Annotated in this window: 55 protein-coding genes (2 of these 55 running past the window's edge); 33 read left to right on the forward strand and 22 right to left on the reverse strand. The window is 39.2% G+C overall.

All coding sequences use genetic code 11. From position 1 onward, the window contains the following. Positions 1-1711, reverse strand: the 5' portion of a protein-coding gene (locus ACXAG7_RS10480) for a tetratricopeptide repeat-containing sensor histidine kinase (RefSeq protein ID WP_476666777.1). It extends 167 nt beyond the left edge of the window; 1711 of the gene's 1878 nt are visible here — the first part of the coding sequence; it begins with the start codon at positions 1709-1711; the stop codon falls past the left edge of the window. An 83-nt stretch (positions 1712-1794) separates the two neighbouring features. Between ACXAG7_RS10480 and ACXAG7_RS10485 the strand changes: the two genes are divergently transcribed. The 4 genes from ACXAG7_RS10485 to purD all read left to right on the forward strand — a co-directional run bounded on the left by ACXAG7_RS10485 (position 1795) and on the right by purD (position 5464). Next, a complete protein-coding gene (locus tag ACXAG7_RS10485; RefSeq protein ID WP_476666778.1) occupies positions 1795-2382 on the forward strand; it encodes a T9SS type A sorting domain-containing protein in 588 nt (195 codons plus the stop codon). A gap of 6 nt (positions 2383-2388) precedes the next feature. Further along, positions 2389-3195: a hypothetical protein gene (locus ACXAG7_RS10490; protein WP_476666779.1), complete on the forward strand. Its 807-nt coding sequence runs from the start codon at positions 2389-2391 to the stop codon at positions 3193-3195. A 38-nt stretch (positions 3196-3233) separates the two neighbouring features. Continuing rightward, positions 3234-4097 carry a T9SS type A sorting domain-containing protein gene (locus ACXAG7_RS10495; RefSeq protein WP_476666780.1) on the forward strand — a complete coding sequence of 288 codons (864 nt, stop codon included), beginning with the start codon at positions 3234-3236 and terminating at the stop codon, positions 4095-4097. 92 nt (positions 4098-4189) lie between these two features. Next, positions 4190-5464: a phosphoribosylamine--glycine ligase gene (purD, locus tag ACXAG7_RS10500; protein ID WP_476666781.1), complete on the forward strand. Its 1275-nt coding sequence runs from the start codon at positions 4190-4192 to the stop codon at positions 5462-5464. Positions 5465-5539: 75 nt separating this feature from the next. On the opposite strand, the gene ACXAG7_RS10505 is transcribed toward purD, so the two are convergent. Continuing rightward, the gene (locus tag ACXAG7_RS10505; protein ID WP_408045587.1) at positions 5540-7090 is read right to left on the reverse strand and encodes an Rne/Rng family ribonuclease; all 1551 of its coding nucleotides are present in this window, start codon (positions 7088-7090) and stop codon (positions 5540-5542) included. A gap of 296 nt (positions 7091-7386) precedes the next feature. Continuing rightward, a complete protein-coding gene (locus tag ACXAG7_RS10510) occupies positions 7387-7677 on the reverse strand; it encodes an HU family DNA-binding protein (RefSeq protein ID WP_408045586.1) in 291 nt (96 codons plus the stop codon). Between the two features lie 133 nt (positions 7678-7810). Between ACXAG7_RS10510 and mutY the strand changes: the two genes are divergently transcribed. The 5 genes from mutY to ACXAG7_RS10535 are packed head-to-tail and all read left to right on the forward strand — an operon-like array spanning position 7811 to position 11791. Beyond that, the gene (gene mutY / locus ACXAG7_RS10515) at positions 7811-8860 is read left to right on the forward strand and encodes an A/G-specific adenine glycosylase (protein ID WP_476666782.1); all 1050 of its coding nucleotides are present in this window, start codon (positions 7811-7813) and stop codon (positions 8858-8860) included. Between the two features lie 36 nt (positions 8861-8896). Then, positions 8897-9355 (forward strand): single-stranded DNA-binding protein, encoded by a 459-nt coding sequence (locus tag ACXAG7_RS10520; RefSeq protein ID WP_408045584.1) that lies wholly within the window; start codon positions 8897-8899, stop codon positions 9353-9355. 19 nt (positions 9356-9374) lie between these two features. Beyond that, entirely contained in the window at positions 9375-10676 is a 1302-nt protein-coding gene (locus ACXAG7_RS10525) for a gliding motility-associated protein GldE (protein WP_408045583.1), read from the forward strand. After that, the gene (gldD, locus tag ACXAG7_RS10530; RefSeq protein WP_408045582.1) at positions 10669-11223 is read left to right on the forward strand and encodes a gliding motility lipoprotein GldD; all 555 of its coding nucleotides are present in this window, start codon (positions 10669-10671) and stop codon (positions 11221-11223) included. The genes ACXAG7_RS10525 and gldD overlap by 8 nt, the downstream gene beginning before the upstream one ends. A 16-nt stretch (positions 11224-11239) precedes the next feature. Next, on the forward strand, positions 11240-11791 hold the full coding sequence (locus ACXAG7_RS10535; protein WP_408045581.1) for a YIP1 family protein: 552 nt from the start codon (positions 11240-11242) through the stop codon (positions 11789-11791). Here ACXAG7_RS10535 and ACXAG7_RS10540 read toward each other — a convergent pair. From ACXAG7_RS10540 to trhO, 4 genes are all read right to left on the reverse strand, one after another. Further along, the gene (locus tag ACXAG7_RS10540; protein WP_476666783.1) at positions 11763-12806 is read right to left on the reverse strand and encodes a COX15/CtaA family protein; all 1044 of its coding nucleotides are present in this window, start codon (positions 12804-12806) and stop codon (positions 11763-11765) included. The two genes, ACXAG7_RS10535 and ACXAG7_RS10540, sit on opposite strands and share 29 nt — an antisense overlap. Before the next feature lie 123 nt (positions 12807-12929). Next, entirely contained in the window at positions 12930-13160 is a 231-nt protein-coding gene (locus tag ACXAG7_RS10545; protein ID WP_408045579.1) for a ferredoxin, read from the reverse strand. Continuing rightward, the gene (locus ACXAG7_RS10550) at positions 13160-14407 is read right to left on the reverse strand and encodes a U32 family peptidase (RefSeq protein WP_408045578.1); all 1248 of its coding nucleotides are present in this window, start codon (positions 14405-14407) and stop codon (positions 13160-13162) included. The genes ACXAG7_RS10545 and ACXAG7_RS10550 overlap by 1 nt, the downstream gene beginning before the upstream one ends. Continuing rightward, entirely contained in the window at positions 14407-15438 is a 1032-nt protein-coding gene (gene trhO / locus ACXAG7_RS10555; RefSeq protein WP_408045577.1) for an oxygen-dependent tRNA uridine(34) hydroxylase TrhO, read from the reverse strand. Before trhO ends, ACXAG7_RS10550 begins: the two co-directional genes overlap by 1 nt. 232 nt (positions 15439-15670) lie before the next feature. On the opposite strand from trhO, the gene ACXAG7_RS10560 reads away from it, so the two are divergent. From ACXAG7_RS10560 to ACXAG7_RS10570, 3 genes are all read left to right on the forward strand, one after another. Next, positions 15671-16678, forward strand: a complete 1008-nt coding sequence (locus ACXAG7_RS10560; RefSeq protein ID WP_408045576.1) for an aspartate-semialdehyde dehydrogenase — start codon at positions 15671-15673, stop codon at positions 16676-16678. 67 nt (positions 16679-16745) lie between these two features. After that, complete coding sequence (locus ACXAG7_RS10565) at positions 16746-17399, forward strand: HD domain-containing protein (RefSeq protein ID WP_476666784.1); 654 nt, start codon at positions 16746-16748, stop codon at positions 17397-17399. Positions 17400-17552: 153 nt separating this feature from the next. Next, positions 17553-18002 carry a GNAT family N-acetyltransferase gene (locus ACXAG7_RS10570; protein ID WP_476666785.1) on the forward strand — a complete coding sequence of 150 codons (450 nt, stop codon included), beginning with the start codon at positions 17553-17555 and terminating at the stop codon, positions 18000-18002. Here ACXAG7_RS10570 and ACXAG7_RS10575 read toward each other — a convergent pair. From ACXAG7_RS10575 to ACXAG7_RS10590, 4 genes are read right to left on the reverse strand one after another with little or no spacing between them, the layout of a single operon-like run. Further along, positions 17999-18781 carry an enoyl-CoA hydratase/isomerase family protein gene (locus ACXAG7_RS10575; protein WP_408045573.1) on the reverse strand — a complete coding sequence of 261 codons (783 nt, stop codon included), beginning with the start codon at positions 18779-18781 and terminating at the stop codon, positions 17999-18001. The two genes, ACXAG7_RS10570 and ACXAG7_RS10575, sit on opposite strands and share 4 nt — an antisense overlap. 34 nt (positions 18782-18815) lie before the next feature. After that, entirely contained in the window at positions 18816-20225 is a 1410-nt protein-coding gene (locus ACXAG7_RS10580) for a sensor histidine kinase (protein ID WP_408045572.1), read from the reverse strand. Between the two features lie 31 nt (positions 20226-20256). Continuing rightward, the gene (locus ACXAG7_RS10585) at positions 20257-20775 is read right to left on the reverse strand and encodes a hypothetical protein (RefSeq protein ID WP_476666786.1); all 519 of its coding nucleotides are present in this window, start codon (positions 20773-20775) and stop codon (positions 20257-20259) included. Beyond that, positions 20775-21926 carry a DNA polymerase III subunit gene (locus ACXAG7_RS10590; RefSeq protein WP_476666787.1) on the reverse strand — a complete coding sequence of 384 codons (1152 nt, stop codon included), beginning with the start codon at positions 21924-21926 and terminating at the stop codon, positions 20775-20777. The genes ACXAG7_RS10585 and ACXAG7_RS10590 overlap by 1 nt, the downstream gene beginning before the upstream one ends. Before the next feature lie 128 nt (positions 21927-22054). Between ACXAG7_RS10590 and ACXAG7_RS10595 the strand changes: the two genes are divergently transcribed. From ACXAG7_RS10595 to ACXAG7_RS10610, 4 genes are all read left to right on the forward strand, one after another. Further along, on the forward strand, positions 22055-22279 hold the full coding sequence (locus tag ACXAG7_RS10595) for a FeoA family protein (RefSeq protein WP_408045569.1): 225 nt from the start codon (positions 22055-22057) through the stop codon (positions 22277-22279). Between the two features lie 2 nt (positions 22280-22281). After that, the gene (feoB, locus tag ACXAG7_RS10600; RefSeq protein WP_476666788.1) at positions 22282-24384 is read left to right on the forward strand and encodes a ferrous iron transport protein B; all 2103 of its coding nucleotides are present in this window, start codon (positions 22282-22284) and stop codon (positions 24382-24384) included. Between the two features lie 93 nt (positions 24385-24477). Then, positions 24478-27906, forward strand: a complete 3429-nt coding sequence (locus ACXAG7_RS10605; protein WP_476666789.1) for a hypothetical protein — start codon at positions 24478-24480, stop codon at positions 27904-27906. 62 nt (positions 27907-27968) lie between these two features. Further along, entirely contained in the window at positions 27969-28469 is a 501-nt protein-coding gene (locus ACXAG7_RS10610) for a DUF3575 domain-containing protein (protein ID WP_476666790.1), read from the forward strand. A gap of 96 nt (positions 28470-28565) precedes the next feature. On the opposite strand, the gene brnQ is transcribed toward ACXAG7_RS10610, so the two are convergent. Continuing rightward, the gene (gene brnQ, locus ACXAG7_RS10615) at positions 28566-29855 is read right to left on the reverse strand and encodes a branched-chain amino acid transport system II carrier protein (RefSeq protein ID WP_476666791.1); all 1290 of its coding nucleotides are present in this window, start codon (positions 29853-29855) and stop codon (positions 28566-28568) included. Between the two features lie 38 nt (positions 29856-29893). Here brnQ and ACXAG7_RS10620 point away from each other — a divergent pair, with 38 nt between their 5' ends. Beyond that, positions 29894-30664 carry an alpha/beta fold hydrolase gene (locus ACXAG7_RS10620; protein ID WP_476666792.1) on the forward strand — a complete coding sequence of 257 codons (771 nt, stop codon included), beginning with the start codon at positions 29894-29896 and terminating at the stop codon, positions 30662-30664. 34 nt (positions 30665-30698) lie between these two features. Further along, on the forward strand, positions 30699-31352 hold the full coding sequence (gene upp / locus ACXAG7_RS10625) for a uracil phosphoribosyltransferase (protein WP_408045563.1): 654 nt from the start codon (positions 30699-30701) through the stop codon (positions 31350-31352). 6 nt (positions 31353-31358) lie between these two features. On the opposite strand, the gene ACXAG7_RS10630 is transcribed toward upp, so the two are convergent. Continuing rightward, on the reverse strand, positions 31359-32264 hold the full coding sequence (locus ACXAG7_RS10630; protein ID WP_408045562.1) for a DUF6427 family protein: 906 nt from the start codon (positions 32262-32264) through the stop codon (positions 31359-31361). Positions 32265-32306: 42 nt separating this feature from the next. Between ACXAG7_RS10630 and ACXAG7_RS10635 the strand changes: the two genes are divergently transcribed. The 9 genes from ACXAG7_RS10635 (at position 32307) to ACXAG7_RS10675 (ending at position 38332) form a co-directional block, all read left to right on the forward strand. Beyond that, positions 32307-32525 (forward strand): DUF6341 family protein, encoded by a 219-nt coding sequence (locus ACXAG7_RS10635; RefSeq protein WP_476666793.1) that lies wholly within the window; start codon positions 32307-32309, stop codon positions 32523-32525. An 11-nt stretch (positions 32526-32536) separates the two neighbouring features. Further along, positions 32537-33208, forward strand: coding sequence for a tRNA (guanosine(46)-N7)-methyltransferase TrmB (gene trmB, locus ACXAG7_RS10640; RefSeq protein ID WP_408045560.1), 672 nt, complete (start codon positions 32537-32539; stop codon positions 33206-33208). A gap of 11 nt (positions 33209-33219) precedes the next feature. Continuing rightward, entirely contained in the window at positions 33220-33831 is a 612-nt protein-coding gene (locus ACXAG7_RS10645) for a hypothetical protein (RefSeq protein WP_476666794.1), read from the forward strand. 3 nt (positions 33832-33834) lie between these two features. Next, positions 33835-34167, forward strand: a complete 333-nt coding sequence (locus ACXAG7_RS10650; RefSeq protein WP_408045558.1) for an MGMT family protein — start codon at positions 33835-33837, stop codon at positions 34165-34167. Between the two features lie 156 nt (positions 34168-34323). Then, a complete protein-coding gene (locus ACXAG7_RS10655; protein ID WP_408045557.1) occupies positions 34324-35454 on the forward strand; it encodes an Mrp/NBP35 family ATP-binding protein in 1131 nt (376 codons plus the stop codon). 100 nt (positions 35455-35554) lie between these two features. Beyond that, the gene (locus ACXAG7_RS10660; protein WP_408045556.1) at positions 35555-35791 is read left to right on the forward strand and encodes a NifU family protein; all 237 of its coding nucleotides are present in this window, start codon (positions 35555-35557) and stop codon (positions 35789-35791) included. Between the two features lie 203 nt (positions 35792-35994). Continuing rightward, entirely contained in the window at positions 35995-37050 is a 1056-nt protein-coding gene (locus ACXAG7_RS10665) for an NAD(P)/FAD-dependent oxidoreductase (protein ID WP_408045555.1), read from the forward strand. Positions 37051-37058: 8 nt separating this feature from the next. Further along, positions 37059-37976 (forward strand): sterol desaturase family protein, encoded by a 918-nt coding sequence (locus ACXAG7_RS10670; RefSeq protein ID WP_476666795.1) that lies wholly within the window; start codon positions 37059-37061, stop codon positions 37974-37976. Between the two features lie 20 nt (positions 37977-37996). Beyond that, positions 37997-38332: a 2Fe-2S iron-sulfur cluster-binding protein gene (locus ACXAG7_RS10675; RefSeq protein ID WP_408045553.1), complete on the forward strand. Its 336-nt coding sequence runs from the start codon at positions 37997-37999 to the stop codon at positions 38330-38332. A 40-nt stretch (positions 38333-38372) separates the two neighbouring features. Here the strand turns inward: ACXAG7_RS10675 and ACXAG7_RS10680 are convergent, their stop codons facing one another. The 9 genes from ACXAG7_RS10680 to ACXAG7_RS10720 form a co-directional block, all read right to left on the reverse strand. Then, positions 38373-38885 (reverse strand): flavodoxin, encoded by a 513-nt coding sequence (locus tag ACXAG7_RS10680; RefSeq protein ID WP_408045552.1) that lies wholly within the window; start codon positions 38883-38885, stop codon positions 38373-38375. Beyond that, on the reverse strand, positions 38882-39550 hold the full coding sequence (locus tag ACXAG7_RS10685) for a class I SAM-dependent methyltransferase (protein ID WP_476666796.1): 669 nt from the start codon (positions 39548-39550) through the stop codon (positions 38882-38884). Before ACXAG7_RS10685 ends, ACXAG7_RS10680 begins: the two co-directional genes overlap by 4 nt. Positions 39551-39552: 2 nt before the next feature. Then, positions 39553-41610 carry a PepSY-associated TM helix domain-containing protein gene (locus tag ACXAG7_RS10690; protein ID WP_476666797.1) on the reverse strand — a complete coding sequence of 686 codons (2058 nt, stop codon included), beginning with the start codon at positions 41608-41610 and terminating at the stop codon, positions 39553-39555. Next, on the reverse strand, positions 41610-41912 hold the full coding sequence (locus ACXAG7_RS10695; protein WP_476666798.1) for a hypothetical protein: 303 nt from the start codon (positions 41910-41912) through the stop codon (positions 41610-41612). The genes ACXAG7_RS10690 and ACXAG7_RS10695 overlap by 1 nt, the downstream gene beginning before the upstream one ends. Positions 41913-41914: 2 nt before the next feature. After that, positions 41915-42244 (reverse strand): hypothetical protein, encoded by a 330-nt coding sequence (locus ACXAG7_RS10700; protein ID WP_408045548.1) that lies wholly within the window; start codon positions 42242-42244, stop codon positions 41915-41917. 78 nt (positions 42245-42322) lie between these two features. Beyond that, complete coding sequence (locus ACXAG7_RS10705; protein ID WP_476666799.1) at positions 42323-44929, reverse strand: TonB-dependent receptor domain-containing protein; 2607 nt, start codon at positions 44927-44929, stop codon at positions 42323-42325. A 197-nt stretch (positions 44930-45126) separates the two neighbouring features. Continuing rightward, on the reverse strand, positions 45127-47535 hold the full coding sequence (locus ACXAG7_RS10710; RefSeq protein WP_476666800.1) for a TonB-dependent siderophore receptor: 2409 nt from the start codon (positions 47533-47535) through the stop codon (positions 45127-45129). A 176-nt stretch (positions 47536-47711) separates the two neighbouring features. Further along, complete coding sequence (locus ACXAG7_RS10715) at positions 47712-48437, reverse strand: DUF4198 domain-containing protein (RefSeq protein WP_408045545.1); 726 nt, start codon at positions 48435-48437, stop codon at positions 47712-47714. Positions 48438-48454: 17 nt separating this feature from the next. After that, positions 48455-50785 carry a TonB-dependent receptor domain-containing protein gene (locus tag ACXAG7_RS10720; protein WP_476666801.1) on the reverse strand — a complete coding sequence of 777 codons (2331 nt, stop codon included), beginning with the start codon at positions 50783-50785 and terminating at the stop codon, positions 48455-48457. A gap of 290 nt (positions 50786-51075) precedes the next feature. Here ACXAG7_RS10720 and ACXAG7_RS10725 point away from each other — a divergent pair, with 290 nt between their 5' ends. The 6 genes from ACXAG7_RS10725 to pgi all read left to right on the forward strand — a co-directional run. Then, on the forward strand, positions 51076-52233 hold the full coding sequence (locus ACXAG7_RS10725; RefSeq protein ID WP_408045543.1) for a homogentisate 1,2-dioxygenase: 1158 nt from the start codon (positions 51076-51078) through the stop codon (positions 52231-52233). 116 nt (positions 52234-52349) lie between these two features. Next, positions 52350-53510, forward strand: a complete 1161-nt coding sequence (gene hppD / locus ACXAG7_RS10730) for a 4-hydroxyphenylpyruvate dioxygenase (protein ID WP_408045542.1) — start codon at positions 52350-52352, stop codon at positions 53508-53510. A gap of 186 nt (positions 53511-53696) precedes the next feature. Next, positions 53697-54614, forward strand: a complete 918-nt coding sequence (locus ACXAG7_RS10735) for a tryptophan 2,3-dioxygenase family protein (RefSeq protein ID WP_476666802.1) — start codon at positions 53697-53699, stop codon at positions 54612-54614. A 92-nt stretch (positions 54615-54706) separates the two neighbouring features. After that, a complete protein-coding gene (locus ACXAG7_RS10740) occupies positions 54707-55486 on the forward strand; it encodes a DUF3108 domain-containing protein (RefSeq protein ID WP_408045540.1) in 780 nt (259 codons plus the stop codon). 91 nt (positions 55487-55577) lie between these two features. Beyond that, complete coding sequence (locus tag ACXAG7_RS10745; RefSeq protein WP_408045539.1) at positions 55578-56888, forward strand: M23 family metallopeptidase; 1311 nt, start codon at positions 55578-55580, stop codon at positions 56886-56888. 2 nt (positions 56889-56890) lie between these two features. Beyond that, positions 56891-57671, forward strand: partial view of a glucose-6-phosphate isomerase gene (gene pgi, locus ACXAG7_RS10750; protein ID WP_408045538.1) — the 5' portion only. 803 nt of this gene lie beyond the right edge of the window; the window shows 781 of its 1584 coding nt (coding positions 1-781); the start codon lies at positions 56891-56893; the stop codon falls past the right edge of the window.

Genomic DNA, 57671 nt, shown 5'->3' on the forward strand with positions numbered 1-57671 from the left:
TTTGGTGATCGATGGAAATAGAAAGACTGACCTCTGTAGCTTTTGCGTGTTTGTAAATATTGGTAACGAGCTCCTGAGTACAACGGTATAAGAAGTGCTTTTGCCTATCGTTGAGCTCCGAAAGTCTGTTTTGAGGGTAAATACTAGCTTCAAGAGTGAAATGATTGCTGTATTGCTCTTTTAATAACTGCAACAGATCGGGAAATGACTGATGTTTACTGTAGTTGTAACTCAAGCTGTGTGAGAGTAAACGTACATTTCTAGCAACCTGTTGTAGGTCCTTGCTGAGTTGTTCGGCATTTTTATCGGAGCTGAGATGGTTGGCCAAATGCTGAATACCTGCAAGCTGTCCGCCAATGCCATCGTGTAGTTCCAAGGCGATTCTGTTTTTTTCCTTTTCTTCACCTTCTATATATCCTTCAATACGTTTAATTTTCTGTTCTTGTTGAAGTTGTGCAATTTCTTGTTCGTGCAGTTGATCGGCCTGTTCTTTAATAGTTTTTTGTATACGCATGCGGTAACGGTAAAAGAAAACCAATAAGAGCAGGGGTATTAAAAGCAAACTTCCACCGATAATGGCGGTATTTCTTCGTTGACGTTCTAAGTCTTTTTCCTTTTGAAGCAGTGCTATTTTGCTGTTTTTGCGTTCTACTTCATACTCTGTCGTTAAACGTTGAGTAATTTCATTTCGTTCCTTATTAAACAAACTGTCTTTTAGGTAAATCACCTTTTCTTGATAGATATAGCCTTTTTCAAATTGCCGATTAAAATAGTAAGCATCGGCCAACACCCAATAACTGTAGGCTCTATTTCGATCTTGAGTATACTTTCCGTATTTTTTAAATGCTTCTGTATAAGTTTCAATACATTTAGGATAATCTTTTAAGTCGTAATGGTAATCTGCAATAGTGGCGTAAATATGGAATAATGTAGTTTTGTCATTTAGTTCAGATGCTAGTTTTTTTACTATATTTAGGTATTTGAAGCCTTCATTAAATCGTTTCGTTTTTAGTAATAGATTACTATAATTATGGTATATTGATAGTTTCAGTCTTTTATAATCTAATTCTTTTACCAATTCAATGGCTTTTAGTTTGTATTTTTCATTCTCTTTTAAATTTTTACCATATAATTTTGCTATCGAGTTATAAGCGCAAGCAGTTAGGTATTTATTGGTGTACTTTGGATTTTCTAATACGGAATGAAGGTGCTTAATAGCCGCTTTTTTTCCTTGAGTATACTTATAGATAAAAGCTCTATTAAGCATAATCTGCTGCTCTAAAAAAGCTAACTTGTGTTTTTTTGCAATTTCTTCGGCTTTAAGAGAGCTAGCAATAGCTTCATTGTATAAATTCAAACGGCGTTTGACATTGGTGTTTAATTCATAGAAAGCAGCCAGATGCTTAGGGATTTGCGTCTTTTCTGCCAGTAGCCGCAAGCTATCCAATCTCTTATTAACTTTTTTTATTTGCATTCTTTTAAAGAGATTGTCTAGTTTATTATACAAACTCTGAAAAATGAGGGAATCATTCTTGGTAGATTTACTTATTGCGTATGCCTTTAAAGCAATGACACTTGATCTTTCGTAGTCATTATGCCTCCATTTCTCGTATTCTGTATGTAGCGAGTCGATGGTTTTTTCTGTGCTTTGTGCAAAGCAAGCACTCGTGATTACTGTAAAAACAAAGAATAATTTAAAAGCCGTATTCATTCTAATCCTATATTTGGGTCGAGAGGTAAAAATACCATAATTCCGGTATTTTTTTGAATGAACTATAACTAGATATTTGTAACATGAGAACAAAGGGGGCTATTTTATTATTATTAACAATTCTATTGTCGTTTCAGGGCTTAAGAGGACAAAATTCAGGGAATTGCCCGCAGGTAGGATCTGTGGTCGTAAGTGGAGAGGTGAGTTCCATCAACTTTTCTGAGTGTGATGTGGATTTGGAAATCACCACCAATGGCAAGCATACAATTGTAGAGGGTGAGATTTATGTTAATTTGAAGAGCGGACATTCCATACGCTTTATACCTAAGAATGGACATCAAATTAGAATTATTCCTTATTTATCGCGGCAAATGATGCCAGGTAGTAAAACCACGGTAGGTAACGGTCAAACAAACGATTTAGAAGGATTGCCAAATGGAGATGCTGGTAAAAAGACGAGATTGTATCCTAATCCGGTGCGAGAAACGCTAAATATAGATAGTAAAGAACAACTGAATTCATATAAAATCATCAACCTTCAAGGAGTCACCTTACAAGAAGGAAAATTGAATTCAAACTCAATATCGGTAAGTCAATTGCCAATTGGGATTTATAGAATTGTGTTTAGTACTCCAACAGGGATAATCACCAAGAAGATAGTAAAAAATTAAGTATATATGAAAAAAGTTATTTTAACGGCTGCCGTATTGTTTATCGGCTTAGCCAGTCAAGGACAGGATTTAATAAGTGGAGGATCGAATTCTTGGATTTTACATACGCCAGATGGAGGAAGTTTACCGCATAAGCTACACATTGCGCCAAAAGTAAATGGAAATTGGTCGTGGTCAAGTGAGTTGGAGTATACTTCTGACGGAGTACTGAAAGTACCATCTAAATTAGCGATCGGTATGGGAGATGATAACCCTTCTGGATCATTCGCGGCTCAAACGGCTACAAACATGAAGCTGGTACTCAACAAAAATAATGCATCGTCTATTTCGTTCATTCCTAACAATTCCGATTCTTGGTTTCATTTTGGGCATGGACTCAATAATAGCTTAGAGTTATCGCAAGGACCTAATCCGGGAGATATTAAATTAATGACTTTTAAAAATACTGGATATATTGGTATTGGGACACAGAATCCTGATCAATTATTGACTGTAAAAGGAAAGATTCACAGTGAGGAAGTGATTGTAGATTTATCAGTACCGGCAGATTATGTATTCGAAAAGTATTACGAAGGAACATCGGAGTTAAAAGAAGACTACAAGATGCCTAGCTTGGAGGAGGTTGAGGCTTTTACCAAAAAGAACCACCACTTACCATCTGTTCCATCGGCGGCAACCATCCAAAAAGAGGGCTTGCAATTGAAAGAAATGACCAATTTATTACTTCAAAAAATTGAAGAGTTAACGCTGTATACCATTGAACAAGAAAAGCGCATCAAAGCATTGGAAAAAAAATTAGCTGAAAAGAAATAAATCGTTGCTTAATTGCTTGAAAAGTAAACTAGAAAGTTATGATGAAGAAAAAATATGTATTGCTGTGCGTGCTGTTACTGACTGGGAAATTTCTCTTTGCCCAGTATATTTCTCCCAAAAGTAAATATGTAACAGTTCGCAACGGCGAATACAAAACAGTGAGTTTTACGCTGTTTAACCCAACAAGTACCGATTTTAATTGGTATTTGTCAGGTGCAGCAGGAGCGAGTATTAGTAAGACTTCAGGAAGGCTATTTCGCTATGGTTCTGACAGTTTTAGTATTACTGTTAACAATGTTGCGAATGCAACCTACACGACTACGTATCACTTCGGAATTAATTTTTCGAGTAAGAGCGGAAATCATTACGATGCCGGCTTTTTAACGGTAGCGTACGTAAAGGGTTGTGTAAATGAAGTAACGCTGAAGCACACAGTATCTGCAGGTCGTAAAGATTACCAATCGGCTATTGTTGCTCTCAATGCCCAAAACACTATTGAAAACGGGGCAGAAGCGTATTATAGTGCAGGAACTAGAGTTCGATTAATACCGGGGTTTAAAGCCCTTTCAGGAGCTAAATTTAAGGCCTTTATTCAAGGTTGCTCAGCAAGAACAGCTCAGGAAACAAATGAAAAGGAGTTGCCTGTAGCCGGTAAAATAAATGTGGAATCGGATAAAATGAGCTCGAGGTTCGAAGTGTATCCGAATCCGTTTACAAATAAAATAACTATACAAACAAGAAAAGAAATCGTCGTGTGGAAGCTAAGAACATTATACGGTACAACGGTTGCCTCAGGCAGGGAAAAAGACGTTTTGACCACTGAGTTACCAAAAGGTATGTACCTACTACAAATTGCATTAGCATCCGGGGAGATTGTTACGAAGAAGGTGATTAAGGAATAAATGTTGGTTCTTTAGTTTGAAAAAAAGAGAGGCTTTTTTAAGTCTCTCTTTTTTCTTTGGAATATATTTGCAGGAACAAAACAACACAACAAATGAATATTTTAATTTTAGGATCTGGAGGTAGAGAACACGCCTTTACCAAAAAGATTACAGAGAGTGCAAAAGTAACGAAGGTATTCGTAGCTCCAGGAAATGCAGGAACTGCAGCTATTGCAGAAAATTTAGCTGTTGACCCTACTGATTTTGAGTCGGTAAAAGCTGCAGTAGTAGCCAATGAGATTCAAATGGTGGTCGTAGGACCTGAAGCTCCTTTGGTTGCCGGAGTACACGATTATTTTTTAGCCGATGAAGAACTAAAAAACATCCCCGTAATCGGGCCTAAAAAAGATGGAGCTTTGTTGGAAGGAAGTAAAGACTTTTCAAAACAGTTCATGCAAAAACACGGTATTCCAACAGCGCAATACCAGTCGTTTACCAAAGATTCTCTAGAGGAAGGGAAAGCTTTTTTAACCACATTGACACCGCCATTTGTGTTGAAAGCAGATGGTTTAGCAGCAGGAAAAGGAGTACTTATTATCGATGATTTAGCCGAAGCACAGGCCGAATTGGAAGACATGTTGACGAATGAGAAATTCGGGGCAGCCTCATCTACTGTTGTTATTGAGGAGTTTTTAAGAGGAATCGAATTATCGGTATTTGTATTGACCGATGGGAAGAGTTATAAGGTATTGCCATCTGCTAAAGATTACAAGCGTATCGGAGAAGGAGATACCGGGTTGAATACAGGAGGAATGGGGGCTATTTCGCCAGTTCCTTTTGCAGACGATGCTTTCCTAGCAAAAGTAGAAGAACGCGTTGTAAAACCTACTGTAGAGGGTTTACAGAAAGATGGTATTGATTACAGAGGGTTTATTTTTATCGGATTGATGAATGTAGCTGGTGATCCTTTTGTGATTGAGTATAACGTACGTATGGGAGATCCGGAAACGGAAGTAGTACTCCCGAGAATCCAATCGGATTTGTTAGAGCTCTTTGAAGGAGTGGCTAATCAAACCTTAGATTCGAAGTCGTATGAGGTTACTAGCCAAACCGCAACGACGGTAATGTTGGTATCTGGAGGTTACCCAGAGGCTTACGAAAAAGGGAAGCAAATCAGCGGTTTTGAGCAGGCAGAAGGTTCGATCGTTTACCACGCCGGAACCAAGTTAGACGGCGATAAGGTACTTACCAGTGGAGGAAGAGTCATGGCAATTACCACATTGGCAGATACCATGGAAGAAGCCTTAGCTACCTCGTATAAAAACATAGAAAAGATAACATTCGATAAGATGAATTATCGCACAGATATTGGGTTTGACTTACAATAAGTCAGTACCCTATACAAACGAAAAATCCCTACCATAACGCATGGTAGGGATTTTTTTTCGTAATAAGATTAAGCCTTACTTACCTTTTTTCTTCTTAGGTCTTTTATAGAAAAACTTATACTGTAAGTATTGGTAGGCATCACGAGGTAAAATTTTAATCCACTTTTTGTGCTTTAGAAACCACTTAAAGCGTATTGAATTGAACCCGTTGGTAAGGTAACCGGCGATAAAAGGATGAACATTTAACGTGATGTTCGTATAATTTTTATCGCTGTTTAACAAGCGTTCTAATTCAGCTTCTATTTTATCCAATAAAACGATAGGAGCTTCAACTTCTCCATTTTTATTCGGATTTGGTTCTCTTGTTTTTATGTGTAATTCAGGTCGTACACGTTGTCTTGTTATCTGTACTAAACCAAACTTACTCGGAGGTAAGATTTTGTGTTTTGTACGATCAAAAGACATAGCTTCTTTTAAGTGTTGAAATAACTTTTGTCTGTTTTCAGCACTTTTCATATCAATAAAGTCAACGACTATAATTCCTCCCATGTCGCGCAACTGTAACTGGCGAGCAATCTCGGTAGCGGCAATTAGGTTGACTTCTAAGGCAGTTTCTTCTTGGCTTAAGGCTTTGTTAGAGCGGTTTCCACTGTTTACATCAATTACGTGTAAAGCTTCGGTGTGCTCTATTACCAAATAAGCACCTTTGCTCATAGAAACTGTTTTACCAAACGATGTTTTTATTTGTCTTTCAATGCCGTACTTTTCAAAAATAGGCATCTGTGATCTGTGTAGTTTCACTATTTTTTCTTTTTCAGGATAAATTTCTTGAAGGTATTCCTTAATCTCTACCTTCAGTGCTTCATCGTTGGTGACTATACTTGTAAAAGAATCGTTCATCACATCTCTTAAAATAGAAGATGCTCTATTTAACTCACTTAAAATTTTCGTCGGAGTATTGTTGTTTGCTATGCGCTTACACATGGTTTTCCAACGATCTAGTGAATTTTGTAAATCTTTGTCAAGTTCTGCTACTTTTTTTCCTTCAGCAACAGTACGTAAAATAAGTCCAAACCCTTTAGGTTTGATACTTTTTGCTAATTTTTTTAAGCGTTCTTTTTCCTTGTTATCTGCTATTTTTTGCGATACAGATACGCGGTTCGAAAAAGGAACTAATACTAAATACCTACCGGCAATAGACAGCTCAGAACTAATTCTAGGCCCCTTGGTAGATATGGGTTCTTTTACAATTTGTACTAATAAATTTTGACCTGACTTTAGTACATCGTTAATGCTTCCGTCTTTGTCGATGTCCTCTTCAAAGCGAAAGTTTTTTAAAGTGAATTCTTTAAATTTACCTGTGCTTACCTTTTTAATGAATTTGTTCAAAGATTGAACTTGAGGTCCCAAATCGTGATAGTGTAAAAAACCGTCTTTTGGGTAACCCACATTGACAAACGCAGCGTTCAGCCCAGTCATTACCTTTCCTATTTTTGCAAGGAAAATATCACCTACTGAAAACTTGTTGTCGCTCGTTTCTTTGTTTAATTCTATAAGTTTTCCATCTCTTAATAAGGCAAAATCAATATCAGAAGAATTGGAACGAATTATTAATTCTGTTTTCATCTGAAGTTGTTTTTATGCCTTGTATTTGCATACAAGACGGATTAAAAATTGTAAACAGGTATTGTGTTTTAATACCGTTTAAGGTGTTGAAACCTTAATGTCAATGAACGTTTTTAAGCTATTTAAGCAAACGGAAAAAGTAAGCTATTGCTTACTTTTTCTTATGACGATTTGCTCTTGCTCTTTTCTTTCTTTTGTGTGTAGAGATCTTAGCTCTCTTTCTTTTCTTACCACTTGGCATAATTAAAATGTTTTAATAAAGCTTGCGCTTCAGGTTAATACTTTATTTACAGATATTATTTAACTGCTACTTTCGCTTTTACACCTTCAGTAAATACTTTAGATGGCTTAAAAGCTGGAATGTTGTGAGCAGGAATTTTAATAGTAGTATTTTTAGAGATATTTCTTCCTGTTTTCTCAGCTCTAGTTTTGATGATAAAACTTCCGAATCCTCTTAAATAAACATTGTCACCGTTCTCTAACGCCTCTTTAACCTCTTCCATGAATGCTTCAACAGTCGCTAAAACATCTGCTTTTTCAATTCCACTTTTATCCGAAATTTTAGATACGATATCTGCTTTTGTCATTATAAATATTTTTTGATTTGTTTTCTTTAAAATTTGAGGATGCAAATATATGATAATTAATCTATTCCGAAAAAGTTTAAACTTAAAAAAAAACGAGGGAAATACTGTAATTTTGCAAAACTAAATTTTTAAAATGTCTTTTGGTAACAATTTAATACAGTGGTATTTAGAAAATGATCGGGATTTGCCTTGGCGAAAATCTAAGGATCCTTATGTGATTTGGTTGAGTGAAATTATGTTGCAACAAACACGCGTAGCCCAGGGTTTACCGTACTTTTTGAGCTTTATTAAGCATTTTCCGACCGTGTTCGATTTAGCAAATGCCCCCGAAGCAAAGGTGCTTAAACTTTGGCAAGGACTCGGCTATTACTCCCGAGCACGTAATTTGCACTTTACCGCAAAATACGTGGCCAATGAGCGTAATGGCATTTTTCCAGGAACTTATAAAGATTTGTTAAAATTAAAGGGAGTAGGGGATTATACCGCCTCAGCCATCGCTTCGATTTGCTATCAGGAGCCCGTTGCTGTAGTCGATGGAAACGTATATCGCGTACTTGCCCGATACCTGGGGATCGCAACTCCCATAAATACGACGAAGGGAATTAAGGAGTTCAAAGCAGTTGCCCAAGAATTGCTGGAGCCCAGTGAGCCCGGAAATTACAATCAAGCACTGATGGACTTTGGCGCACTTCATTGTAAACCCCAAAACCCGCTGTGTTCAACCTGCATTTTTTCGGAATCCTGCGTGGCCTTTAGAAGCCATCAGGTAAAAGAACTTCCGGTAAAAGAGAAAAAACTCAAAGTAAAAAAACGTTACTTTAATTATCTAGTGGTCGACACGGAGAAAGAAGCGACCGTTTTAGAGGAGCGTAAAGGAAAAGGTATTTGGCAAGGCTTGTATCAGTTTCCGCTCGTAGAAGGAAAGGGCGAAGTGTCGGAAAAGGAGTTGCTGCAGTCGGCCCGCTTTCAAGAACTCGTTCACCATAAAGAAGTATCCGTATCGCTCTTTAATGAAAAGGCAGTAGTTCACAAGCTGTCACATCAGCATTTGTACACGAATTTCTGGATAGTGAACACGCCGAGCGTTACTGAAGAAACCATCAGTTGGAACGAGGTAAAACAAAAACCCGTACCAGTGCTTATCGATAAGTTTTTGAAGGAATATTTAAAGGAGGAATTGTAATTTTTGTATATTTGATGTTACACAAATTTAAAGCATATGGCAGGTACCGTTAACAAGGTAATACTTATTGGACATTTAGGAGATGAAGTGAAGATGCACTATTTTGAAGGAGGAAATGCCATCGGTCGTTTTCCTATTGCTACAAATGAAACCTATACCAACAGGCAAACAGGAGAGCGAATTACAAACACGGAATGGCACAATATAGTCGTGCGTAATAAGCTGGCTGAAATATGTGAAAAATACTTGACCAAAGGAGATAAAGTATATGTGGAAGGACGATTGAAAAACCGTCAATACGAGGTGGACGGACAAAAGCGCTATACTACCGAAATTCAAGTGCAAGACATGACTTTTTTATCGACTAAAAAAGATCCCGCTGCAATGGGACGCCCAGCAGAGCAACCGTTATCAGGAAACCCTGCGAGCCCAACCGGTGCAGCACCTCAGGTGAATCAGACACCTATGAATGACGATGATGATTTACCATTCTAGTTTAACTTAAATTTTAATTTTGGATCCAGAACCCGAACCTTTTCTTCATTTTCTCAGCGCTATTGATTGGTTAACAACCCTCAATGCGACGCTTTTGCTGGCCTTGCTTATATGCTCAGCACTCGTTTCAGGAGCTGAAGTGGCCTTTTTTTCCATCTCCAATACCGAGTTGGAACAACTGAAAGACAAAAGCAAAGGAAAGAGCGTGGTGGCGAATTTGTTGGCGAAACCACAAAAATTGCTCGGTACCATTTTAATTACTAATAACTTTATCAATATTCTCATCGTACTACTCTTCGCAGCTTTGGGAGAAGTGGTTTTGGAAGGGATTGATAAAAAGTGGAAATTTGGTATTGAGGTTATTCTCGTTACTTTTTTGATTTTACTCTTTGGTGAGGTGCTCCCTAAAGTCTACGCAACCAGAAAATCACTGCAGTTTGCGACTTTTATGTCGAGGCCTATTCAGGTATTGAATACCGTTTTGACCCCTTTAAGTGCTCCCCTAATCAAGCTGACCTCTGTCGTAGAAAACCGCTTGGGGAACAAGAATAATAATTTATCGGTTGAGCGCTTGTCGCAGGCGTTGGAACTCACTTCTGACGATGCGACGACCAAAGATGAACAGAAAATATTAGAGGGAATCGTCACCTTTGGAAATACGGAAACGGTACAAATTATGCGACCGAGAACCGACGTTTGTGCCATCGAAGAAAATACCAGTTACGAAGAGGTACTGCGTATTATACTAAAAAACGGCTACTCAAGAAATCCAGTATTTAGCGATAATATCGACAACGTCATTGGCGTTTTATACGCAAAAGACCTGCTCAAACACCTGGACAAAGAGACCTTCGATTGGCAATCGCTAATTCGCAAGCCCTTTTTTGTCCCTGAGAACAAAAAGCTAGATGACCTGCTAGGAGAGTTTCAAGAGAAAAAGAATCACTTGGCTATCGTGGTAGATGAATACGGCGGAACCAGTGGTATTGTTACCCTAGAAGACGTAATTGAGGAAATTGTAGGAGATATCAATGATGAGTTTGACGATGAAGACTTGAGCTATTCAAAGCTCGATGAGAACAATTATGTGTTTGAAGGGAAAACGACCATCAAAGATTTTTGTAGGGTCTTAGACGACGAGCATGAAGAAGATTTTGAAGAAGTAAAAGGGGAAAGCGAAACGATTGCTGGATTTATCCTAGAAGTATCTGGAAAGTTTCCGAAGAAAGGTGAGAAAATAAATTTTAGTAAGTATACGTTTACGGTAGAAGCGATTGATAAAAAACGAATTAAACAAGTAAAAGTAACCAGAGATGCGTAAATTAATTGGTATTGTGATGTGTGTAGTGTTGTGGGGGTGTGGAGCCGATCCGTTTCCGAAACCCAAAGCCTACCTGAGTTTGAATTACCCGAAAAAGGAATTTCGCAAATTGCCGGTGAAACGCCCGTATCAATTTGATATTCCCGAGAATACAGAAATTAAAGATTTACCTAAGCAGTGGTTGAAAATCAAATACCCCGCATTAAAGGCTTCCGTTGATATTACTTACCGACCCGTACAGGGTAATTTGAGAGAGTTATTGCTTGAATCTGAGAAACTTGTGCTAGAACATACGGTGAAAGCGGATAATATTTCTTATATTAATTACTTCAATGACGAAACCAAGGTTTTTGGAAAGCTCTGTGAGATCAGTGGTAATGCTGCTTCTCAAGTGCAGTTTCACGTAACCGATAGTACAAAACATTTTTTAAAGGCTTCGTTGTTCTTCTATGCCAAGCCTAACTACGATTCGATTTATCCGGCTGTTGAATACATCAAAAAGGATATGATACGAATGATGGAGACTTGTGAATGGACGACGAAGTAGGGATTTGCCAATCGCTATGAGGACATTTTTTTTGTTATTATTTAATTCAGAGCAAGCAGCAGTTTCACTTAAAGGTGAAGATAGTCGTGCTGCCTATCAACGAACACTTTGGTTGTTTGCCGTATTAGGTGTACTGCGTTATGTGTTGTTTATAACGCCAGAGGAAGAAAACCGGCTGTTCGTTGTCAATTTAGGCTTTACCATCCTACACGTGTTCTTAATGCTTTGGTTTGCTTTAGTACTGGGCTTTTCCCTGTCTGTATTAGCGAATTGGTTGGGAGCCAAACAGCACCGCGAATATGTGATCCCATTGCTCGGATACGCTTTTGTCCCCATAGTACTCTTCAATGCGATTGCCGTATTAGAGCACTATATTTCACAGCTCAACGAGCTCATACCACATCACGTTTTAGCGATGTTGAGTTATATCGCCTGGTTGTTAGCCTTGTGGATACTGCTAGTGGGAGTTAAGCGGCTGTTCAACTTTTCTTATGCCAGAAGTGTTTTTTTACCGCTGTCTTTAGTGCTTATTAAGTGTGCTACGATTGTATTGTTTCTATGGCTTTAGCGGGCTTTTTACTTTGCAACCAAAGGTAAAATTGAAGTCCAAACAGCAATGCTCCTGCCAATAAGTGCGTCGCTTGGGTACCGAGCGGAAATTCTGCGTAATACATTAAAATCCCCGTAATCGTTTCTAGGAAAATTAAAAACACGATCCAATTGACTAATTGATATCCAAGATTTTTGATTTGATTTAAGTAAAACATTCCCAAATTCACCAAAACGATAGCGATGGTAAACGAGCGGTGAAAGTAGAACTTAAAATTAGGATCCATTAAGCTGTATTCTTTGTTGGCAAAACCAAATTGCTTTACCTGTTCGTCGATAAATTGTCGAACCTGAGTTCCCATAGCAATTTGTATCAATGAAAATACAACGGATACGATGAGTAGCTTGTTGAATAAAGCATTGTATTTTCTGTTGTTTTCTGTACTTGGGTTGATAATGAAGTGCAAGTATAACAAAAGGGCTACAATCACTAAACCTGCAACCATATGTATGGTGATGATGGTGGGTTTTAGGTTGGTGTCTACTACTGTTTTTCCCAGCCAAGCTTCGAACAACATTAACAAGAAGGCTCCGTAGGCCAATAGGGGAATGCGCTTGTCGTTATTCCAGTATTGACTGGCAGAGACGATTAGGAACAAAAAGACAAAACCTGCAAGTACGGATGCCAATCGGTTGATGTACTCCGTCCAAGTATGGTATTTGTTGAATTTTGCGTAATCGTGTTTGGTGTATTTTTCCCAGTTACTAGGGTTAAAACTAGCTGCCGTGGTCACATCGTTTTGCGCTACAAATAAGGTTTCGTCTTTGATGATAATCATGCCTTTTTCATAACTTTTATTCGCTTGCCACGTAATTTGGGTTTCTGAGGTAGGCGGAATGTAATATCCAAAACACTTTGGCCAATCTGGACAGCCCATACCTGAACCAGTCATGCGAACTACAGAACCTGCAATAAAGATTAAATAGACTGAAATTATCGATAATTTTACCAGTAGTTGTAAACGATTTTTCATGGGAAATAAATTTTTACAAAGGTACGGAAAACCCGAAGAAAAAGTATTTGAAGCCATTCTAATTAAGTATAAAAAAACGCCCCAGTAGATTTCTATGAGGCGTTTTTTATTAGAGGTGTATTTTTATACTTGTTTGACTTCTATGATGTTCACAGGACAGGCTTTTTTTGCATCGTTTGATGCATCGTAAATGCTTTCGTCATGCGACTTAATGGTATAGAATCCTTTTTTTTCCGTGGCGTGCAACAAAACAGACTTTCCGTCCTTTTTAGACATTTGAAATTGACCCGGTGCCAATTCCACGCAGTAGTTGCAACCAATGCACTTGTTTCTCTGTAGGGTGATGACTACCATTAGTTTTTGGCAAATTCAGTTTTTACTATTTTATACAGTTTGTCAGAAGGTCTAATTCTGAAATCGAGTTTCATAGTAACTTCGTCTCCTTTACTCGCAGTAGTAGCGTCCTTATCGTTTACGTACATGCTCTGTAAGGTCATTTCACGTGCACCAGTAGTTGGGCCCGTAATCAAAATAGTATCACCAACAGAGACGTCATAGGCTTCTATTTTAAACTCTCCAATGGAAGGTTTAGGGAAAAAGTGTACTCCTTTACCCAAGTAAACTTTTTTCTGGGTTGCGTGTGAGCCGGGTTCTTTGCTCCATTCACCGAGTTTTTGACCTAAGTAATAACCATTCCAAAAACCGCGGTTGTATACCTTTTCTAATTCTTGCATCCAGCTAATGACCTTGGCTTTGTCATAACTTCCGTCATACAAGCTGTCGATAGCGTCTCGGTAGCACTTAATTACCTTGGCTACGTATTCAGGAGCTCTACCGCGTCCTTCAATTTTTAAAACCTTAATTCCGGCGTCAGCCACCTGATCTAGAAAGTCAATGGTACAGAGGTCTTTTGGTGACATGATATACTCGTTGTCAAGCTCCATTTCAAAACCAGATTCCTGATCGATAACCGTGTATTTTTTGCGGCAGTTTTGCTTGCAGGCACCTCTGTTTGCCGAGGAATTATGTGAATGTAAACTCATATAACACTTACCAGAAACAGCCATACACAAAGCACCGTGTCCGAAAATTTCGATCTCGAGTAACCTACCTGAAGGCCCTTTGATTTCTTCCTTGGCAATTTGATCGGTAATTTTCTTAACCTGTCGTAAACTCAATTCTCTACTCAACACAACCGTATCGGCAAACATCGCGTAGAATTTCACGGTTTCGATGTTGGTAATATTGATCTGCGTAGAGATGTGTACCTCCATTTGTTCGGCACGAGCCATAGCAATTACCGCCTGATCCATGGCAATGACGGCTGTAATATTAGCTTCTTTTGCCCTTTTGATCAGTGTTTTTACGATTGATAAATCGTGGTCGTATACTATGGTGTTTAAGGTCAGGTAGGTGCGTACGTTTTTTTCGGTACACCTACGTGAAATTTCCTCTAAGTCGTCTAAGGTAAAATTGATAGAGGCACGTGCTCTCATATTGAGCTGTTCCACACCAAAATACACCGAATCACATCCGTTGTCGAGTGCTGCCTGTAACGATTCGAAATTACCGGCAGGAGCCATTAATTCAATCTTCTGCATTACTTCTTGTACTTTAATGCTTCTGAACGTCCTTTTTTGAAAATTTTATTGCTGGCGTGCTTTCCTTTTCTCAATGCTTTTTGCTCTTCGTAAGGAAGTTGAATGATGTCTTGACATTCAGGAGAACAGGTGTTTTCTGTTTTTTCAGCACAGGCCTCACACTGAATGAAAAGTAAATGACATCCTTCGTTGGCACAGTTGGTATGCGTGTCGCATGGAGTTCCACATTGATGGCAATTAGAAATGACATCGTCAGAAATACGCTCAGCTCTTCGGTGGTCGAAGACAAAGTTTTTACCTAAAAACTTGTTTTCGAGACCTTCGGCTTTTACTTGACGCGTGTATTCGATAATTCCACCTTCAAGTTGGAAAACATTTTTAAATCCTTTGTGCTTGTAGTAGGCAGAGGCTTTTTCACAACGAATTCCTCCCGTACAATACATCAATAGATTTTTATCTTCTTTGTGGTCTTTTAAGTCTTCCTCAATGATGTCTAGTGAATCTCTAAACGTATCTACATCTGGAGTCACAGCACCGTCGAAATGGCCAATTTCACTTTCGTAGTGATTGCGCATGTCTACGCACACTGTATTCGGATCGGCCAACATTTTGTTAAATTCAGCGGCAGATAAATGAACTCCTTTATCCGTTACGTCAAAAGTTTCATCGTTTAATCCGTCAGCAACAATCTTATCACGTACCTTAATCTTTAACTTTAAAAATGACTTGTTGTCTTGTTCAACAGCTACGTTTAATCGAATGTCCTTTAGAAACTCAATAGCATCTAATTGATCTTTTAATTTGAGAAAATTTTCTGAAGGAACTGATATCTGGGCGTTGATTCCTTCGTAAGAGACATACGTTCTCCCAAGTACATCGAGCTTCTCCCATTCGATAAACAGCTTGTTTCTAAATAAGGTTGGGTTTTTTATCTGAAAATATTGATAAAAAGAAATAGTAAGACGGTCTTTTCCCGCTTCGTCAATTAATTGAGCGCGTTCTTCCGCGCTTAACTTGTTGTACAGTTGCATGCTATACCATTTAAGTTAAACAAAATGTGTTGATTTTGTAAAAAATCGCTGCAAAGGTACTGATTTTTTGTGGTTTGCTGTTTAATTTGCTACTTTTTGTTTAAAATTGATAAGAATTAAACCAAGGGCTAAAAAAACACAAATTTAATATACAACCAATCTGATTTTTTTAAACCTTTGTAACTGTTAGAGAAACAGTTTAAAAGAAAAAACACGTTAAAATTTAAATATAATGAGAGTAGCAGTAGTCGGAGCTACCGGAATGGTAGGAAATGTAATGTTACAGGTATTAGCTGAACGTAATTTCCCAGTAACAGAGTTAATCCCCGTAGCATCTGAGAGATCAGTTGGTAATAGTATTACGTATAACGGAACCGATTATACGGTTGTCGGGTTAGAAACGGCCGTTTCGATGAAACCCGATATCGCTTTGTTCTCAGCAGGAGGAAGTACTTCTCTGGAGTGGGCACCAAAGTTTGCCGCAGTAGGAACTACGGTTATCGATAATTCTTCTGCTTGGAGAATGGACCCTGAGAAAAAGTTAATCGTTCCAGAAATAAATGCCGATAGCCTTACGGAAAACGATAAAATTATCGCAAACCCAAATTGTTCTACCATACAAATGGTGTTGGCTTTAGCGCCATTGCACCGTAAGTACGGAATTAATAGGTTGGTGATTTCTACGTATCAATCCATTACAGGAACAGGAGTTAAGGCCGTTCGTCAGTTAGACAATGAAGCTAATGGAGTGGAAGGAGAAGCTGCCTACCCACACCAAATTCATAAAAACGCCTTACCACACTGTGATGTCTTTGAAGACGGAGGGTATACGAAAGAAGAACTTAAGTTAGTGCGTGAAACGCATAAGATTTTGAATGACGATTCGATTGGAGTAACGGCAACAGCTGTGCGTATTCCTGTTGTTGGTGGCCATTCAGAGTCTGTGAATATCGAGTTTGACAGTGCTTTTGAAGTAGAAGATATCAAGCAGTTGTTATCGGAAACAGACGGAGTTATCGTACAAGATAATATCGAAAACAACGAGTATCCTATGCCGTTTTTCGCGGAAGGAAAAGACGAAGTTTTTGTAGGGAGAATCCGTAGAGATTTCTCTAGAAACAATGCATTGAATATGTGGATTGTTGCCGATAACCTCAGAAAAGGAGCAGCGACAAATACAATACAAATCGCGGAGTACTTAGTGAGTAACGACCTCGTAAAGAAGGAAGTTTTAGCCTAAGATATTTTCGAAATAAAATTACAATCCTGAGCGCTTGCTCAGGATTTTTTTGTGCTATTTTTGTGTGATGGATACAAAAAAAATTATTGAACATACTCAGAATTACGTCCGAGAAACCTTGAAAGGAGCTGAAGGAGGACACGATTATTTTCATATAGAACGCGTGTATAAAAACGCCTTACTCATCGCTGAAAATGAAGAGGTCGATACGTTTGTGGTGGCCTTAGGGGCACTGTTACACGATATAGCAGACAGTAAATTTTACAATGGTGATGAAACAGTAGGTCCTAAAAAGGCAAGTGACTTTTTGAGTAGCTTGGAAGTGGAAGATTCAATTATTGAACACGTAGTGCAAATTATTCGAAATATCTCTTTTAAAGGAGGGAATTTTACTCAAGATTTTCACTCACCAGAACTCGACGTCATCCAGGATGCGGATCGTTTAGATGCTATTGGCGCAATTGGAATTGCGAGGTGCTTTAACTACGGAGGTTTTAAAAATAGAGCGCTGTACGATCCGAGTATTGCTCCAAATTTAAACATGACAAAAGAGGAATACAAGAAATCTACCGCTCCGACCATTAATCATTTTTACGAGAAATTATTACTCTTAAAAGACAAGATGAATACAGCGACAGGGAAAGCGATTGCCGCTGAAAGACATTTGTTTATGGAAAAATTTCTAGATCAATTCTATATGGAGTGGGAGGGGAAAGTATAATGTTAATTTTTTGTGTTTTTTAAATAAAATTTATGTTAATTTTTGTTTTTTATGAAAATTAGTGTATGTTTGGAACTCAATCCCCATAATAAAATTTATTCCCCTTAAGTAAAAAATAGCATCTAAAATCTTTTTAGGCGCTATTTTTGTTTTATGGAGTTACTACAAACCGAGATTATTTACGACCAGCCGTCTAAGGAGCATTACCGAGTTCTAAAATCACTCTACAGCGAAATTTTCACCGATGCCGACGAGGGTTTTTTTGATCAGCGCTTTCGCGAAAAAGAGCGATTCTTAACGCTTGTTGCCTTCTGTAAAGGGAAGCCAGTAGGATTTAAAATAGGATATTTATACGACGAGGATACTTTTTACAGTTGGTTGGGTGGAGTGTTGCCTGCGTTCAGAAAAATGGGAATAGCCGATATGTTGCTGCGAAAACAGCACGCACTGGCCAAAAAAATGGGTTTTTCGAGAATAAGAGCCAAATCGATGAATCGATTTAAACCCATGATGATATTAAACCTTCGTTCGGGGTTCAATATCACCAGGGTATATACCAATGCTACAGGGCAGCAAAAGATTGTTTTTGAAAAGGAACTTTAGTTTCCTGGAAACGAAGGTTTTCTTTTTTCTAAAAAGGCAGTAGTACCTTCTTTAAAATCTTCGGTAGCAAAACAAGCACCAAATTCTTCAATTTCAGTCTCAAATCCGTTAACACCGTCTACGTAGTTATCATTGACAGCTCTAATTGCTGCAGCGATAGCCACTGACGAGTTTCTCATAATTTTACTCGCTAATTTCTCTCCTAAGGCTAGCAATTCGTCTTGTGGAGTTACGTAGTTTACCAAACCACATGATAGTGCTTCTTCAGCAGAAATCATACCAGCAGTCATAATGAGTTCCATCGCTTTTCCTTTACCGATGAGTTGTGCCAAACGCTGCGTACCACCGTACCCCGGAATAACTCCTAATGATACTTCAGGTAAGCCCATTTTTGCGTTGTCTGAGGCAATTCTGAAATGACAGGCCATAGCGAGCTCTAATCCGCCTCCTAAGGCAAATCCATTAACAGCGGCAATTACAGGAGTACTTAAGTTACTTACAAAGTCAAAGAGTTTTTCTTGTCCTTGCTTGGCTAAGTGTTTTCCTTCTTCTTCAGAGAAATGAGCAAATTCTGAAATATCAGCTCCAGCAACAAAGGCCTTTTCTCCACTTCCCGTTAACAAAATAACTTTGGTGTCGGCATCGTCCTCGAGTGCTTTAAAAGCTTCGTGTAACTCTTGTATGGTATCTTTGTTGAGTGCGTTTAGTTTTTTAGGTCTGTTAATCGTTAGCTGTGCTAAACCGTCGTGTTGTTCTAAAATTATATTTTCAAAGTTCATATGCTTTGTATTTGAATGTGCTGATTCGTTTGATTTATGTTCTCGGTAGTATTACTGTAAATACGGTTCCAATTCCTTCGGTAGAGCTAAATCCAATAGTTCCGTCGTAGGTTTCAATGATTTTTTTAATCATGGGGAGTCCTAACCCCATACCACTGGTTTTGGTGGTGAATTTAGGTTCAAAAATAAGGTCTTTATTTTCCTCTTTAATTCCTTTTCCATTGTCGGAAATCGTAATCTTTACATTGTTGCCGTCCAGTGATACTTTTACATCAATCTTGGGTTTTTGCTCTCCTTTTTGCATGGCTTGCGTGGCATTTTTTACCAAGTTGGTGACGATGCGAATGAGCTGTGTTTTGTCGAGATGTGCCATGAGAGAAGTCTCTTCAGGTAAGTATTCGATATAGTCTTCCGTAAAGATGTCTAAAGCGTGTTTTACTACGTCAATAACATCGAGCTTTTCACGTCGTTGTGTAGGCATTTTTGCAAAATCTGAAAAGGCAGAGGCAATAGAGCTCATGACATCTATTTGCTGGATGAGCGTTTGACTGTATTCTGTGAGCTTTTCACGAATGTTGGGATCCTCTGGGTTAAACTTTCGCTCGAAACTCTGTACGGATAAGCGCATAGGGGTCAGCGGATTTTTAATCTCGTGGGCTACCTGTTTTGCCATTTCTTTCCAAGCCTGTTCACGTTCACTTCGAGCGAGTCGAACAGCACTTTCTTCCAATTGGTCAATCATGTTGTTGTACGCCGTTACTAAGGAGCTTATTTCAGAACTCGGTGTTTTTAAAGTGATTTTTTCATTGCGTTTGTTCAGGCTAGTTTCTTTAATTTTTTCCGAAATGGTTTGGATAGATCGGGTAATATAACTCGATAAAAAATAAGCGAGTAATATGGCGAGGATAAACATGATGACGTATACCAACGTGAGGCGAGACATAAATTCTTGTAGCTCTTTTTTCTGATCTTCGTTGTCTTGGGCTATCTGCAATTGTAAAATCCCGATGCGTTTGAATCGAGAGTCGTTGATGTAGGTATACGACGACTGGTAGGTAACTCCTTTTTCTCTTCTCGATTTTAATATGCGGTGATTGGAGTTGATGGCGAGTTCTTTGACCGTTTTCCTCGATAACGGAACGTCTTCGGCTTTGTCGAAATTATAGGGAATCGACGATTTTATCAGTTTCCCCTGCATGTCGTACATCGAAATGGTCAGTTTGTGAACACTGGCGATTTCATAAATGCGATCTTGAAAAATTTTAGGTAAATTTTCAGAAGTTACAGGGTAGGTTGTTTTGTCTAGTTCAATTTCAATATTGTGCTTGGTCGCCTGCTCTTTACGCCCAAAACGTTGCACATTATAATCTTTAGTCTGTTCGTTGTATTGATAGATGGTAACGGTTACAATCAGGATAGAAGCCAATAGGATGAGGAGTATCATTGACAAAAATATCCGGATGCGCAGTGAAATATTACTTAGTGGAATCAAGGTGTGTATTTATTCGTTTAGTTTTCATAAAAAGGGTGTCGTCAAACTGCTGGTCTTTGTCCCAATCGTATTGCACAGTACCTTCAAAGCCTGTTTTTGTAGGGCGAATGTGGTACCAAGCTTGAACTTGTTGTCCTCCGTAATGGTAATCGACGAACAAACTGTCATTTTTAGTGCTGTATTTCCCAGAGGTTTCTCCAACTTTCTCTCCGTTAGGTTGCAAGAACCATGCCTTAAACGTTCCGTCTGCGGCGTAACTCGATTGCGCTTTCCCCGAAGCAGGGTTCGAAAAGTTATCTTCAAACACATGGGTACTGTCACTACCTCGATAGCTAGGCATATTGATTTTGATATAGGTGGTTTCCCAGGATCCTTCCATAAATTTCGCCAACTTTTCGGTATTGGCAGTACTCGATTCCTCTTTTTTAGGGGTGGTTTTACATTGCGTAAAAAGGCATCCACTAAAAAGAATCAGTGCTAAAAGAGATGAACGTAGCTTCATTAGGTGCTTATTTTTTCTTCTTTTGTATGCAAAAGACGGGTTAATTTAATGGATAAATCTAGTAAAATAATTTTAGCATTTCCGTTTCTTTCGATGTGATATTGAGCATCATCCAATTCTTTTTGAATGGATAAGATGTTGCCGCTATGCACAAAAGGAGCAAACTTTTCCAGTTGGAAATTTGCCGTTTTTGTTTGAAGAAATACCAAATCAGGAGTGCCGTAATTGAGCAGTAATGCCTGTCTAAAAAACTGAATGCAGTACTGTAGAAATTGCTTTTGAGTTTCTCTACCTGATCCGGCAATGGTCTCTGACCATTCGATGAGGTCTTGGATGACCGCAGCATTCCCTTTGGCCTTAAAGGCACTTCGAATCCAAACGATAAACCACTTTTCAAAGAGGTCGTCATTGGAGTCGTTTTTGAGTATGTGTACTGCTTTGTTGTAATTTCCTTCACTGCGATGTGCAATAGTAACCGCTTCATTTTGGGCAATTCCCTCACGTTGTTGTAAAGCCTGAACGATATCGGTCTCTCCTAAAGCCGGAAAGTGCAGTGCCTGGCATCTCGATTTTATGGTGTTAATAATCTGTCCCTCATTTTCCGTAACCAACAGAAAAATAGTGTTTGCAGGAGGCTCTTCAATGAGCTTGAGCAATTTGTTGGCAGCAGCATTGTTCATCTTTTCTGCCATCCAAATAATCATGACTTTAAATCCGCCTTCATAGGATTTAAGTTGGAGTTTTTTAACGATGTCTTCCGCTTCATCTACACCAATCTGCCCCTGTTTGTTTTCTACGCCAATAAATTGTAGCCAATTAAACAAACTACCATAGGGTTGTGTGGCGATAAAGGACCTCCAGTCGTCTAAAAATAAATTGCTGATAGGATGTTTTTTTACCTGGTCGGTACTGGTTACAGGAAAAGCAAAGTGCAAGTCAGGGTGCTGTAGTTTAGCACATTTTAGCGCACTGGCTTCAGGATTTGGAACATCCGTGGTGAGTAGGTGTTGTGCGTAGGCAATTGCCATGGCCAAAGTTCCGCTTCCTTCATTTCCTACGAATAACTGTGCATGTGGAATGCGTCCGTTTTCCGTAGCTTTTATCAAGTGTTTCTTGATGTGGTCCTGTCCAATTATATCCTCAAAAGTCATAGTACAAATATACTAGGTTCGAGGCGAGTCAGCAAAAGCTAATTGCTAAATGAAACACAATGTTTTAGCAGTTAGTTTAGAACTGTTCTATTTTAGTATATTTGCATGCTAACACAATTTTTTATTTTTTGAGTACTATTGCCACACTAAACATTGGGGAGAAAGGAATTATCTCGGAAGAGAGCTTGGATAGAATTCCGTTAAAGTTATTGGAAATGGGGTGTTTGCCCGGAACAGAAGTAGCTCTGATTCAGGTAGCGCCACTCAATGACCCTTTGTATATATGTGTCAATGGAAGCCATTTGGCTATTCGAAGAGAAACGGCAGGGAAAATTTTAATTACTAAGATGTAAGCATGGCAAATACGTTACAAGTAGCACTGATAGGAAACCCGAATACGGGAAAAACTTCGTTGTTTAATCAGTTAACCGGCTTAAATCAAAAGGTAGGAAATTACCCAGGAGTGACGGTCGACAAAAAGCAAGGAACGTGTAGGTTAACTGCTGACCTGACCGCGACGATAACAGATTTACCAGGAACTTACAGTATAAATCCGACTTCTATTGATGAGAGTATCGTTTTAAAAACGCTGCTCAGCCAGAAAGAATCGGAAGTACCTGATGTTATCGTAGCTGTTGTCGATGTCGTAAATATCAAACGCAATTTGTTGTTGTTTTCTCAGGTGAGAGACTTGGGGATTCCCATGATTTTGGCAGTGAATATGGCCGATCAGATGGAACAAAAGGGAATTGTCTTGAATACCGAGGCTTTGAGTGATGATCTCGGTGTGCCTGTAGTGCTTATTTCAGCTAGAAAACGTTTAGGCTTAGGAGAATTAAAAAAGGCCATCGCTAACGTTGAGCAAGCGCAAGAGGCAGCGAGTTTTGAAACGATTAGCTCAAAAGTTGATACGGCGTATTTTGAGGAGTTAGCACAGGTGTCAACCCGCTTTACCGCGTACGAGCTTTGGCTCATGTTAACAAAGGGCTATTTAAGTCCTTTATCCGATGAGGAAAAAGTTAACTTAAGCGCGTTCAACGACGTGTCAAAACAAAAGAAATACCAGCATAAAGAAACCATTTATCGCTATCAAGAAATCAATGCGGTTTTAAAAAAATCGTATGAAATGGATGCGGCGAAAGCCACAGGCATGAGAGCAAAATTAGATGCTGTGTTTACACATAAAATCTTTGGATATCTATTTTTCTTCGGGCTGTTGTTAGTGATTTTCCAGTCTATTTTTAATTGGGCATCGGTACCGATGGATTGGATTGACGCTGCGTTTGCATCGCTAGCAGAACAGGCAAAATCAGCATTGCCAGAAGGAAAATTCACCGATTTATTGACCGATGGAATTATTCCAGGAATTGGAGGTGTCGTTATCTTTATTCCTCAAATTGCCATATTGTTTTTGTTTATAGCACTGCTCGAAGAATCGGGGTATATGAGTCGTGTGGTGTTTTTAATGGACAAAATTATGAGGCGTTTTGGAATGAGTGGAAAAAGTGTCATTCCATTGATTTCAGGAACGGCCTGTGCCATTCCAGCAATTATGGCTACCAGAACCATTTCGAGTTGGAAGGAACGCCTGATAACCATCATGGTGACCCCTTTAACAACTTGTTCCGCGCGTTTACCTGTTTACGCTATTATTATTGCGTTGGTGATACCGGATAAAACGGTTTTTGGCGTGTTTAATTTGCAGGGGTTGAGTTTGTTGGTTTTGTATGTGCTCGGTTTCGGAACCGCAGTGCTTGCTGCTTATATCTTGCATAAAACACTTAAAATAAGAAACAATTCCTTCTTTGTGGTTGAAATGCCAGACTATAAAATACCTTCGGTAAAGAATGTAGGCTTGGATGTATTGGAAAAAACTAAAGCTTTTGTTTTCGATGCCGGTAAAATTATCTTATCCATATCGATAATTTTGTGGTTTTTAGCTTCTCACGGACCGAGTTCTTACGATAGTGTCGAGGCTGATTTGGCGACAAATCCGACATATGCAAACTTGTCAAAAGAGGAATTTTCTCAGAAAGTCGCTTCGTTAAAACTAGAAAAATCCTATGTTGGGATTATGGGGAAAACCATCGAGCCAGTAGTGGCCCCGTTAGGGTATGATTGGAAGATGGGAATTGGCTTAATAGCTTCCTTTGCGGCCCGAGAAGTATTTGTAGGAACCCTAGCCACCATCTACAGCGTGGAGGCCGATGATGAAGATACGTCAACCATTCGTGAAAAAATGGCTGCCGAAGTCAATGAACAAACTGGAGCAAAACGCTTTAATTTTGCAACGGGAATTTCACTGTTGTTATTCTACGCGTTTGCCATGCAGTGTATGGCCACCTTAGCCATTGTAAAAAGAGAGACGAAAAGCTGGAAATGGCCAATGATTCAGCTAGTAGGTATGGGGCTGTTGGCCTATGTTTCGGCGTTAATATCCTATCAAATTTTACGTTAATGCAAGATGTTTTAGCCTATAGTGTAGTTATCGCAGCAGTGTGTTACCTGGTTTGGAAGTTTTTTATTCCAAAACGAAAGAAAAAAGGATGTAATGACAATTGTCACTGCGGCTAATAAACTATTTTTGTCTGTACAGCGTTGTATGGATATGGTGCGATTTTGGAAATTTTTAGGATGTTTCTTTGTGGTCTTGGTGACTCAGGCACAAACAGTTCCTAAAAAGTACCGAACAAAATTTTTGAAGGTAGTAAATGACACCCTTCAAGTTGATTCGTTGAGCATCAATCCTCAGTACTTTAAAGTTCGACTGCAAAACGGAGCGGTCCTAGCCCCCACTGAATATAAAGTGAACTTTGAAAAGGCTTTATTAATACTCGACAAAAAGCGCTTTCAGGAGGTTTCCGTAGAATACCTGCCCTATCCCAAATTTTTAACTCAAGTATATTCACCATTCGACGCCAAGCTCATTGTAGAGAGCACGGAAAATACAGGGAAACTGTATAGTGAAACAACGAACTTGACAGGCGTAGAGAGGCCCTTTTTTGACGGACTGAAAGCAAAGGGGTTTATTACGCGGGGACTTACCGGTGGAAACAATCAAAACGCTGTAACCAATTCGTCATTAGATTTAACCTTGGAAGGAAAGCTATCCGATAAAGTTTCGATTCGCGCGAATATTTTCGATACTAATTTTCCGCTACAGCAAAATGGATATTCACAAAATATCACCGATTTTGACAGGATTTTTGTGGAGCTATACAGTAAAAATTGGCGTGTAAAAGGAGGAGATATTAGCTTGCAAAACAAGGAGAGTTATTTCTTGAATTTTGAAAAACAAGTGTCGGGTATTGAGGTAGGGGCACAAGTGTCACCGAATACGAATGCCTTGGTTTCTGGTGCTGTTGTTCGCGGGAAGTTTGCCGTTAATAATTTTGTTGGGACGGAAGGAAATCAAGGACCCTACAAAATTGTCGGAACGAATAACGAACGCGCAATCATCATGGTCGAAGGCAGTGATCGGGTATTTGTCAACGGGGTGCTAGTGAAAAGAGGAGAGACCGCTGATTATGTGATTGATTACAACCTAGGAGAAATTCGTTTTACAACAACATATCCGATTACTAATGACATGCGTATCCGCGTAGAATTTCAATATGCGGAAAGAAACTATACCCGCTTTATTACATATGACAAAGCGAGCTATGCTGGCGAAAAATTTAAAATAGCTGGGTATTTTTACAGTGAAAATGATGCGAAAAATCAACCGGTACAACAAAGTTTGAGCGATGCACAAAAACGTTTGCTGTCTTTGGCAGGTGACAACACAGAGCTGATGGTCGCTCCCAGTGATTTTAAAGAACCGTTTTCGAGTAGTAAAATTCAGTACAAGAAAGCAACTGTAGGTACCCGACAGGTTTTTGAATACACGACGGATGCAACGGCGGAAGTATATGCAGTAACTTTTACCAATGTCGGCTTGAATAAAGGTGATTACAACATTGATAGAGTTATTGCCACAGGAACTATTTACAAATACGTGGGGGTGAATCTCGGGAGTTTTAATCCGGTAATCCAATTGGTAGCTCCAACCAAGCTTCAGGTAGCTGTGGTGCAATCGTCTTACCGTCCATCAGAGAAAGCGATCTTCGATGCTGAGGTGGCACTGAGCTCGAACGATCAAAACTTGTTCTCAACGCTCGATGATGGAAACAACCAAACCTTGGCTACAAAATTACGATGGAAACAACAACTAGCTTCAGGGGAGTGGAAAGTACACAGTACGGCTAATTACAAGTTTATTCAAGATAATTTTACTACGGTACAACGCTTTCAATCCGTTGAGTTTAATAGGGATTGGAATATTGACAGTCGCTCGGGAGATCAACATGAATTTGGAGCCTTTTTAACGGCTGCGAATCAGAACCTACAATTGCGCTATGGATATCAGCTACTGCGTTTTTCTAACGGATTTTTAGGGAACAAGCACAGCGTACAATCTGATTACACTACTAACAGTACCCGCTGGAGGACGAAAGGAAGTTGGCTGCGCAATTCAGGAGTAGCAACTACAGCTGATTTTATAAGAGCTAACACTAATTTTCGTCAGCAACTCGGCAGCTATTGGTTAGGTACTAAACTCGGGCTGGAGAGCAATGCAAAAAAAGCGGTGACTACTGGGGTATTTGATACAAGGAGCCATCGTTTTCAAGAGTATGATGCCTATATCGGATACGGTGATACCACGAAAGTTTTTGTAAAGTTAGGAGCAAATTATCGGGTAAACGACAGTATTCGCAGCAATGCATTTCGACGCATTAACAATCGTAAAACACTCTATCTCGACAGTAAGTTAATCCACACGGCGCGTACTCAATTAGCAGCCTATGCCAACTATCGTTATACTACCAATACTTTTGAAGAGAACAGGAGTTCATTGAATTCGCGTTTGCGTTACCAACAGCGATTTTTTGGAAAGCTCTTGTTTGTTACGAGTTCCTACGAAACGGCTACAGGAACGTTAGCTCGACAGGAATACGTATATATCAAAACAGAGCCAGGACAAGGATTTTATACCTGGATTGACTATAACAATGACGGAGTTCAACAGTTTAACGAGTTCGAGGTGGCTCAGTTTCAAGATCAGGCGAATTACCTTCGTGTTCCGTTACCTAATATCAACTATGTTCCGACGCAAAAAGTTCGGTTTAAGCAATCGTTGACCCTAAATTTTAAACCTTGGGAAAGCCGAGGTAGCTTTTTAAAACTGCTGAGTAATTTTTACAATCAGAGCTATCTAAGTATTGATAATGAGCGTTTGCGAAGCGAGGGGTTTCACTGGAATCCTTTTAAGTTTGAAGAATCGGGGTTACTGGGCTTGGCGTACAACTTTCGAAACAGTTTTTACTTTAGGAGAAATCTCGAAAATTACAGCGCTATTTATACCTACGGGAATTCTAAAAACAAGCGCCAGTTTACCATCGGTAACCAAGAGAATACTACTAAAATTCACCAGCTAGCAGTATTGCATCGCTTTGGGACCTTTTGGTTGTTTGAAATGAAAGGTGCCCAATCTGTAAACGATTTGACAACCGAGAATTTAGCAAACAGAAATTATCGCATTCACAGTGAGGAATGGCAACCAAAGTTGTCATATATCTACGCTGCCAAACATCGATTGACAGGCTTTTTTATGCAGAAGAAAAAGCAAAATACTATTGGAGGTGCTGCCCTTTTGAATCAACAAAAGCTGGGAGTTTCTTATCGATATACAGGAGAAAAACAACAGCAAATAACTGCTGACTTCACGGTGTTTTTAAATGATTTTACTGGAAATGCTAACAGTCCCGTTGCTTTTCAGATGTTAGAGGGACTGCAGCCAGGAAGGAATTTTACCTGGAATCTTTTGTGGAATCAAAAACTGAATAGCATTCTTAATTTATCACTGAGTTATTTTGGAAGAAAGAGTGAAGATACCCGAGCAATTCACACAGGAGTGGTTCAGTTAAAAGCTATTTTTTAAGTACTTTTGTGGTACTATAATTGCATTACATTTAATATTATTTAACTAAAAATAAAGTTTACATGAAAAAATTAATGTTCGCCGCTGTGCTCTTCATGAGCTCCTTAGGCTACGCTCAACAAGAGGTGAAGATAGATATCGCAGATGCTTTGATTATGAAAACTATCGACGTGTCCTATGAGTATTACATCAGTGATCAGTCATCGGTAGGACTTTCTGCACTATTTAATTTTGAAAAAAAATCGGCAGATTTTAGATACAATGAGAACTCGATGTTTTCACCGTATTTCCGCCATTATTTTACAACCAATAGAAATTGGAACCACTTTGGAGAAATCTTTTTAGGGATTAATTCAGGTGAGCGAAAGGTTGAAATCGCCGGAGGAAATCACGTGTATACCAAATATACGGATGCTGCTCTTGGGGTCGTGGTCGGAACCAAGTACATTTCTAATGGAGGATTTGTAGTAGGAGCTTATGCCGGATTAGGACGTAACATGTTTTCAAGTAATTCGTACGCGATAGTGCCGAGAGCTGGAGTAAATGTAGGATATCGTTTCTAAATCTTGGTTTAAAATATTACAAAAAAAGAGGAAGTGTCACTTCCTCTTTTTTTTATGTGTTGTCCCGTCTGAAATACGTTTTCAATTAGGGGTATTTTAAGACGACTCAAGGTTCGTTTTTCTGCTCAGCTCGTAGCAACTTACAAGGAGTAAACTGAGTACAGCTGGAAGCACCCATCCGAGGTGTTCTGCTGACATGGGAATATAGCTGCTGAGGGTACGCAACCAAGTTGGTTTGGTAATGGCTAATAAAAAATCGGGAATACTAAATACTAAGGTGGTCCCAACAACCCATCGAAAAGAGGTTTTAGTGCCCAATTGTTGTGGTAGGCAGTTGAGAACAATCAGTACTATGGTTACCGGATAAATCAACATCAGGGCCGGAATGGCAATTTGTACGATATACTTCACGTTGTACTGTCCGATAACGATTCCGAGCAAACAAGAAACAATCGCAGTAAGCAAATAGGCCTTGTCGGAGTTGTTAAACCTACTTTTAATAAAATCGGCGGTACCCGTAATAATCCCAACGGCGGTAGTAAAGCAGGCCAAAGCGACGAGTACTCCCAGAATCGTTCTTCCCCAGTGCCCCAGTGTGACCTCTGATAAAGAACCTAAAATTTCCGCTCTGGTAGCGTCGTTTGCACTTGCAGTGCTGTATAGGGCACCGTTGTAAATTAGCCCTATATAGATGGTGAGTAAGCCCAAACCAGCAATAATACCAGCCTTGGTAATCAGTGATTTTTTTGCTTGATAATCAGCTCTTGAATTCATGTTCATGGAAATCACCAATACCCCTCCAACTACAACGGCTCCAATGGCATCAAAGGTTTGATACCCTTCCAAAATTCCGTAGACAAATGGTGATTTAAGTTGGCTGGTGACTATGGTGTCTCCTCCAGCAAAAAGTCCGATACTGATAATGGCTAGGAGGATAAAGATGATTAGGGGAGTTAAGAATTTTCCCAATAAATCCAATACTTTTGAACGGTTCATTACGAAGATAAAGACCAAACTAAAGTAAATACTACTCGTTAACAAGGTACCAGAAGTTGCATAGGGAGCGATGGCCATTTCATGGGTTACGGATGCTGTTCTGGGAGCAGGAAGCGCAATAGAAATGGCATAAACCGTATAACAGTATAAGGCACTAAATACGGGAGATACTTTTTTGGCAAAATCAAACATGGTTCCTTGAAGGCGGGCATGCGCATAGATTCCGAGTATGGGAATTACGACAGCCGTAATCATAAAGCCTGTGCTTACAAGTTCCCAGTTACTCCCTGAGTTCTTACCTAAAAAAGGAGGGAAAATGAGATTTCCAGCTCCAAAAAACATAGAAAATAAAGCAAATCCAGTAACGAGAATTTCTTTGGTTTTATGCATGATTTTAAAAAATTATCTTTGTCGAATATACACTAAAAATGATAGCGAGATATAAAGAGGCTGCGGTTTTTTATACGGTAACAGGTACGGGTGCTCCAGTGGTGCTATTGCACGGGTTTTTAGAGACTTCGTCAATGTGGCAAGAAGTAGTTCCGTATCTGTCAGCAAGCCATAGTGTGATTTGTATAGATCTTTTAGGCCATGGAAAGACCGAATGTGTTGGGTATGTCCATCGCATGGAAGAGATGGCGCAAGCCGTTTGTGCGGTATTGGATGTGTTGTCGATAGAGCGAGCAGCTTTCGTAGGACACTCGATGGGGGGCTATGTCGCTTTGGCCCTCGCTGCACTGAAACCGACAATGGTCACAGCGCTTTGTTTGGTAAACTCTACCTCCTCACCTGATAGTGAGGCGCGAAAAAACGTGAGAGATAGAGCGAGTAAAACAGCAAAGAGGAATTATCCACTTTTGGTAAAAACCTCTATTGATCAGCTGTTTGATACTGCTGGTAAAAAACGTTTTAATGCACAAATACAGCAGCTCTGTAAAGAAGCACTCGATATGGGAGTTCGCGGATACATCGCAGCGAATGAAGGGATGAAATTACGAGAGAATACCAGTCGTGTTTTTAGTGAGGTCCCACGAAAACTAATGGTCTTTTCTAAAGCTGACACAGTGTTGTGTTCGAATAGATTGCAAGCAGAGGCTACTGAGGTACAAGCTGCCGTTACCGAGTTGGAAGGGGGGCATATGAGTGTTATTGAACACCCCAAACTCATTACAGAGCTGATTTACAATTTTCTTAAATAAAATTTCTAGTAACTTTGCAGCACAAATTAATTATATGAAGGTACATCATTTGTCTGTAGAAAATTCTATAGTAAATAAATTTTTAGCTGAAATTAGATCGGTGGATATCCAAAAAGATGCCATGCGTTTTCGTAGGAACATCGAAAGAATTGGAGAAGTGTTGAGTTATGAATTGAGTAAAACACTCTCTTATGATTCTAGTGGAATTCAAACTCCTTTAGGAATTAAAGAAACCGCACTACCAAAGAGCGATGTAGTATTGTGTTCTATATTGAGAGCGGGATTACCCTTGCACAATGGAGTGCTAAATTACTTCGATGACGCAGAGAATGCTTTTATCTCGGCTTACCGACATCACCCCAATAACGACGAGGCCTTTGAAATTGTTGTGGAGTACTTTGCTTCTCCTGATATCAATGATAAAAATCTTTTATTGATCGATCCGATGTTAGCAACCGGGAAGTCGTTAGTAGCGGTATACGAGGCAATAAAAAAATACGGGGCACCTAAAAAGATACACATCGTATCTGTAATTGGTTCGGAAGAAGGGGTGGCACTCATTCGTGAGGCATTCCCTGAAGAAACAGAATTGTGGATTGCTGCTATTGACCCTGAATTGAATGACAAAGGGTATATAGTGCCAGGATTAGGAGATGCTGGTGATTTGGCTTACGGGGTTAAGTTATAAGTACCTTTACAGTGAGATAGCCACGATGGAACCCACAATAAAAAGAATGATATAAAGGTCTGCCAACCATTTTCTTTGGATGAGCTCTAGGCCATTAGCTAATATAACAGAAGTCGGGAATAGGAGAAACAAAAACTCCATTCCCGTTTTTTTTGGAATTAATAGAAATACTATTCCAGCAATGGTGATATGGAGGAGTACCAAAATCCAATTTCGCCTAAACTTGTTGAGTACAGCCAAAGCTCTGGGGGTTTTCATAAACGTGGCAAATACGGTAAAAATGCCAATAAAAACCATCGTAAACAAGAAGGAGCTCGATTGGTATAAATGAAACTTAAGATTGAATGACCAAAAGAATAACTCCTGGAATACGCCTGTATTATCATACCAGAAATGATAGGTGAAATAGAGTAATACTGGCGGAATAAAACCTAAAACGGGGATGGTTAAGGTTTGAGGCGTTAAGCGGTGATGCAAATAAATAGAAGCGTATAACAACGGAGCAAATACGATGGTGGTAGGTTCGATAATAAAAGAAATTCCCAGCCATAAGCCACCGTCAAACAACTTGTGTATGATTTTTTTTCCCGTTTGTAAACTGTATACTTTTCTTAAAAAAAGTAAGGTTGTGATGTTGGCATAGAAGAGTGAATTGATTTGAATTTTCGTTAAGAAAAACCCCAATAAGAGCACGTAAAATAAAAATGCGTACGAATTGTCAAAGGTCACTTCGTTCTTTACTATGATAAAATTAACGATGGAAAACACGACGATAAACCAGAAAATTTCCTGGGTAATGCCTAAAACTCCAAGGTTTTTGCCGAATACAGTGATACAATAATAGCAAAGAAACACTAAAAAGAGCACTATAAAGTTTACCGGTTTAGATTTGCTGAAAAAATTGGCTAACATCGATTCTTTTTATATTTTTGCAAACGTAAAGATAATCAAGTTATGTTAGGATTAAATATTTTTAGATTAATTGGAGATTTATTTGAAGTAATATTAATGCCATTCCAGTATTTGCGTTTAACCGTAGCAAAGGCTGACGGAGGTTGGTGGACTTCAAATGCGTTGAACTGGGTTTTCTTAGTAGTTCTTATCGCTATTTTAGGATATTGGATGAACGAGTGTTTCCGATTTAAGAGAGAAGGAACAGAAGACAGAGCTTAATTCTACACATATTGGGAAGTAAAAATAAATTAAAACGTTTCAGAGAAAATGAGACGTTTAGTAACGTTATTCAACCCACTCGTGAAGAAGTTGTCGGTGATTTCAAGTACAAAGGAAAGTGGAATACTTTCTTTGGTAATGACAATCCGATAGTTTTGGAATTGGGGTGTGGTAAAGGAGAATATACGATTGCCTTAGCGGAAAAAAATCCAGACAAAAATTTTATTGGAATCGATATCAAAGGAGCTCGCTTTTGGAGAGGGGCCAAAACGGCTATCGAAAACGAAATGTCTAATGTGGCCTTTATTCGTACCCAAATAGAATTGATAGATTTTATTTTCGCAGAGAATGAGGTCTCAGATATTTGGATCACCTTCCCAGATCCTCAAATCAAATACAAAAGAACAAAACACCGTTTGACGAATTCTGAATTCTTAAAAAAATACCACGGTATTTTAAACGAAGAAGGAACGGTAAACTTAAAAACGGACAGTGAGTTTATGCATGGCTATACTTTGGGCTTACTCCACGGAGAAGGTCATGAAATTTTACATGCAAATCACGATGTTTATAAAAATCACTACTCACCCGAAGAAGTGATCAATACACAAACTTTTTACGAATCGCAATACTTAGCGCAAGGAAAGCCAATTACCTACGTCAAATTTAGAGTAAAGTATTAAAAACGCTCATTATGATGTGGTCGCATTTGTTGTTAGGCTTTGTGACGTCTTATCTCGGATATTTACCTCCGAGCATGTTAAATATAACTGCGAGTAAACTCTGTATTAGTAAAAACAAAGGAGAAGCCCATAAATTTGTTTGGGGAGTATCGTTGGTGGTTTTACTGCAGGTGTTTACAGCTGTTTTTATTTCAGGTTTGCTACAGGAACAACAATTCTTATTGCGCGCATTGCAAAAAGTTGGGGTCCTTGTACTGGGGGTGATTTCAGTGCTTTTCTTGTACAAAGGATGGACTACTAAAGAAATTTCCAAAGAAACTAAAGGGATCAATAGTTTTATACTGGGTTTGATGCTTTCATTGATCAATATGTTCGCCATTCCTTTTTTTATTGTAGAATTTAAATTGTACATGTCCTACGGATGGTTGATGCGCGACTTGTATTCGGTGTTGTTCTTTGCTTTAGGAGCGGCTATCGGGGTGTTAGCAGTATTGTATAATTACGTTTTTATCGCGGATAAATTTCAAGAAAACCTTGCCAAATTATTGCGCTTTTTTACCTTGGGGATTGGAGTACTGACAGGAATTGTGGCTGTCTACTACGCTGTAAAATTGTATTTTTAGTCCATGGAAAATTCAACTAATTTTTTTGACCGTGTTTATGTTGTGGCGAGGCTTATTCCTTACGGAAGAGTGACGAGCTACGGGGCCATAGCCAAGTATTTAGGAGCTGCTCGCTCTGCACGCATGGTAGGCTGGGCCATGAATAACTCCCATAAACAAGAAGAAGAGGTGCCAGCGCACAGGGTAGTGAACAGAAAAGGAATTTTGACGGGAAAACACCATTTTCAAGGAACCAATTTAATGCAGCAGTTACTGGAGAGCGAAGGCGTAGTCATCGTCGATAATCAAATCCGAGACTTCGATCAGTTGTTTTGGGATCCTGCAAAGGAACTCTAAGGGGCTGTTTACTACTGTTTTTGGTATAAATTGGGTTTATGCATCCATAAATTTTCACTATTTAAACACTTTATTTTCTAAGCACTAAAGCGTATCTTTGTACTTTAGTAGAATCGATTTAAAACAGGAAGCCTTTTGAGGCTAAACGTGAAGCAAATGAGTTTTAAGAAACAAGATATATACAAGGCGCTAGAAACCATTACCGCTCCTGGTGAAGGGAAAAGTCTAGTAGAAAATGAGAATGTTACAAATGTAGTGACTTTTGGAAATGAGGTTATCGTGGATGTAACCATCGGTAATCCGTCGTTACAGGCGAAGAAAAAAGTCGAAGTGGAAATCATGAAGGCGATTCACGAGCACGTTGATCAAAAGATCGATGTAAAGGTGAATGTAAAAGTGGAAGTGGCTGCTAAGGAGAATCCGAATCAGATTCGAGGGAAAGAAATTCCAAATATTCAGAACATCATCGCTGTAGCCTCTGGAAAAGGAGGAGTAGGAAAATCTACGATCACTTCAAACATGGCGGTGTCTTTAGCGAAAATGGGCTTTAAAGTTGGGGTTTTAGACGCAGATGTTTACGGTCCGTCTCAGCATCTTATGTTCGACGTTGAACGCGAAAAACCATTGGCGGTAAACAGCAACGGTCGATCAAAAATGAAGCCTGTAGAAAATTACGGGGTGAAATTGTTATCACTCGGTTTCTTTACCAATCCTAGTCAAGCGGTTATTTGGAGAGGACCTATGGCTTCGAAAGCTTTAAATCAGTTGATTTTTGATGCTGATTGGGGAGAGTTAGATTTCTTATTAATCGACTTGCCTCCAGGTACAGGTGATGTACATTTATCTATTGTACAAGCAGTGCCAATTAACGGAGCTGTAGTGGTAAGTACACCTCAAAATATTGCCTTGGCAGATGCTAAAAAAGGAGTAGCGATGTTCCAACAAGAGAGTATCAATGTTCCAGTATTAGGAATTGTTGAAAACATGGCGTATTTTACGCCAGCAGAGCTTCCTGACAATAAATATTACATATTTGGTCAAGGGGGAGCAAAGAACTTGGCAGAGGATATTGATACGGCGTTCTTAGGAGAAATTCCTTTGGTTCAAAGTATACGCGAGGCTGGTGATGTAGGGCATCCTGTAGCACTGCAAGAAAATACACCTTTGTCAGAGGCATTTACAGACGTTACCAAAGAAATGGTATCGCAATTACTGAAGAGAAATGCGAACTTGCCTCCAACAGAAATCGTTCGAATTACGACGATGAGTGGATGTAGTACAAAATAACATTCTTTCTTTGTAAAGAATAACGTGATATAGTTAAACAACAATACTCAAAAAACCCGGTTTGAGTAACTTTTGAAAAAGAGTATAAGTAGGGGCTATTATGGCGTCAGAAGAAATTAAAAATAATGTAGAAAAGGCTTTAGAGGAAATTCGTCCATTTTTAATCAGTGATGGAGGTAATATCAAATTACTTTCTATCGAAGATGAAGTGGTAAAGGTTCAGTTGGAAGGAGCGTGCAGCGGATGTTCAGTGAATCAGATGACTTTAAAAAATGGAGTAGAAGCAACTATTAAAAAATACGCACCAGAAATTAAAGAAGTAATTAATGTAGCCTAAGCTGATAATTGTCAGCTAAAAAGCACCAGTTACTTTGTAATTTTGGAAATTGGTGGGGTGTTCGTGTTTTTAAAATACTAGGTCGCTTTTTTACAAGTGACAAAAAACGGCTAGCACCTTACTGTGCAGACTAGATATTCCTGTTTTACGTTGTGAGACAGGAATCTCCGTATAAAAAAGAAAATATTTTTTGAACTAGTATAATGATAAAAACAGATATATTAATTATTGGAGCGGGTCCTACAGGACTGTTTACGGTTTTTGAAGCCGGATTGTTAAAACTTCGCTGTCACCTTATCGATGCCTTGCCTCAACCCGGAGGTCAGTGCTCGGAAATTTACCCTAAAAAACCCATCTATGACATCCCTGCTTATCCTGAAATTTTAGCAGGTGATTTAACAGATAAGTTAATGGAGCAAATTAAGCAGTTTGAGCCAGGTTTTACGCTAGGAGAACGTGCCGATACTATTGAAAAACAAGAAGATGGTTCGTTTATAGTAACCACGAATAAAGGAACAAAACACCATGCACCAGTAGTAGCAATTGCCGGTGGATTGGGAAGTTTTGAGCCTAGAAAACCACCGATCCCTAACATCGCTGATTACGAAGATAAAGGAGTGGAGTACATGATTAAAGAACCTGAACTCTACCGCGATAAAGACGTAGTGATTGCCGGAGGTGGAGACTCAGCTTTAGACTGGTCTATTTTCTTGACTGACGTGGCAAAGTCGGTAACCTTGATTCACAGAAGAAATGAGTTTAGAGGAGCTTTGGATTCTGTTGATAAGGTACAGGAGTTAAAAGATGCAGGTAAGATTACTCTAATCACTCCGGCAGAAGTAAAAGGAATTGTAGGGGATGGTAAAGTTGAAGGCGTACTGGTAGAACAAAAAGGACAAGAGCCAGTTACTTTAAAGACAGATCACTTCATACCACTTTTCGGTTTAGCACCAAAATTAGGGCCTATTGCCGACTGGGGACTGGAAATAGAAAAGAATGCCATTAAGGTGAACAATGCACTGGATTATCAAACCAATATTCCTGGAATCTATGCGATTGGTGATGTCAATACCTATCCTGGGAAATTGAAGTTAATTTTATGTGGATTCCACGAAGCGACCTTGATGTGTCAGAGTGCGTACCAACGTATTCACCCAGATAAAAAATACGTGATGAAGTACACTACTGTTGGTGGTGTTACTGGATTTGACGGAACAAAGAAAGAGGCTCCTAAAGCCGTTGTTAAAGCAATAAACTAACTTATTTTATGATAGAATACATAGAACAATTATCTCAAGACAAACTACTTTATTTCGCACTACCATTATTTTTTATCTGTATGATTGTCGAGTATAAAATTGCTCGGGAAAAGTACCATGGTAAAGATACAACCGTATCGCTCTTAATGATGGTTTTTTCAGCTGTAGTTGAATTTGTGCCCAAAGTTTTGGCCTTTGTTCTATTTTTCTATTTGCACGAGCTAAGCCCACTAAAAGACGTAGTACAACGTCAGTGGTGGGCTTGGTTATTGTTGTTCTTTGCTGATGATATATCGTACTATTGGTTTCATCGATTAAACCACGAGGTGCGTTTATTTTGGGCAGGTCATGTACCACACCACTCGTCTATTTATATGAATTTAGGAACTGCGCTGCGTCAAGGTGTTGGTGAACGCGTTCACAAATTTTTCTTTTGGATTTGGATTCCCCTTTTGGGCTTTGATCCTTTGATGATGTTTACCATGATGGGGGTGAGCTTGATTTATCAGTTCTTTGTACATACCGAACTGGTAGATAAACTGCCGAAACCTATAGAGTTTATTTTTAATACTCCATCACATCACCGCGTACATCACGCGTCCAATATTCGCTATTTAGACTGCAACCACGCTGGAATACTGATCATTTGGGATCGTATGTTTGGTACTTTTTCAGAAGAGTTGAAAGAGATTGATGCTCCTCAATACGGATTGACGGTAAACATAGAAACCTTCAATCCTATAACAGTAGCAAGCCATGAATACACAGCTATTTGGAAAGATGTACAGCGCGCTGAAAAGTGGAGTGATAAACTCAATTATATTTTTAATTCTCCAGGATGGACTCATGATGGAGAAGATAAAAGGGCAAAAGTCCTCAGAAAAAAGCTATTTGAAGAAGAGCAAAAACAAACGACAAATCAATAAACAAAAGTTAATAGCTACTTATGGATACGCAGGATATTAACATAAAAATTACAGACAGAGAAGGAGTAACCCACGAGGTGGTGGCTCCTACGGATATGGCTATGAATTTAATGGAGGTGGTTCGTTCGTATGAACTGGCACCCGAAGGAACGATCGGAATATGCGGCGGTATGGCCATGTGTGCTTCCTGTCAGTGTTATGTAAAGTCAGATCACGAATTGCCTGAAATGACCGATGATGAAGATGCGATGTTGGCAGAGGCCTTTTACGTAGAAGATAATAGCCGATTGGGCTGTCAGATTCAAATGACACCTGAGCTCGACGGATTGGAAGTCGAGTTGGCGCCAGAGAGTTAAAAAAAAGCTGATAGCATTGCTATCAGCTTTTTTTATGTACTTATTGTAATTCCTTCGCTAATTGGTCTAACCAGGTGGTTAAGCGCTCTTGGGTGAGTTCTGGTTCATTGTCTTCATCTAAGGCAAGACCATAAAAAAGTCCTTGTCCTTCGATTTCAGCTTTTGATTCAGAAAAGTCGTAGTCTTTTATAGGCCAATGTCCTATAATTTTTCCACCATTGGCAAGTACTACCTCTGCCAGCATACCAACACCGTCAATAAAATATTCACCGTAGCCATACTGGTCACCCAAACCAAAGATCGCAACAGTTTTTCCTGAAAAGTTCACTGTTTTAAATTCGTCGTAATAACTTTCCCAGTCACTTTGCAAATCGCCGTCATACCAGGTAGAAAGTCCTAGTAGTAATGTGTCGTATTTTTCGAAGTCGGCAACGCTTACATTGGTAACTTCCATTACGTCAATCTCCGAAGCGGTCCAATTATCGACGATACTATGAGTAATTTCCTCCGTCATACCCGTATCGGACCCATATATTAATCCTATTGTGTTCATATGCGTTGTGTTAAAGTGGCAACAGCAAATTCGCGATGTACGAGGTCTCCCGATTTGCTTTTTACCTGTTCTGTAATTGTAGTACTCGATGCTAATTGCAATGGAGAATTTACGAGTAATTGTTTAAATTCCTCAAGAGAATACAGCGTAAATTTATCGCGAACAAAAGGGAGGTCTTCCATAAAAGCTCGTAAGGCAAAACTGATAATGCAGCTCCCTTGTGTTGTGAGCACTCTTGAGATTTCTTTTAAAAACTCCTGTGGGTTTTGCCAGAAATACAAGGTGTTTACACTGAGAATGGCATCCATGCTGTTGTTTTCAAAAGGCAGCTGAGTTCCGTCGTAGACATAGAAAGCCGCTTGCGTTGGCAGTAGCTCCAATTGGTCTCGGTATTTCAGTGCTTCTTGATACATGGTTTTTGAAACTTCCAAACCGTAAAATTTAGGCTGGTCAAACAGCTGAAAGTACTGCGATAAATGTCCGCAATTGCCATGCCCTATTTCCAAGATATTCGATCCCTTAGGAAGCCTTAAAGCATCCATACTAGCCCTTGTCATCGAAATATTGGTAAGATTCATTGTCTTTGCAACCTCAATGCCTTCGGTACCTTCCGGGCAGCTGAGTTGTTGCTCTAACAGCTTGAAATTCTCTTGAGTTGGTTTCATACTTATTGTTCTTTACGCCAAGTAGTAATGTTTTTAATAAGAAAGGCATTCGCTATTACCAACAGCAGTAATACTAAGATCTCTGAAAGGTTAGAAGCTTCGTAAATAACAGCAGTAATGACGTGGTAAAGGTTAAAAATACCCAAGATAATCGCCCAAACTAAAGAGGTCGTGATAAACCATTTCTTTTGTACTTCTAAGCTCAATAAACCAAAGGTCAAGGCAAGTCCTTCCATGGCAATTCTCCATTGATGTGCCCACATTGGGGTTTCTCCGGTAGCGCCTTCCATAAGCACAGATTCTTTGAAGTATACGGTAGCTAAGCCATAAACGTGATGAAAGATGAATCCAATGGCAATAAAGATCCATAAAAGGGATATTTTAGTTCTCATAGGTATGTAATTTATATCAGTTAATATTTCAGAAGCAGTCGCTTTTTTTCGCGCCTCATCTTCTTCTTTTAATAAAGTTTTTATGTTGTTGTAATCGATTGGGGTTTTTGTAAAGGCACTCTGTTCCTGGACTTCCGGTTTAATTTTGAAATAAACCACCAGGGAAGTACTCGCAATAATAAGCCAGAGTACGTCTACCATTAAGATATCGAACTGTCCTTGGCTAAATGTTGTCCACAACCAATTGCCAGAAACAATTCCATTGGCTATCGGAACGAGAAACCCGAAAATGGCACCGAGTAATAGACTCCATTTGTTGGTGAAAAAATTGTTGCGTTTGAATCGGAAGAACAGGGTGAATACGAGCCAAGTTCCAAAGAAAAAGTAATAAATAGCCGATTGTTTATCTAGGAATGCTCCTGTGCTCAGCTTGACAAATAAGAAAGCCAGAGCTGTTACTGGTAACAGGCTTAAACACATGGCTAGGTAAATATGACCAACTTTGGCAGTGTACAAGCGTTGGCGAAGACTCATGCTCTTTTTATTTCGAGCTTCTACCCAAATAAGAACTCCCGTGATGATGACGAAGCAGGTGATTAAGGCCATGATGAAGTAGATGATTTTCATCGGAATTCCTCCGTAATCGGCAAAGTGCAGTCTGCTCACCACCTTTTGAAAGTCTTCTTTAAAATCGGCTTCTGTCGGATTTTTTACTTCCTCTACGGTACCGGTACGTGCGTCGTAACTGATGCGCCCGATACCGACAAAACGATGGTCGCTGTGCATTTCTCCGAGAAGAACGTACTTCATATTGGTGCCGCCATAATTTTTAATATAGGCATCTGTAAGGTGGAAGTGTTCCCATTGTTGGGCGGCCTTTTGAGCAAATTCATTAAAACTCGGAAGAGCTTGCTCACTTCTCGATTCCCATTGATAGGCTTTTCTTTCTGGTCGTAAATCTTCTAGGAGTTTGGCTTGATCTCCGTTATACAAAAAGTTCGCTGGGACTAAAACCAAGATGCTGATGGCAAAATATGCACCCGTAACAGCGAAAATAAACTGGAAGGGAAGTCCAACGACTCCAAGTGCAGTATGAGCATCGGTCCAAACGCGTTTTAATATAACTTTCGGATTGAACGCGTAAAAATTGGGGATGATTTTTTTCCAATGGACTATGACTCCGGTGACAATGGCAAATAAAAAGAATAAGGATACAAAACCTGCGAGATAGACTCCTATGGATGGGAGCTGATGAAAAAAGTGAAGTCGAAATAAAAATTCACCTAGACTGTATTGTTCATTGTAGTTTTTGCTGGTACCGTTGTTTATATCGGTGTACAGGTATTGCGATGTTTTTCCTTTTTCGCTAGCCAGCGAATCTTTACTAGGTAGTAAATAACTGTAAATATGATCGCTGTGTTCGTTTAAATTAATTTGTATATCCCTCCCAGTCAGTTCGTGTTGCTGGTCTAGGTGGTTGAGTAATTTGTCGTAATCAATACTTTTTCTTTCGGTATAGCTCAGGGTTTTTCCTTCTTCCCAAATTTGGATTTCTCCTTTAAACAAAGCAAAAGCTCCTGCAAAAAAGATGACGTACAACGCAATACTTATCACAATACCGCTCACGGTATGTGTATTGAAAAATACATTGTAGTTTCTGTTGCTCATTATAGAAATGGGTTGTTATGGTTACAAAAAAGATAGAGGGTGTAGAGTAGGGCGATGATGATGAGGTAGAGTCCCCAAACTTTCCAACCATTATCAAAGAGGTAAGGGATAATCATCAAGGTACACCATACTAAAAATAGGGTTACAATCGACGCTACGAGTACTTCTTGGTGAAAGGGGAGTACTAGCGCCAAGATCATGTGTAGCAGAGCACTTATACAGTAGCCTCCAATTAGGCCTGCTGTAATTTTTGCACCTTGTTGCCAAGGTGACTTATTCAGGTATTTAGGATTTGCGGGCATCGTTATAGTAAAATTTCAAGGATGATAATAAATAGAAACAGCCCTAACAGTTGTTTAAATCCGATGATTTTTAATGGGGTTAGGACAATGACCAAGCTCAGAATAATGGAAAATAACATCAGGCCTAACAGTGTACCTGAAGTGAGGCCCATGCTCGCTATAGCTAAAATGGCCGCTATGATTAAGCAGGCAATTCCAATAGCCTTGGCTAGCGTAGTGTGTTTTTGTAACCACACCGATACGCTGTTGGAATTTGAAAGTTGCGCTTTTTGGGAGGTGTGATAAAAAGCATAAGAGCTGAGCAAGCTAAATAAGACAAGTAGGGTTATCATATGTTAGTTTTTAAATACAAAGACTCTGAACAACGAATTGTCCAGAGCCTTTGAGCTATTATTCAATTTAGATACATGTTAAAATTTATAGGTCAGGGTTCCTAAGAAAGCTCTCGGAGCTTGTGTATTGATAGTACTCCAACCTGTAAAGTAGGTTTTATCGGTTAAGTTGTTCACTTTTAATCCTACTCTAAAGTCTTTAGCATCGTAGTAAACTCCGGTATTAAACACGGTATAACTCGGTAAGGTAAATACTCCTGATACTGCGTTGTTGATGGTTTTGTGCGAAGATGCTCCGTTAAATCCAGCTCCAATTCCTACGTTTTCGAGGAAAGAACCTTCTTGGAATTTATAGTCTGCCCAGAAGTTGTATAAATTTTGAGGACCTGACTCTTCTGGTCTTCTGTCTAAAAGCTCAGTAACTTCACGTTTTTTAATTTGACTATAAGCATCCGTCACACGCGTGTCGTTGTACGAGTACGAACCTCTAATGTTTAATCCGTCAAACGGATTGGCATTGAGTTCAAATTCTACTCCTTTACTCACTACTTCTTTTAAGTCAATTCTTCTAGGAAGTAAAACACCAGTTGGGTCGTTTGCTGTTTTATCATTTACGATGATATGGTAGTAGCTCGCACCAAAGTTAAGTTTTCCTTGGAAGAAGTTTGTTTTTACACCTCCTTCAAACTGATTTGCTTTGATAGGTTTAAAGGTGTCAGTTCCTGCCGTTGTAATAATTGGATCAACGTTCATGAATCCATTTTGGTAATTGGCAAATACTGATAATTTATTAGGAATCGCTTGGTATACAGCTCCAAAGTTTGGTGAGAAGGTAGTTTTAGTATAGTCGTCATCGGTACGACTGAGATCTCCTTGTTGATCAAAGTAGTCTAAACGAAGACCTACCTTTACTGTTAATTCTTTGGTGATGTTTAAAACGTCAGATACGTATACTGCAAAAGTCTTTGAATTGGTTCTGATATCACGTACTGGAACGCTGCTAAATACATTCTCTAAATTCGCTGTTGAAGGCTGGTAAGTAGCACCTGGAGTAAACGAAGAGTTGATCACATTTCCTTGTGCATTGATAAACGCATCAAAATAAGGGAAAGCTCGGTATTGCGCTTGTAATTGTTGAGTAATTGCCGCTTGACCACTAGCTGTTAAAGCTCCTAATAGCATTGGGAAGTTAGACGTAGTAGTCAATACAGGGTTCCCACTTTGGTTACGAGAATGTTGAGATCGGTTTACAAAGTCTAATCCGAATACCATTCTGTTTCTCAAATCTCCAATCTTGAAATCACCAATAAAGTTTTGTTGCAGGTTGTAGTTCGTCGCATTCGCGTTTTGCTTGTCAATAACGCGCGTAAAAGCTTCTGTACCTAATAAGCCTCCTGCTTCAACAAGCATCGGGTTTACAATTGGTCCTAAAGGTGTTGCAGAGAAGGGCTGTAAACCAAAAATGGCAAGTGCTCCTCCGTCGATATTGTATTGGTAGTACCCTTTCGCTTCTGCATAGCTACTCGCAAAAACGGTTTGAGAAGTCCACTCATCTGAAATCTTATAATCGACAATGGTACGCGTGTTAAAAGTAGGACTGGTCAAGTACAAATCATTTGAAGTGAATGATTTTGTAGTGTCTAAGTTTAACTCGTCCATATTGGTTGATATCAAAGGTGCTCCTCTACGTAAAAACAACATAGATGGATTGGTTTGCTTGGTACGTGCATATTCAAATCCTACAGAGAAATTTAAACGGTTGTTAACGCGGTATGAAAGCGATGGAGCAATGAAAAACGTTTTTCTAAACCCAGCATCTTGAAAGCTGTCTTGCGTCAAATATGATGCGTTTACTCTGAAATAAGGTCCTCCTGATTTTGCCAATGGGGTATTGATATCGGCAGATACACGATGAGTTCCAAACGATCCTGAAGTATACGAAACACTACCTCCAAATCCTTCATAAGGCTTTTTGGTTACCACGTTAATCAACCCTCCTAATGAAGTGTCCGTACTTCCGAATAAAGTAGCTGAAGGTCCCTTGATTACTTCGATACGTTCGATATAAGAAGGATCAACAGCACTTAGTGTAAATCCAGGCATACCGTCTACTAATTTTGGCTGCGTAGCGAAACCACGAGTAGAGAAGTATCCAGTACCCTCTCCTGGTGCACGTCCGGTAGCTTCCCATAGCTTACTGATTCCTGTAGCATTGTTTAAGGCATCGTCAATATTCGTTACAATTTGTGAATCTAATAGTTCAGAGGTCACCGTTGAATATACCTGTGCGTTTTCGATATCACGTAATGGTAATTTCGAAACGTAGGCGGTGTGCTTACGTGAAAATTTATTATTCCTGCTCGATACTTGAACTTCTTGTAGCAATTCATTTCCCTCGTAAATAACGAAGGTGTTGTTCGTACTTGGAGCCGTTACCGCAACTGTTTTGGTTTTAAATCCGATGTAAGAGATGATGATTTGGTGCTTTCCTGCGTTGAGATTTGTCAAATCAAAGTTACCATCGATATCGGTTTGAGTTCCTTTGTTAGAGCCCACTAGTTTAATAGCTACTCCTGGTAAAGGTTCGTTGCTGTTGTCAACAATCGTCCCTTGAATCCTCCCCGTTTGTGCTAAACTTGTCGCGACGACAAAGAATAACAAAACAGCATTTACAATTCCTTTCATTGTTTTTATTTAGATTTATTTAAAACATTGACAGCAAAGGTAGTTTAAGGAAAAGTAAAAACAAAGTTTGTTTAGATTAAATTTAAATAATATTTGGGTGACTGATTGAGATTCCGTAATTTATAGGATTGATTTCATGAAAAACGCCTTTCTTCACAAAAAAGAAAGGCGTTTTGATTTAACTAAGAGAAACTGTATTAGAATTTATAAGTTAAAGTTCCTAAGAAACTACGAGGTGCTTGTGGAGTAATAGTACTCCATCCTTTGTAGTATTCTTTATCTGTTAAGTTGTTTGCTTTCACGCTAATTCTGAATTTAGAAACTTCGTAGTATACACTTGCATTAAACACGGTGTACGATGGTAACACAAATTCACCAACAGCTGGGTAACCTACCATGGTATCGTAGTCACTAGCTCCGATAAAACCAAATCCAAGACCGAAATCTTTTGCGAATCCGTCTAAGAATTTATAATCTGCCCAGAAGTTGTAGTTCGTTTCTGGTCCAGCTTCTGCCAAACGCTTACCTACTAAATCAGGACGAGATTTAGAAACGGTTACTTTGGCATTGTTATAACTGAATCCTCCGCGTAGGTTTAATCCTTCTATGGGGTTGGCATTTACTTCTAATTCAATACCCTTACTGTTTACAGTACCATCTTGTTGTTTAGCAGCTCCGAAGCCCATAACTTTATTGGTAACATCAATCATATACGCACTTACGGTCGCTTCTAATTTATTGTTAAATAGATTAGTTTTTACACCGAATTCGAGCTGATTTGCACGCTCTAAGTCAAATGATTGTACACGTGTTCCAGCCGCCGGATTAGCGATGTTTACAGGTACGATTTCTGGATTTACGTAGCTGAATCCGTTTTGATAGTTGGCAAATACAGAGAGTTTGTTTAGTATCGGTTGGTATACCGCTCCAAATTTTGGTGAGAATGTTGATTTTGTGTACTCCTTTGCATCGTCAGCAGGGTTGTTAGCGTCTCCTTTGTAGTTGAAACGATCGTAGCGAACTCCAGCCATTACCGTCAATCCTGGCATAATCGTTACAACATCTGAAACGTAAGCACCTAAGATGTTTTGGTTGATATCTGTATCAACATTACCAGCGTTTGCTAATAATCCTGAAATATTACTCGCTGATACTGGTAAACCACTTACTAGTTGTCCCTGTGGGGTTACAGCATTTACTGCTCTCCAGTTTGAACTCTGGTCAATAGTTTGTGAGCTTAAATAGTCAAATCCAACAACAACGCGATTACGAACAGTTGCGATCTTGAAATCTCCGTTGAAGTTTTGCTGAACGTTGAATGTATTGGTTTCGGCGTTTGTTCGCTGTGCGAAGGTTGAGAATACCGGAAGTGCTACAGGATTCGCCGGATTGGTCCAGTTTGCAGGATTCCACAAATAGGTATAGTACCCATCTGATTTTGCTTTTCCTCCTGCTACTAAGGTTTGAGAAGTCCATTGGTCAGAAATCTTATAGGCGATCTCTCCGCGGTAGTTCTGCGTTGGGTTTTTAATAGAAACATCGTTGCTCGTCAACGATTTGTTACGGTCGTAGTTAAGTTGCGTTAAGTTTTTAAATACTAAGGGTGCCGATCTGTTTAAGAATAAGAAGGGTTGGTTGGTTTGATCAGTACTTAACATTTCATACCCGAAGTTCAACGTCAATTTGTCGTTCACTTTATACGATAAAGAGGGAGCTAAAAATAAAGATTTTCTGAATCCAGCATCTTGGAAACTATCTTCGGTTTGGTATCCAGCATTTACGCGTAAAGAGATGTTTTCATTGCTTTCTAAGCTCGTATTGATGTCAAAAGTCAATTTTTTAAAACCAAATGATCCAGCACCTACTGTGATGTTTCCACCAGTTCCTCGGTAAGGTTTCTTGGTAACGATATTGATTAATCCACCGTATGATGTTACAGTACTACCGAACAACGTAGCAGAAGGTCCTTTCACTACCTCGATGCGCTCTACATTGTCAGGATTGATAAATCCGTTGGTAATACCAGGAACCCCGTTTACTAATTTAGGTTGAACAGAGAACCCTCTAATAGAGTAGTATCCAGCACCGTCACCACTACGTCCTGTAGATGACCATAGTTTGGTAACTCCCGTCGAGTTGTTCAGTGCTTCCTCAAAGCTTACCACCGACTGAGAAATTAATAATTGATTGGTAACAGTACTGTAAACTTGTGCGTTTTCTATGTTTTTTAAGGGTAACTTAGCTACATAGGCTGTCTTTTTTCTCGAGAACTTGTTTTGTCTGTTGGTGTCAATCGTTACTTCGTTTAACAGTTCATTTCCTTCAAAAAGAACGATATTAAGGTTTGCGCCACCTTGCGCTTTTACCGTTTTCGTTTTGAATCCGATATATGAAAACTCCAAGGTAACTTCTTTATTAGCGCTAGCTTTGATATTGAAGTGTCCATCGATATCGGTTTGTACACCGGTAGTAGATCCTTTGATAATTACGTTTACTCCCACAAGAGGGTTGCTACTGTTGTCAGTAACGATTCCCCGTATGCCCCCTTGTGCCATGGTTGTCACTACGCTTACTAAGAGTAAGATAGCTGTTGTTAAGCCTTTCATTGTTTTTATTTAGATTATTTATAAGTAAGGCAAAAGTATTGGCTTTAGCTGAATTAACAAATTTTATTTAGATTTATTTTAAATAAAATTGTATCTTGTAGGGTTTCGTTTCAAAAAAAAGCCCCGAACACAGAGGTTCGAGACTTTAGTAATAGCTAGTGATTTTAAGATTGAGTTTATTTTTTGATACAAAAAGTAGCACAGTGCCAAATGAGTTTGTACTCCTTGCCTTTATAGGTACCCGGAGTTTTCTCTTCATAGGTGGTTTCTACTGTGTACTGAGTATCCCAAGGGAGTTTGCATGTAATTTTTCCATGGCTATCTGTTGTGAGTTCCTTAGACCATAAGTCTTTTGCGAAAATACTTACCTTTTGATTTTTCATGGGTTTCCCTTTAAACAATACTTGCAAGCTCAATTCACTCTGGGGATTTTTAGAGTAAGTACTGTGATCAACGAGTTCGATACTGGTCGTATTTGTAGCCTTTGTATTGCTGTTACCATTACCAACAGTAACCGTTGCTTTTGCGTGGTACTGAGGTTTAAAAATAGTATAGTTGTGTTTGGTGAAATCCAAAACTTCCATATGCTTATTGTCCAAAACTAGGGTATAGGTCCCTGTGATTTTTGGAGTAAAGGATGCTTGGTAATAATCGTCAAATGGACTTACTCTAAGTGGCGTTTTGTTTCCTTTCGGATCAACGAGCCACAGGCTAAATTCCTTAACACTTTGGAAGCTTTTTCCGGTTACTTTTTCCAAAACTCCGTGGGTGTACTCACCAAATCGGACTTTTACTAGTTGCGGCGTATCAAGAGTTCCTCTGCTCGGAGTCTCTAGCCAGATATAGTGTGCAAATAGCGGTCCGGTGCTCAATAGGAGTAGCAATAAGATTAATTTTTTCATGGGTTTATAATTAGTAATTAAAATGAATAGGATACTGCAACTCTTCCGTTTATTCCCGGTTCTGATTGCCAGTATAAATAACGGCTGTAGTTGGCTCCTGAATACAAGTATTTGTTAAGGATGTTATTGACATTTACTCCAACTCGCCATTGTTTGTGTTGCCAACTAAGGGCTCCGTCAAGTCTGAAATAATCAGGAAGGTCGGTTTGATTGTCAGCGGCCCAAGCCCAAGTGGAACGATCAATTTGATATTGATATCCTAAGGAAATTCCGAATCCTTTAAGGGTACTCGCTGGATTAAATTGATAGTTTAACCATCCGTTAGTAATGTGTTTCGCATGACCAGCAATACGGTTTCCAACGGTGTTCGGATACGGTGATTTGGATACCTTGGCGTTGGTATTAGCATAATTGAGCAACAGATTGAGCTCTTCCGTTATTTGAGCGTTCATGTCAAATTCAATCCCTTTTGATTCTACTTCACCTAATTGTACACTAAAGCGCTCACCGGTGGCATTGGTAGGGTCGGCGACCGATAGATTGTTTTTGGTGATGAAGTATCCGGTAAGCGTTGAACTTATACGATTGTCTAAGAATCGGGTTTTAATACCTACTTCGTAAATGCTCCCTTCCACCGGATCAAACGTAACTCCAGGCCTAGGTGTTCCTGTCGGAGCTAAAAACGATTGATCGTACAAACCATAGGCAGTAATTTGAGGAGTAATATCCGCACTTATTCCTAAGCGAGGGGTAACCTTGCTGATAGTTGCTGCGTCTTTTGGCACTAACTCGGAGTAACGACCCGCTAAGGTTACCCGTACGCGATTGCTTAGGAAATGGATTTCATCTTGCGCGTATAACGAACGAATTCTCGTTCCATAGGTATATACATTGGCACGATCTTTTAGTGGCGTACTTCTGTCAAATACCGGAAATACGCGATCTCCATAAGTAGGGTTAAAGATGTTAAAAGGCTGGCTAGGACTGTCCATACTACCTCGTTGACTAAAATCGGCAAAGTATTCTTTTTCAGTAAAGTCAAACCCCGCCATAATATGATGTTCAAAAGCCCCGGTATTGAATTGTCCGTTGGTGTAGAGTTGGAAAAATTGACTCTCAGAAAGGGCATCCCAAATCCCCACTGAACGAATGGCGTCACCGTTGTTTTGTAAGGCGACAATCCAAGCCGACGCTCCTACCTGATTGTAATTCATGGCAACGTATTGGGCTTCTACTGACCATCGGTCGTTAAATTGATGGGTTATTCTGTTCAGTAAGCTTACTTCTTTGATATCTGTTGTAGGGAAATTACTGTCGACCATTGAAAAGTTGCGGTCTACACTTGCATAGCCACTGCTTACAGGAGCAAAAGTATAGGCTGCTCCGATCAGTGTATTGACTTTTTGATACGAGAATTCGGTGAGAAAACTGGTTTTGTCACTGATTTTATAAGCTAAGGAAGGAGCAATTCCGACACGTGACGATGTTTCGTAGGCTCGGTGACTACCGGTATGTTGGTACATTGCATTAAAACGGGCTGTTAAGCGCTGGTCTTTGGTGAGGCTACCTCCTAAATCTACTGCTCCTCGGTAGGTATCAAAGCTTCCTCCCATAAAAGAAACACGAGCAATTTTCTCAGTAGTAGGCTTCTTAGTCACTACGTTGTAAAATCCACCAGGCTCCCCTGCAGACATCATAAACCCTGAAGGTCCTTTTACAAATTCGATGCGATCTACCATAAACACATCCTCTGATAAAGGACCCCAAGAGTCCTGAATATTGACTCCATTGCGGAAGGCAGGGAGTCGGAATCCTCTCATATTTAGTCGGGCAAAATGCCCCCAGTGTTCTATATTACTAACACCACTTACATTGCGAAACGCACCTTCAAGAATATTGGTAACCATTTGATTTTCTAATAAATCGTTAGGAATTACTTGAATGTTCTGCGGTAATTTTTGAATGGGTGTTCGCAAGCGCAGTGATGAGGAAGGCTTTTGCGTCTTCTTGTAGTTACCGTCGATAACGACTTCGTCGAGTTCGTTTTTTGATGGTTGGATAGCAACAGTAGGTAGTTGGTGTGATTTTTTGTCGATTGAAAAGAGTACTTCCTTGCTGTTGTACCCAACCATTGAAATAACAAGAGTATAGGTTCCGTTGGAGAGGTTGTTGATGCTGAAGTTACCACGAGCATCACTTATGGTTCCTCTCCGCGTATTTTTTATGAGTATGTCAACGTGCTCTAAGGGAGTTGAATGTTGGTCAGTAATGCGTCCCCGGACGCTGTATTGCGCGTATGTTGATGATAGTCCTAATGCACAGACTATCAGTAGTAGTAAGTTTTTCATTGATTTATTTAGAATTATTTTAAATAAGGCAAATGTATTTGTCTTTTTTGGTATATCCAAGCTTATTTAGAATAATTTTAAATAATTGTTTCGCAGCCAATGAATCACAATTGAATTTAGCTCGATTGAATAAATCTGTATATTTGTAAGAAGAATTTTAATTATGATGGCTTGTATACCCTTTGATGGTTTACTATTACTTCTTAAGTTTCTCATAAAGAGGAACCCTGAGTGATGGAGGTTTAACTACCCGTTTAGTACATAAATCTTTAAATCATAAAAATATTATTATGCCTTTTTATCATAAACTAGGAAAAATTCCACCCAAGCGCCATACGCAGTTCCGCAAAGAAAATGGCGAATTGTATTACGAACAATTATTCGGTACCATCGGTTTTGACGGAATGTCAACCAATATGTACCACGTATACCGCCCAACCATGGTGAAGGCTATACAAAAACAGTACAGCGTAGCACCGGTAATAGCCAAAGAAAACAACATCCAGTCGTACCGATTTAGAGGGTTTCAAGTAGCTCCTCAAGACGACTATTTAGCGAGTAGAAAAGTAGTGCTTACCAATAGCGATTGTAATGTTATATTAGCGGCACCAAGACATTCTACAGACGATTATTTTTATAAAAATACAGATGCTGATGAGGTGATTTTCATCCACAAAGGATCGGGAACACTTCGCACGATGTTAGGAAACATTGAGTTCAGCTATGGTGATTACCTCGTAATTCCACGCGGTATCATTTACAAGCTCGATTTTAACGATACAGACAATCGATTGTTTATCGTAGAATCGTATAGCCCAGTATATACACCTAAACGTTATCGAAACTGGTTTGGTCAATTATTAGAGCATTCACCGTATTGTGAACGCGATATTCGCAGGCCAGAACACTTGGAAACACACGATGAGAAAGGAGACTTTTTAATGAAAATTAAGAAGAAAAATGAGATCATCGAAATGGTATATGCCTCACATCCTTTTGACGTTGTTGGGTATGATGGATTTAATTATCCTTACGCCTTTTCAATTCACGATTTTGAGCCAATTACGGGAAGAATTCACTTGCCACCACCAATCCATCAGACCTTTGAAAGTGCAGGTTTTGTGATTTGTAGTTTTGTACCTAGGTTGTACGATTATCACCCAGATTCAATTCCAGCGCCTTACAACCACAGTAACATCGACTCTGATGAAGTACTGTACTATGTAGACGGTGATTTTATGAGTAGAAATGACATTGCTCCTGGGCATATTTCACTCCACCCAGCCGGAATTCCTCACGGCCCACATCCTGGAGCTGCTGAGCGCAGTATCGGTAAAACGGAAACAGAAGAATTAGCGGTGATGGTAGATACTTTTAAACCGTTGATGGTTACAGAAGAGGCCATGAAAATAGCCGATGAGGATTACTACAAATCTTGGTTAGAGTAAGATCGTAGAAGAGGACGAGAAGGTAGTACTAAGGCCTTCTTTGTGAAGCAACAAAAACAACAATAGCACGGGTTCTGAAATACGTAGAGAATACCGTACACACAAAATTTAAAAACATGTCAAAAGAGATAAAATCAGTTAATTACGGACTAGAAAAAATATTTGAAGGAGCACAAGACTTTTTACCTTTGTTAGGTACTGACTACGTAGAGTTTTACGTAGGGAATGCAAAGCAAGCAGCTCATTTTTATAAAACGGCTTTCGGATTTCAATCGTTAGCTTACAGAGGTTTAGAGACCGGGTCGAAAGATTCAGTGAGCTATGTATTAAAGCAAGACAAGATTCGTTTGGTATTGACAACACCACTTAACAGTAAATCGTCAATCAACGATCATATAGTAAAGCACGGTGACGGTGTAAAAGTGGTTGCACTTTGGGTAGAAGACGCCAAATCAGCATGGGAGGAAACGACCAAAAGAGGTGCGAAATCGTATATGGAACCAACGGTTGAAAAAGATGAGCACGGAGAAGTAGTGCGCTCTGGAATTTACACCTATGGAGAAACAGTGCACATGTTCGTAGAACGTAAAAATTATACAGGGACATTTTTACCAGGATTTATGGATTGGAATCCTGACTACAACCCGCCGAGTGCAGGTCTAAAGTACATTGACCACATGGTAGGAAATGTAGGATGGGGACAAATGAATACGTGGGTAAAATGGTATGAAGATGTGATGGGATTCGAAAATTTCTTATCGTTTGACGATAAGCAGATTCACACGGAATACTCAGCCTTGATGAGTAAAGTAATGAGTAATGGTAACGGACGTGTTAAATTCCCGATCAACGAACCTGCCAAGGCTGCTAAGAGATCGCAAATTGAAGAATATTTAGACTTTTACGAAGGTGAAGGTGTACAGCATATTGCCGTAGCTACGGATGATATTATTAAGACAGTAGCACAGTTGAAAGCTAATGGAGTGGAGTTTTTACCACCACCACCACAGTCGTATTACGATATGATTCCTGAGCGCTTAGGGGAGCATATGAAAATAATGAAGGAAGATATTGCTAAGTTGCAAGAACTTTCTATCTTAGTCGATGCAGATGAAGAAGGGTATTTATTACAAATATTTACCAAGCCAGTAGAAGACAGACCGACCTTGTTCTTTGAAATTATTCAACGTATGGGGGCAAGAGGATTTGGAGCTGGAAACTTCAAAGCACTGTTTGAATCTATCGAGAGAGAACAGCAACTAAGAGGAACCTTATAAGAAGAAATAACCATATAGATACAAACCAAGAAATACCAATTTCTTGGTTTTGTTTTGTCTTGATGAAACAACAAGTAGTACATACCATTAAGTTCGCTTATAAAAATATAAAATCTCCTTACTCGTAAACAACCCTTCATCGTTTAATGTTTATGAATGAGTGATTAATTAATAGTACTAGAAATTATGAGTAAAGAAGATATATTAAAATCCATAGAAGAAAAATACGAGGAACTGGGAGTTCCAGTAGATGCAATGTTGGAAGGGTTGCTTTGGAGTAAGCCTATAACGTATTGGGATTATATCCAAACGGATGCCTTGTTAGGCCTGCAAATTCCAAGAACTACACAGCCTGATGAGATGGTGTTTATTATGTACCACCAGGTTAATGAACTGTTGTTTAAAATGATCCTTTGGGAAATTGATCAGGTGGCGAAATCCGATGAAATCACTGCCGAGAAATTTACCAAGCACCTCATGCGTATCAGTAGATATTTTGATATGTTGTGCAGTTCTTTCACCGTGATGGCAGACGGAATGGATGTAGATCAATACCTGAAATTCAGAAATACCTTGACGCCAGCAAGTGGTTTTCAAAGTGCGCAATATCGCAAGGTCGAATTTGCTTCAACCGATTTGATTAATTTAATCGATGCGCGATTTAGAGCTACCATTGATAGAGATTCATCGTTTAAAAATGCTTACGATCACTTGTATTGGCAGGCAGCGGGTAAGAATTATACGACTGGTCAAAAAACGACCCTCCTACAGTTATTTGAGAAAAAATACATGGGAGAGTTTATCGATTTTATGGAAGATTACAACGATTGTAACTTGTCGTCTAAGTTTAAGCAATTACCTCAGGATGTACGTGAAGATTCCGCTTTAATAGAGGCTATGCGTCACTACGATTATACCGTGAATGTGAAATGGGTCATGGCACATTACAACGCGGCAGGAAAGTATTTGGGAGGTGATGACACCGCCTTGGAAGCAACTGGAGGTAGTAATTGGAGAAAATACCTACATCCCAAGTACCAAAGAAGAATTTTCTTTCCGTATTTATGGAGCGAAGAAGAACTCAAAAACTGGGGAACATTTTAACCTTATCTTAAAAAACCATCGTTATTTCGCTAACGGTGGTTTTTTATTTTTGGAACAGTAATTGTTATGAAAATTTCATAAGTTTGATAATTATGAAGAAAATCACTGTTTTAGTATTCTTGGCTTGCCTCGTGTTCCGTCAAGGATTTGCTCAAGAAAAAATCACTCCATTTAAAGGTGGAGAGTGGCTGCGTTATAGGATGAGTTACAGTGGGTTTTTGCGGGCTGGTACGGCAGTTTTAGAATTGAAAGACGAGCAACTGAAAAACAAAAAAGTTATCCACGCCATTGGTAAGGGGTGGACTTCTGGTATGATCAGTTGGTTTTTTAAGGTGAACGATACTTACGAAAGTTACTTTACACCAACGGAAGTACGTCCGTATTTGTTTAAGCGAGACATCGATGAAGGAGGCTACAAAAAGAAACGCCATGTGACCTTTAACTACGAGAATAACACGGCCTATGTTCAGGATTTTATCAAACAGAAAGACAGTGTGATATCTGTGAGGAATCCTCAAGATATGATCTCTACTTTTTACTTCTTAAGGAGCCAGAACACAACAAACTTAAAGACAGGTGACGAAATTAACGTCTCGATGTTTTTCGATGACAAAAGCTATCCGTTTAAACTGAAGTTTTTGGGGTACGAGACCTTAAAGACGAAGTTTGGGAAGGTGAAAACTCAAAAATTTAGACCTTTAGTACAGGCAGGACGCGTATTTAAAGCGCAAGAGAGTGTGACGGTTTGGATTACTGCCGACGATAATAAAATACCGATCAAAATGAAAGCTTCTCTGGCTGTAGGTTCACTGAGAGCAGAGTTGGAGGCTTACAAAGGTCTTGCAAATCCATTTGAAATCATTGTTGACTAGTAGAAAGTTGTTTAGGGCTTGTTAAATTGTAAAGAAGCAACATAAATATTTGTATTTTTGCGATTATTGGCCAATAAAAAACAACCATTTTTTGAAAAGAACAATCCTACTACTCGTATCGATGGTAGTCTTTTTTGCTTGTAAGGAGGAGGCGAAAAAGGAACCCATTGTTGAAAAAAAAATTGCAAAACCTAAACCCGTACTGCTATATGGGTATGACATAGCAGATTATCACGTAACCCACGATACTATAAAAAACGGAGAGAGTTTCGGGGTGATCTTAGACAGACATCACGTACTGTACCCCAAAATCAATAAAATTGCTGCTACCATTAAGGATACTTTTGACGTTCGCCGCATCGGAGCAGGGAAACCCTATGTAGTACTGAGTTCAAAAGATTCTTTAAAACAGGCCAAAGTATTTATTTACAAACACAATAAAGTAGCTGCAACGGTAATCGATTTTAAAGATTCTACCATTACTGCCTACAACCATCGCAAAAAAATTAAAGTACTTGAGAAAACCATTGCCGGTGAAATTAAAACCAACCTGTCTTTTACCATGGATAGTTTGGGTTTACGACCAGGGTTGACCAATAGAGTCGCAGATATTTATGCTTGGACCCTAGATTTTTACAGATTGCAAAAGGGTGATAAATTTAAATTGATCTACGAAGAAAAATTTATTAACGATACGGTATTTGTTGGATATGGAGAGGTAAAAGCGGCCATTTTTAAGCACAAAGGAGAAGATTTGTACGCCTACCAGTTCGTGGCAGATACGGTAAAGAATGTAGCGGAGTTTTACGACGAGAAAGGGAATATGCTTCGCAGTACTTTTTTGCGCTCTCCTATTAAATTCCAATATAGAATTTCGTCGAGGTATAATTTGAGAAGGAGAATCAAACTATACGGTAACCGAATTCGTCCACACAAAGGAACTGATTTTGCGGCACCTTATGGGACGCCTATTATGACTACAGCAAGTGGAACAGTGGTAGAATCGGCCAGAAGAGGAGGAAACGGAAATTACGTAAAGGTAAAACACAACAGTACCTATACCACCCAATACCTGCATATGAAACGTCGAAATGTTCGCGTTGGAGATTACGTAAAACAAGGAGCTATTATCGGTTGGGTTGGAATGACTGGTAATACGAGCGGGCCACACGTATGCTATCGCTTTTGGAAATACGGACGTCAAGTAGATCCATTTCGCGAAAAATTACCCTCGGCAAAACCTTTAAATGACAGTATAAAACCTAGGTATTTTAAGTATATAGCACCTCTAAAAAAGCAATTGGAAGGAATTAAGTATCCGGAATTAGCAATAGATACCTTATTATTGAAGAAAAAAACAGATTCCCTACCGAAGGGACATGAAATTATAGAGAACTTTTAACTATGGCATTAAAGAACATTAACCCTACTCAAACGGCGGCCTGGATAGAATTGGAAAAACACTATTCAGAAGCAAAAGAGTTTCAGCTCAAAAAATTATTTAAAGAAGACGCGAATAGACAAGAAAATTTTACACGCAACTTTGATGCCTTGAGTTTCGATTTTTCAAAAAACTTGCTCAATCAAGAAACACTGAAGCATTTGGTGGATCTCGCTGAAGAAGTGGATTTAAAAGATGCTATTGAAAAGTATTTCACAGGTGATAAAATCAATGCTACTGAAAAGAGGGCGGTGCTTCATACGGCACTGCGAAGCAATTCAGAAGCTCCAATTTACGTCGATGACAAAGATGTAACGCCAAAGATCAGAACGGCACTGCGCAAAATTAAAGCCTTTAGTAATAAGGTGATCTCAGGAAAATGGAAAGGGTATACAGATAAACCAATTACAGATATTGTTAATATAGGTATTGGTGGATCAGATTTGGGCCCTATGATGGTGGTTGAAGCGCTTAAATTTTATAAAAATAAATTGAATACGCATTTCGTCTCTAACGTCGACGGTGATCACGTATTTGAAACTATTAAGGACTTGAATCCGGAAACGACCTTGTTTGTGATCGTTTCAAAAACCTTTACCACGCAAGAAACTCTGACGAATGCGAATACGATTCGAGATTGGTTTTTAAAATCAGCAACGGTATTCGATGTAGCTAAACACTTTGTTGCGGTATCTACCAATTTAAAGGCTGTAGTTGACTTCGGAATCGATAAGAAGAATGTAT

This window comes from Tenacibaculum sp. AWR4_210 (assembly GCF_056160945.1).

Bases quoted from the DNA above. Each gene is read 5' to 3' on its own strand.
- ACXAG7_RS10510 (WP_408045586.1), bottom strand. From the start codon at position 7,677: ATGACAAAAGCAGATATCGTATCTAAAATTTCGGATAAAAGTGGAATT.
- ACXAG7_RS10655 (WP_408045557.1), top strand. From the start codon at position 34,324: ATGAGTTTTAAGAAACAAGATATATACAAGGCGCTAGAAACCATTACC.
- ACXAG7_RS10690 (WP_476666797.1), bottom strand. From the start codon at position 41,610: ATGAGCAACAGAAACTACAATGTATTTTTCAATACACATACCGTGAGC.
- ACXAG7_RS10675 (WP_408045553.1), top strand. From the start codon at position 37,997: ATGGATACGCAGGATATTAACATAAAAATTACAGACAGAGAAGGAGTA.
- ACXAG7_RS10645 (WP_476666794.1), top strand. From the start codon at position 33,220: ATGATGTGGTCGCATTTGTTGTTAGGCTTTGTGACGTCTTATCTCGGA.
- upp (WP_408045563.1), top strand. From the start codon at position 30,699: ATGAAGGTACATCATTTGTCTGTAGAAAATTCTATAGTAAATAAATTT.
- ACXAG7_RS10520 (WP_408045584.1), top strand. From the start codon at position 8,897: ATGGCAGGTACCGTTAACAAGGTAATACTTATTGGACATTTAGGAGAT.
- gldD (WP_408045582.1), top strand. From the start codon at position 10,669: ATGCGTAAATTAATTGGTATTGTGATGTGTGTAGTGTTGTGGGGGTGT.
- ACXAG7_RS10630 (WP_408045562.1), bottom strand. From the start codon at position 32,264: ATGTTAGCCAATTTTTTCAGCAAATCTAAACCGGTAAACTTTATAGTG.
- trhO (WP_408045577.1), bottom strand. From the start codon at position 15,438: ATGCAACTGTACAACAAGTTAAGCGCGGAAGAACGCGCTCAATTAATT.
- ACXAG7_RS10550 (WP_408045578.1), bottom strand. From the start codon at position 14,407: ATGCAGAAGATTGAATTAATGGCTCCTGCCGGTAATTTCGAATCGTTA.
- ACXAG7_RS10635 (WP_476666793.1), top strand. From the start codon at position 32,307: ATGTTAGGATTAAATATTTTTAGATTAATTGGAGATTTATTTGAAGTA.
- ACXAG7_RS10735 (WP_476666802.1), top strand. From the start codon at position 53,697: ATGAGTAAAGAAGATATATTAAAATCCATAGAAGAAAAATACGAGGAA.
- ACXAG7_RS10660 (WP_408045556.1), top strand. From the start codon at position 35,555: ATGGCGTCAGAAGAAATTAAAAATAATGTAGAAAAGGCTTTAGAGGAA.
- ACXAG7_RS10585 (WP_476666786.1), bottom strand. From the start codon at position 20,775: ATGAAGCTACGTTCATCTCTTTTAGCACTGATTCTTTTTAGTGGATGC.
- ACXAG7_RS10680 (WP_408045552.1), bottom strand. From the start codon at position 38,885: ATGAACACAATAGGATTAATATATGGGTCCGATACGGGTATGACGGAG.
- brnQ (WP_476666791.1), bottom strand. From the start codon at position 29,855: ATGCATAAAACCAAAGAAATTCTCGTTACTGGATTTGCTTTATTTTCT.
- ACXAG7_RS10495 (WP_476666780.1), top strand. From the start codon at position 3,234: ATGATGAAGAAAAAATATGTATTGCTGTGCGTGCTGTTACTGACTGGG.
- ACXAG7_RS10700 (WP_408045548.1), bottom strand. From the start codon at position 42,244: ATGATAACCCTACTTGTCTTATTTAGCTTGCTCAGCTCTTATGCTTTT.
- ACXAG7_RS10590 (WP_476666787.1), bottom strand. From the start codon at position 21,926: ATGACTTTTGAGGATATAATTGGACAGGACCACATCAAGAAACACTTG.
- ACXAG7_RS10685 (WP_476666796.1), bottom strand. From the start codon at position 39,550: ATGAAACCAACTCAAGAGAATTTCAAGCTGTTAGAGCAACAACTCAGC.
- ACXAG7_RS10560 (WP_408045576.1), top strand. From the start codon at position 15,671: ATGAGAGTAGCAGTAGTCGGAGCTACCGGAATGGTAGGAAATGTAATG.
- ACXAG7_RS10490 (WP_476666779.1), top strand. From the start codon at position 2,389: ATGAAAAAAGTTATTTTAACGGCTGCCGTATTGTTTATCGGCTTAGCC.
- ACXAG7_RS10715 (WP_408045545.1), bottom strand. From the start codon at position 48,437: ATGAAAAAATTAATCTTATTGCTACTCCTATTGAGCACCGGACCGCTA.
- ACXAG7_RS10565 (WP_476666784.1), top strand. From the start codon at position 16,746: ATGGATACAAAAAAAATTATTGAACATACTCAGAATTACGTCCGAGAA.
- ACXAG7_RS10725 (WP_408045543.1), top strand. From the start codon at position 51,076: ATGCCTTTTTATCATAAACTAGGAAAAATTCCACCCAAGCGCCATACG.
- ACXAG7_RS10695 (WP_476666798.1), bottom strand. From the start codon at position 41,912: ATGCCCGCAAATCCTAAATACCTGAATAAGTCACCTTGGCAACAAGGT.
- ACXAG7_RS10535 (WP_408045581.1), top strand. From the start codon at position 11,240: ATGAGGACATTTTTTTTGTTATTATTTAATTCAGAGCAAGCAGCAGTT.
- ACXAG7_RS10505 (WP_408045587.1), bottom strand. From the start codon at position 7,090: ATGAAAACAGAATTAATAATTCGTTCCAATTCTTCTGATATTGATTTT.
- ACXAG7_RS10580 (WP_408045572.1), bottom strand. From the start codon at position 20,225: ATGATACTCCTCATCCTATTGGCTTCTATCCTGATTGTAACCGTTACC.
- ACXAG7_RS10720 (WP_476666801.1), bottom strand. From the start codon at position 50,785: ATGAAAAACTTACTACTACTGATAGTCTGTGCATTAGGACTATCATCA.
- purD (WP_476666781.1), top strand. From the start codon at position 4,190: ATGAATATTTTAATTTTAGGATCTGGAGGTAGAGAACACGCCTTTACC.
- ACXAG7_RS10665 (WP_408045555.1), top strand. From the start codon at position 35,995: ATGATAAAAACAGATATATTAATTATTGGAGCGGGTCCTACAGGACTG.
- ACXAG7_RS10610 (WP_476666790.1), top strand. From the start codon at position 27,969: ATGAAAAAATTAATGTTCGCCGCTGTGCTCTTCATGAGCTCCTTAGGC.
- ACXAG7_RS10575 (WP_408045573.1), bottom strand. From the start codon at position 18,781: ATGAACTTTGAAAATATAATTTTAGAACAACACGACGGTTTAGCACAG.
- ACXAG7_RS10705 (WP_476666799.1), bottom strand. From the start codon at position 44,929: ATGAAAGGAATTGTAAATGCTGTTTTGTTATTCTTTGTCGTCGCGACA.
- mutY (WP_476666782.1), top strand. From the start codon at position 7,811: ATGTCTTTTGGTAACAATTTAATACAGTGGTATTTAGAAAATGATCGG.
- ACXAG7_RS10620 (WP_476666792.1), top strand. From the start codon at position 29,894: ATGATAGCGAGATATAAAGAGGCTGCGGTTTTTTATACGGTAACAGGT.
- ACXAG7_RS10740 (WP_408045540.1), top strand. From the start codon at position 54,707: ATGAAGAAAATCACTGTTTTAGTATTCTTGGCTTGCCTCGTGTTCCGT.
- ACXAG7_RS10540 (WP_476666783.1), bottom strand. From the start codon at position 12,806: ATGAAAAATCGTTTACAACTACTGGTAAAATTATCGATAATTTCAGTC.
- ACXAG7_RS10545 (WP_408045579.1), bottom strand. From the start codon at position 13,160: ATGGTAGTCATCACCCTACAGAGAAACAAGTGCATTGGTTGCAACTAC.
- ACXAG7_RS10670 (WP_476666795.1), top strand. From the start codon at position 37,059: ATGATAGAATACATAGAACAATTATCTCAAGACAAACTACTTTATTTC.
- hppD (WP_408045542.1), top strand. From the start codon at position 52,350: ATGTCAAAAGAGATAAAATCAGTTAATTACGGACTAGAAAAAATATTT.
- ACXAG7_RS10485 (WP_476666778.1), top strand. From the start codon at position 1,795: ATGAGAACAAAGGGGGCTATTTTATTATTATTAACAATTCTATTGTCG.
- ACXAG7_RS10570 (WP_476666785.1), top strand. From the start codon at position 17,553: ATGGAGTTACTACAAACCGAGATTATTTACGACCAGCCGTCTAAGGAG.
- ACXAG7_RS10605 (WP_476666789.1), top strand. From the start codon at position 24,478: ATGACAATTGTCACTGCGGCTAATAAACTATTTTTGTCTGTACAGCGT.
- feoB (WP_476666788.1), top strand. From the start codon at position 22,282: ATGGCAAATACGTTACAAGTAGCACTGATAGGAAACCCGAATACGGGA.
- ACXAG7_RS10710 (WP_476666800.1), bottom strand. From the start codon at position 47,535: ATGAAAGGCTTAACAACAGCTATCTTACTCTTAGTAAGCGTAGTGACA.
- ACXAG7_RS10650 (WP_408045558.1), top strand. From the start codon at position 33,835: ATGGAAAATTCAACTAATTTTTTTGACCGTGTTTATGTTGTGGCGAGG.